Origin of the sequence: Mucilaginibacter sp. RCC_168, assembly GCF_041355315.1 — a bacterium.
GTDB lineage: Bacteria > Bacteroidota > Bacteroidia > Sphingobacteriales > Sphingobacteriaceae > Mucilaginibacter.
Genome location: NZ_JBFUPN010000008.1, coordinates 1 through 57,671, shown reverse-complemented (window position 1 = coordinate 57,671; position 57,671 = coordinate 1). Strand labels below are relative to the sequence as shown.

Sequence of the window (57,671 nt, the reverse complement as noted above, 5' to 3'; positions counted from 1 at the left end):
AGGCAGCAAACCATGTTGAGTATATTCTCGGGGCTGGCCATATTTATTGCCTGTCTGGGTTTATTTGGTTTGGCCTCATTTACGGCGGCCAAACGTACCAAAGAAATAGGTGTGCGCAAGGTGCTTGGATCGTCTGTAACCAATATTTTGCTGCTGTTATCAAAAGATATGTTGAAGCCTGTTTTATTGGCCACCATTATTGCTATGCCAATTGGATACTATTGTATGAATAAATGGCTGCAGAATTTTGCTTACCGTACCACATTGCACTGGTGGATATTTGGTTTAGCCGCGATTTTAACCTTTTTGATCGCCCTGTTTACAATCAGCTTTAAATCTTTAAAAGCCGCGTTGACAAACCCGGTAAAAAGTTTAAGAAGCGAATAGGGGTATATTGTGTTTGAGTTGTATACCTGATAATTATTCACAGGTATATATTTTTGCTGGTATGCAACCAAAAACCAATAAAGGCATCTTATACATAAACCTAACATCATGAACAAATATTTATTATTCCTATTAGTTGCCTGCCAGGGTTATACTGTTTTGGCGCAGGATAACAAAACCCCCTACATGACAAAGTCGCTGTCTGGTTCTTCCGTAAAATCAGTGTTTGTGAGAACATCAGGCGGTAGTATCGCTGTTAGCGGCGGTGGTGAAAATCCGCGTATTGAAGTCTATATCAGCGGTAATAACGGAAATGGGAATATCTCCAGTGATGAAATAAAAAAGCGTTTAGCGGATTATGTATTGGAAGTTACCGCAGATAATGGCGAAGTACATGCCGTTGCAAAACCCAAAACCAAAGGCTTTTTTAATTGGAATAGCTCTTTGAATATATCATTCAAGGTTTTTGTTCCCAAACAGGTAACTACAGATCTGGGTACCAGTGGAGGGAGTATTCATCTTGATAATTTAACCGGCAAACAGACCTTTCAAACCAGTGGCGGGAGCCTGCATATGGACAGACTGACCGGCGTTATTCACGGCAGAACCTCAGGGGGGAGTATCCACGTAAGTAATTCAGGTCAGGATATTGATCTGGCCACCAGCGGTGGCAGTATCAACGCTGCTAATTGCATTGGACACATCAGGTTAGAAACATCAGGCGGTTCATTGCAATTGGAAGGACTTCAGGGTAATATCGATGCTACAACAAGCGGTGGCAGCATTCGTGGTAACAGCATTAATGGGGAGCTGATAACCAGTACAAGCGGGGGGAGTATTAACCTTACCCAATTATCATGTGCCCTTGAAGCATCCACCAGTGCGGGTAGTTTTCACGCGCAGTTTAACAGTGTAGGCAAATATGTTAAAATAGATGTAAGCTCCGGACATATTGATCTGGATCTGCCATCAAAGCAAGGTGTTGATCTGGATCTCCGGGGTAACAAGGTAGAACCCAATTTTACCGGGAATTTTGAAGGGACTAAAGAGAAAGAAAAAGTACAGGGTAAATTGAATGGTGGTGGCCCATTGGTACAGGTACGGGGGAATGGCAGAGTTAATCTGACGGTTAACTAATTAGTTATTAACCGTATAAAATCGCCTGCCAGAGTATTAATCTGACAGGCGATTTGCTTTTTTACTGTATCATAACCGGACACCCACTGTTACGCCTGCGAACAGTTAGGATATTGATTTTTATGTAATTAATTGTTTATTAATGCTTTATATAATTGGTACATGTTTTACGCTTCACCTGTCGGCAAGTAATTGGGCGGGGAATACCAGTTTTAAAATTTAATATTTACAGTTATGTTAAAGAATTATTTACGCAGCACTATACGCAATATCACAAGACATAAATTTATCTCGTTCATTAATATTTTTGGTTTAACTATCGGCTTAACCTGCTGCATGCTTATCCTTGTTTATATTGTAAATGAACAGAGTTATGACACCTTTAATACCAATGCCGATGATGTATATCGTGTGACCAGGAGCTTTAATACTGTAGATGGTACCCAAACTCTTTTTTTGGGATCGATAGCTCCTCCGTTTGGCCCCTTACTAAAAAATGAATTTCCGGATATTAAGAAAATAACACGGTTGCGAGGAAACGGTATCGTGTCCATGCGTTATAAAGACAAGTTAATTAACGAACCTGGATCATACTTTGCCGATGAGAATTTTGTCGACATTTTTACAGTAAAAACCATTCAGGGTGACCCAAAGACTGCTCTTTCTGATCCATTTACGGTGATGATGACCGAAGATATGGCCCGTAAGTATTTTGGTAATGAGGATCCGATGAATAAGGAGATCAGACTGGGTAATCAATTCAATTTTAAGGTTACCGGTATTTATAAGCCTTTTCCAACCAATTCGCATCTTCATCCCGAAATGCTCTTGTCCTTTATTACGTTAAAGGATAGCACACTTTATGGCGATAAACAATTACATACCAATTGGGGTAATAATGATTTTTATACCTATATGCTTTTACCGGCTCATTATAATGTGGAGCATATGGAATCATTGTTTCCGGGTTTTTTAGATAAATATGTTCATTTTCCGGGGCAACCGGGCAATTTCCAGGAGTCAAAAAACAGCAAGTTACATATTCAAAAATTATTGGATATACACCTGCACTCACACCTGGATGCCGAAATCGAGACTAATGGTGATATTAAACGGGTTTATATATTTTCGGCCATAGCATTATTTATTCTGCTGATAGCTTGTATCAATTACATGAACTTATCAACCGCGCGGTCAGCCTTAAGAGCACGTGAAATAGGTATCCGTAAAGTTATAGGCGCTCAACGCAAAGAGATAATTACCCAGTTTTTAAGCGAATCGGTACTTATCACTTGTTTTTCGCTGATACTGGCTTTGGTACTTACCTGGTTGCTGATTCCGCCTATAAATGGTTTGTCAAATCTGGGTTTGAGCATCAAAAGTTTGTATGATCCTAAGCTATTGTTATGCATATTAATACTTCCGTTTTTTGTGGGCATCCTCAGCGGAATTTATCCTGCATTATTTATGTCATCATTTAAACCGGTTAAGGTTTTAAAGGGGATATTAAAAGTGGGTTCTGGTGGCGTTTCATTCCGTAAAGTTTTGGTGGTAGTGCAATTCTCTGTATCTATTGTGTTAATAGTTGCCACTACTATTGTATTTCAGCAGTTAAGGTATATACAACAAAAGTCACTTGGTTTTGATAAGGAACACATCATCACCATGAGTAACCCGTTTTCTGACAGCCAATTTGAGGCATTTAAAAACGAGGTACAGAAAAACGCTTATGTTAAAGAAATAGGTCGTTCCTCACGAATTCCATCCGGGAGATTACTGGACGATCAGGGAATATCGGTTTTTGAGGGAGCTAAGTCGCAACCAGTTAAAGCGGATGTTAAATATGTAAATACAGATTATGGTTTTATACCCACTTTTGGCATGAAAATGGCCGCCGGGCGTAATTTTGCGCGCAACTTTGGTACCGACAGTAATAATTACGTAGTCAACACTGCAGCCGTAAAAGCATTAGGTTGGAAAACCCCTGAAAATGCAATAGGAAAAGACCTGGCTTATGGTGGCGTAAAAGGCAAAGTGATTGGTGTAGTAAATGATTTTCACTTTGAGTCTTTACATCAAAACATTATCCCTTTGTTATTCCGTATGCCAGGGAAAGGTAATTATGGCAGATTATCGATTAAAATTGCCGGTAATAATATTAATTCTTCTATAAATGTTATCCAGCAAGCCTGGCAAAAATTACAACCTGAAACTCCATTTGAATATACCTTTTTAGATGAGCGTTTTCAAAAGCTATATGATAGCGAACAACAACAAGGCAGCTTGTTCACCATATTTTCTTTCATTGCCATATTTATAGCATGTTTGGGATTATTCGGTTTATCTGCGTTTACTATTAGTCAGCGGGTTAAAGAGATCGGGGTGCGTAAGGTTCTTGGAGCAAGTATTCCGCAGATCGTAACCGAGTTATCTAAAGACTTTTTAAGGCTGGTGATTATCGCTTCGGTAATCGCTTTACCGGTAGCCTGGTATGCTATGAGTAAATGGCTGCTTGATTTCGCGTTTCGTATCAGTATACAATGGTGGGTATTTGTAATGGCTGGTGTTGTTGCTTTGGTGATCGCCTTTGTAACTATCAGCTTTCAATCTATCAAAGCAGCCATGGCCAACCCGGTAAAGAGTTTACGCAGCGAATAAAAAGAGAAGCTAAAGGCGGAAAGCTTAAAGCCTTAGGCCGTTTAGAAGTTAGAACTTAGATTTTAGAATTTATATCATCATGATCAAAAATTATTTCAAGATCGCTTTGCGCAATTTCAGCAAACACAAATTGTTTACGCTGATCAATATCATTGGCTTATCCATCGGAATAAGCTCCGCATTGGTTATTTATTTGATCGTACATTTTGATTTCACCTTTAATCAATCTTTTCCAAACGGCGATAGGATATACCGGATCGTTTCTAACTATACATTCTCCGGTGAGGAGGCTCATAACAGGGGTGTTACCGGTGCCTTGCCAGAAGCCATGAAATCCGTGAGTGGGGTAGCTATTTCAGCACCCTTTTTTACCCTCGATCAGCCAAATGTGTTCATTCCTGCAAAATCGGGTATCCCGGTTAAATTCAAGATCCAGGACAATATAGTTCTTGCTGATAGTCATTATTTTAACCTGCTTAATTATGAGTGGAAGGCCGGCTCTGCCAAGACCGCATTAAACGAACCTAACCAGGTTGTATTAACTACAGACCAGGCTAAAAAATACTTTCCCGCGCTTTCTTATAATCAGATGCTGGGACGTACGGTTACTTACGATACTTTAACCACAACTGTTACTGGCATTGTGGAACCATTAAAAGGCAATACCGATTTTACTTTTCATGATTTTATATCTCGTGCTTCTATAAATTCTAATAAGGCCCTTATTGATGACATAAGGCCGGAAAACTGGGGAGGGACAACATCCGCCTCTCAACTTTTTATCAAACTATCGCCTAACATTACTGTTGCTCACATCGAGAAACAATTAAATGAGTTATTAAAGAAAAATAATCCACCTAAACCATCAGATAAGGGCAACACCCGAAATTTCACACTACAGCCATTAAGTGATTTGCACTTTAACGGCATTTATGGAACTTTTGACACGGGTACAAGTCGTAGTGCTAACAAAACAACCTTGTATGGTTTACTGGTGATTGCTTTATTTCTACTATTATTGGGTTGCATTAACTTTGTTAATTTAACCACAGCCCAGGCTACACAAAGAGCCAAGGAAATAGGTATCCGCAAAACAATGGGCAGTAGCCGGGTGCAACTCATTATCCAGTTTTTAAGCGAAACATTTTTAATAACCTTAATTGCCGTAATTGTTTCTGTAGCTATGGCTCCTGTTATATTAAAGCTGTTTGCTGATTTTATTCCCGCGGGTATTAAGGTGGACATATCAGGGCATCTCGATCTGCTAATTTTTCTGTTCCTGTTAACAATAGTGGTAAGCGTTTTATCCGGATTTTACCCCGCTGTTTTATTATCGTCATATAAACCTGCATTGGTGCTTAAAAACCAAACAGCTGCCAATAGCAATAAAACACGTAACGCGGTGTTGCGTAAATCATTAACAGTTTTACAGTTTGTGATAGCCCAATTCTTCATAATGGCTACAGTGTTGGTCAGTAAACAAATATATTACGCGCTTCATAAGGATCTGGGTTTTAAAAAAGATGCTATTATAGTGATCAATTCTCCCTGGAAAAACCGTACTGCCAGTCGTAATCAGGTATTTATGAACAAGCTAAAAGCTATACCACTGGTTGAGATGATAGCAATAGGTAGGGATGCCCCATCTTCCAGCTCAAGTCACTCAACAGAAGCTACTTATAAAGATGGAAAAAAGGAAATCAAAATAAACCTGGAGGAAAAATATGGCGATGAAAATTACATTAATGTATATAAGATCAAACTACTTGCCGGCCGTAATCTACGATTAGGAGATACCTCCAGGGGATTTTTGATTAATACTACGTGTGCAAAGGTATTTGGATTTAAAAATCCTAAAGATGCCGTAGGAAAACTAATAAATAATTTCAACGGCGATACCAGAATGGAGATCATTGGTGTGGTAGCAGATTTTTATCATGAATCTTTACATTCTCCGATTAGACCATTGGCTATTTTAACAAGTAAAGAACGTTATAATAATGGCACGTTTCATATTGCATTAAAACCACAATCAGCGGGTGGTAATGATTGGAAAAAAGCCATTTCGGCAATGGAATCTGCATGGAAAGAAATTTATCCTGACGACGATTTTGAATATCATTTCTTTGATGAAAATATTGCTAAATTTTATGATGCGGAGCAACATACGTCTACCTTATTGACCTGGGCTACAGGATTGTCTGTATTCATCAGCTGCCTGGGGCTGCTTGGTTTAGCTATGTATACGACTAATTTACGCACCAAAGAAATAGGGGTGCGCAAAGTGCTTGGCGCATCAGTTACCCAGATAGTTACCTTGCTATCAACCGAATTGGTATTACTTATTGTACTGGCTTTTGCTTTGGTTACTCCACTGGCCTGGTACGCGATGCATAAATGGATGCAAGGTTTTGCCGACCGCACAACCATTAGCTGGTGGATATTTATTTTGAGCGGCGCTGGTATGTTGCTGGCTGCTTTATGTACCCTGAGCTTCCAAACGGTTAAGGCAGCAATAGCCAATCCGGTTAAAAGTTTACGCAGCGAATAAGGTAGTTTGCGCAATATGGAGTAGTATTATTTTAGATTTTAACACTATTTAACTACTCATTTAAGGCATTTTAGTTATTATCGTAAAACTAATGTGATATGATACGTAATTACTTTAAAATTGCCTGGCGCAATCTACGGAAACATAAATTTTATACCCTGATCAACATATTCGGTTTATCCTTGGGAATAGGCTGCAGTATAATTTTGTTTCAGTTTATAACATATCACCTTAGCTTTGATACTTATCATCATGATGCCAAACAACTTTATAAGGTTGTAACAGAACTCCATTTAGATGACGGCAGCGTTTTATTTGAACAGGGATCGCCTTTAGCTATGCTCAAGGCAAAAGTAAATATTCCTCAAATTAAGGAAGCCACCGCGGTTTTACGCATCCATAATACAACAATATCCGTAACACAACAAGGAAACGTTACATCCCAATTATTTGCCGAACATGAAAATGTTGCTATAACCGATAATCATTTTTTCGATCTGTTTGATTATGAATGGGAGCAGGGCAATAAAAACAACGCACTTAGCGAACCTAATACTATGGTGTTAAGTCATACCCTTGCCCAGAAATATTTCAACAGCCAGGATGTTATTGGTAAAACTATCAGGATCGATAATAAAAATAATTTTAAGATAACTGGTGTCATAAAAGATCACCCGGCAAATACGGATATCAAAACAGATATGTTTTTATCGCTATCAACCCTGAAAAGCATTTATCCGGACGTCGCGGAACCGTTGCAAACCGATTGGGGCTGGATTAATACAACTACAGCCGTTTATTTTCTGCTGCCTGATCATATTTCACCTCAAAGTGTAGAGACCATGATCAGAAAAATGACTGTGAGGGACTTGGGGCATAGGGTAAATGCTTTTCATTTTAAATTACAACCCCTGAGCGAAGTACACTTTGACGGCCGTTATAGCGGAATTATCCAGCGATCGTTATTAGTTACCCTTGGGTTGATAGGTCTGTTGTTGATTGTAATTGCCTGTGTTAACTTTATAAACATGGCCACCGCTCAAAGTTTTAAACGGGCAAAAGAAATAGGTACACGCAAAGTTTTAGGTAGTACTCCATCAGCTATATTTTTTCAGTTTATGGCAGAAACAGCCAGTATTACCTTCTTTGCAGCCTTATTATCTGTACTGTGGGTATGGATAACGCTGCCTGTAATTAATAACTGGCTGCAAACCAGTTTAACACTTAATTTTATTAGTGATCTCAGGCTAATATTTTTTGTACTTATTTTGTTAGTGCTTATTATTATAACAGCAGGCTTTTATCCGGCTATGTTGTTGAGCCGTTTTAAGCCGGTAAATGCCCTTAAAAATCAGCTTGGTCAAAATACAAAGTCGGCGGGGTTGGCCCGTAAAAGTTTAATCGTAGTGCAAAATGTTATAGCCCAGGTGCTGATTATTAGCACTATACTGATCACCTTACAGGTAAGATATCTCAAAACCGCGGATCTTGGATTTAACAAAAGCGCGGTGCTAATGTTGCCGGTTCCTGATAACACCAAAAGTAAAACCGATTTTTTGCGCAATCACTTATTAACTTATCCTGGTATTACAGATGTTTCCTTTTGCTACCGGGCACCGGCATCAACTGCTGATAAAGGCGGTAGTATAAAATATGATAGCCGGCCATGGGAAAAGTTTGTGGGCAGAACAATCATGGGCGATGCCGGTTATGTGAAAACATTCGGATTACGATTAATTGCCGGACGAAACCTGGCAGAAGGAGATACCGCTAAAGAATATCTGGTGAATGAAAAACTTATTCAAAAACTGGGCGTAAAAGATCCCCAACAAGTTATCGGGCACAGGCTTGCTGCCGGTGATCTTTCAGATAACCCGGGTACCATTGTGGGCGTAGTTAAAGATTTCAATTCTAAATCTTTGTATACTGCAGTTGAACCTGAATATATTACCACATTCAGAAGTGCTTACCAAAACATTGGCGTTAAGATCAGTTCAAATGATCCATCAACAATATTGGCCCACATCAAAAAAGAGTGGCAGGCAGTTTACCCTGATCATGTTTTTGAATATCGTTTTCTGGATGAGCAGATAGCTGATTTTTATAAAAAGGAAGATCTGCTCAATAAACTGATCAAATCAAGCGCGGTTATCGCCATCTTTATAAGCTGTTTAGGCTTATTAGGGCTTATTTCAATTTTAACATTGCAGCGCACCAAAGAGATAGGCATTCGTAAGGTTCTTGGCGCGTCAGTTACACATGTCACAACTTTACTTTCTGTTGATTTTTTGAAATTAGTATTTATTGCGGTGGTCATAGCTTCACCTGTAGCCTGGCTTATGATGAGCAAGTATTTACAGAATTTTGCTTATCGTATTGAGATACAATGGTGGGTATTCGCGGTTACTGCCGCACTTACCATATTAATAGCATTTATTACGGTAAGCTTCCAATCAATAAAAGCGGCAATGGCAAATCCGATAAACAGTTTACGGGATGAATAGGGCATATTGCTAATTACGGCGATAATTTATCTAAGACGCACTGTATCATAACCGTACAGGTATTGTACACTTACGAACACCTTGTTCTTAAATTAATACACAATGTATTGATATACAGGTATTTGGTATTTTGGTATGTGTTTTAATCTCTATTGCTGATTAAACTGCGAAAAATGCTGAAAAACTACTTTAAAATAGCCTGGAGAAACATAATTCGTCATAAAGGATATTCGGCCATCAATATAGCCGGGCTAACTTTAGGTATTTCTGCCTGTTTGCTGATATTCATCATCATCCGCTATGAGATGAGCTTTGATACGAGCCAGCCTAATTTTAAAAACATTTACCATATAGTACTTAAACATACTCACGAGGATGGCTTTAGTTATACTCCGGGATTGCCCGCCCCAGCTACAGATGCTTTACGGGTTGATTTTCCACAAGCAAAGATCGCCGCATTAAACTCCAGTTATGGCAGTCAGATCACGGTACCTGCTATAAGCGCCGGTAAAAATACAGGAGATAAAAAATTCACAGAAAGCATGGGAGTTGTATTTATCGAACCTCAGTTTTTTGATATTTTTAGTTTTAAATGGCTTGCAGGGGCTCCCTCTGTTTTAACCGAACCTAACGCGGTAGTTATCAGTAAAAGCACTGCTGTGAAATACTTTGGCGACTGGACTAATATCATTGGTAAAATCCTGAAAATGGATAACCTGATTGATCTTAAAGTAGCTGGTATTACTGAGGACCAACCGGAAAACACAGATTTCCCATTTAAAATAATGGTATCATATATCACCTGGAAACAACACCCCAAAGAATACTATTACGAAAATGACTGGGGCGCAATTAGTAGTAATCACCAGGTATTCATGTTAATTCCTAATACCTCTGTTAATAATATAGACAACCAACTTATATCTTTTACCAAAAAACATTATGCAACGGGTACCAAGCGGAAACTTATTTTCGCGCAACCATTAGCCCTGCTCCATTTTGACACCCGCTTTGGCAATACTTTAGGTGATCATGTCATGAGTATGGCCACCTTGCGCACGTTATCATTTATTGCCATACTGATAATCGTAATGGCTTCTATTAACTTTATAAATCTGTCTACCGCTCAATCAGTAGGCAGATCAAAAGAAGTTGGTATCCGCAAGGTATTAGGCAGTACCCGTAAACAATTGGTCATACAAATTATAGGCGAAACCACCTTAATTGTTATCGGGTCGGTCTTGTTCGCGCTCATCGTGGCAAAACTGGCTATGCCTTATTTAAAACACATTGCCAGCGTGCCTGAAAGCACGGCGCTGTTTACTGTTGATAACATCGTATTTTCGATAATAGTAATGTTTGCTGTGATCCTGCTGTCTGGTATATACCCGGCTTTGATTGTATCTGGCTTTAAACCTGTGTTAGCTTTAAAAAACAAGATCACAGCTGCTTCCATTGGTGGTATACCTTTGCGCAGGGCCTTGGTGGTGGCACAATTTGCTATATCGCAGTTGCTCATTATCGGTACCATTGTGGCGGTAAGCCAGATGGACTTTGTAAATAAGGCCGATCTTGGTTTTAATAAAAACGCGGTATTGGTAATACCCGGTTACACAGATAGCCTTAGCCTGCGTAAAATGGATTCTTTTAAACAGCGATTATTGCAAAATGCGCAGGTAGAGTCGGTAAGTTTCTCATCGGATGCTCCATCATCTGAAAACAATTCAGCCACCAACTTTTATTTTAATCATTCCACTAAAGATCCGGGTTTTAGTACTTTTCTGAAATTTGGCGATGCCGATTATTTCAAAACCTATCAATTGCATTTTGCAGCAGGCAGGGGATATGATGTAGGTGATACCGCCAGACAGGTGGTTGTTAATGAAACCTTTATTCATAAATTGGGTATTCAAAATGCCCAGGATGCCATAGGTAAAACTGTCCGGCTGGGTACAGGACCTATCTTACCTATTAGTGGTGTAGTTAAAGATTTTAAAACTAATTCTCTTCGCGAAAACGTAAAACCAATTGTTATATCGGCCCAGAAAGCCTATGAATCGCAGGTGGCTATTAAGATCAAAACCAATGACTTGAGCAAAACGGTTGCACAGCTCCAAAAAATGTGGGAAACTACATATCCGGAATACGCCTATAACGGATATTTCCTGGATCAGAATATTGCAGCCTTCTATCAGCAAGAAAACCAGATGGCCCTGGTTTATAAAATATTTGCCGGTATAGCCATTTTTATATCATGCCTGGGCTTATACGGTCTTGTGTCATTTATGGCTGTTCAACGTACCAAAGAAGTCGGCATCCGTAAGGTATTGGGAGCATCGGTAAGCAGTATCATTTATTTATTCTCCAAAGAATTTATGGTGCTGATAGCCATTTCATTTGTTATAGCAATGCCAACGGCCTGGTACCTGATGACGGGTTGGCTACAAAATTTTGCCTACCGGATATCATTAAGCCTTTGGGTATTCATCCTGGCTATTGTTTCCTCGGTGCTGATAGCCTGGATGACCGTAGGCTACAAAGCTTTAAAGGCGGCACTGGTAAACCCGGTTAAAAGTTTAAGAAACGAGTAACATAAAACTATTGCCATGATAGGTAGCTATTTAAGGTTTAGGATTTAGAAATTTTAAAAATTATGATCAGGAACTATCTGAAAATTGCCTGGCGAAACATCGTCAACAATAAAATTTATAGCGCTATTAACATATTAGGATTGGCAGCAGGTATGGCTGTTGCCCTGATTATTGGGTTATGGGTAGTGAATGAATACTCGTATGATAAGTTTTTGCCTAATTATAAGCAGTTATACCAGGTTCAGTTAAACTTTACTACACAACATGACGGTGAGCATACTCAAGCAGCCATGGCTATTCCTTTGGCTGATGTACTGCGGAAAGATATACCCGGAATAAAGTATGTGGCCGAAACAGATTGGGTGGGCTGGCAATGGCACTCGTTATTGGTTGGCGATAAAAAATTATACCTGAACGGCGGGGCAGCTGCGCCTGATTTTTTAAAGATATTTCAATATCCTTTTGTTAAAGGAAATGCTAATAACGCTTTAACCGATCCTTATTCTATTGTTTTAAATGAATCGACCGCCAAAGCATTATTCGGCGACGCCGATCCGATCAATAAATTTATCCGTATTGATAATCAACAGAATTTAAAAGTAACCGGGGTAATAAAGGATATCCCTAAAAATGCTACCAAGCAATTCACTTTCCTGACGCCTTTTAGTTTTAAGGAGCAAACAGAAACCTGGATGAAAAATGCACGTACCACGTGGACAAATAATTCCTTCAATGCTTTCGTAGAACTACAACCTGGGGTAACAGCTGAACAAATTGCGCCTAAGATCAAGAATCTGGTATATGAGCATAGCCCGCAAATGAGGCCAGCAAAACCTGAAGTAATATTACACCCGTTAAAAGATTGGCATTTATACTCTGATTTTAAAAATGGTAAAGCTGTTGGTGGTTTTATTGATTACGTCAGGATGTTCAGTATCATTGGTATACTGGTATTACTTATTGCCTGTATCAATTTCATGAACCTTTCTACCGCCCGCTCTGAACGACGAGCACGTGAGGTTGGGGTACGAAAAGCTATAGGCTCTCAGCGTAAGGATCTGATCATCCAGTTTTTAGCCGAATCCGTACTGATCACTTTTATAGCCTTTTTATTTTCGATACTATTTGTACAACTGGCTTTGCCATACTTTAATTCATTGGTTAACAGTGATATCCATATACCCTATACCGATCCAATATTTTGGAGTGTCATGATATTTTACGTGCTGCTGACTGGCTTACTGGCCGGAAGCAGGCCGGCGTTTTATTTGTCATCATTTAACCCGGTGAGGGTTTTAAAAGGTTCGATTAAGGAAGGTAAGACGGCGTCACTGCCTCGTAAAATATTGGTTGTAACGCAGTTTAGCTGTTCTATTGCATTGATCATCAGTACGATTATCGTATACCAGCAGATACAACACGCCAAGGGCAGGCCAACGGGCTATAATGCTGCCAGGTTAATGATGACTGATATGAGCGGCGACCTCAATACAAAATATGATGCCTTAAAAAATAATATGCTGGCCAGCGGATATGTAGAAAGCGTTGCGGCAGCCTCAAGTCCGGTTACCAACATATACAGTCACATGTCGCTGGATAAATGGCCGGGCAAAAGCGCAAGCGACGAAGCGGTGAATATTGCAGCTGTTTTTGTGTCTGATGATTATTTTAAGACCCTGGGAATGACACTTAAGGAAGGCAGGGATTTTACCCACAGTTGGACGGCTGATTCTACCAGTGTTATCCTAAACGAAGCCGCTGTTAAAAGAATAGGCTTGAAAAACCCCATAAACCAGTTGGTCACCTGGAATGGTAACACCGTGCCTGTGCGTGTAATTGGGGTGGTAAAGGATGCTTTGATGGAATCGCCTTTTACACCGGTTCAGCCGGCTATCTTTAGCCACGGACATGTAGCCAATAATATCATGTACCGTTTGTCGCCCAATGCCGATACGAAAGCGGCTATTAAACAGCTCACTAAAATATTTGATTCCTACAATCCGGCTTATCCGTATATATACCAGTTTGTCGACGAAGAATACAATCATAAATTCAACCTGGAAATACTGGTAGGTAAACTATCTGGAATATTTGCAGGCCTGGCTATTTTAATATCATGCCTTGGTTTGTTTGGATTGGCTGCTTACGTGGCAGAACAACGAACAAAGGAAATCGGTATTCGTAAAGTATTAGGCGCATCAGTGGGACAGGTGTGGTTGTTGCTGTCAAAAGACTTTATTTTATTGGTAGGTATAAGCTGTATTATAGCTTCGCCGGTAGCCTTTTACTTTTTACAAAACTGGTTGCAAAAGTATGATTACCGTATAACAATTGGCCCTGGCGTATTCTTATTATCAGCAGCCGCAGCCATTATAATCACCTTAGCCACTATTAGTTTCCAGGCCATAAAAGCGGCGTTGACCAACCCCGTAAAAAGCTTGCGCAGTGAATAAGCATTTGTCCAATTAAGATTTAGAAATTAGAATTTATATCATCATGATCAAAAACTATATTAAAATAGCCTGGCGTAATTTAAAACGTAACAAGGCTTACGCGTTTATCAGTGTTGTTGGGTTAGCCCTGGGGATCACCTGTGGCATTTTAATTTTCACCCTGATCACTTACCATCTGAGCTTTGATAATTTTCATAAAAACTCAGACAGGATTTATCGTTTATATACAGAATGGCATGATGATGGCATCGGCAGATCGCAGGGGGTACCGCAGCCTTTGGGGAAAACCTTTCGTAATGATTTTACACTGGCAGAAAAAACAGCCCGTGTGATCAGCTTTCATGATAACCTGATCACTATAACACAGGGCAATCAGGTCAAAAAATTTAACGAAGAGGATGGAGTAGCCTTTACCGAGCCGGAATATTTTGGTATTTTAAATTTCCCGCTGCTAAAAGGGAATATAAAAACGATCCTTGTGAAGCCCGGAGAGGCTATTTTGACCGAAAAAACCGCCCGAAAGTATTTTGGTGATGCAGATCCAATAGGAAAAGTTATTCGCCTGGATAATAAAGTTAATTTCACCATTACCGGCGTTTTGAAAGATTTGCCTAACAACACCGATCGTAAGCAGCAGGTATATGTTTCTTATGGCAACATGGATGAATATACAGACAAAAGACGCGAGGATAATTGGGGCGGTGTTTTTAGTGGAAGCGAAGTATTTACCTTACTAAAGCCATCTACCACAATAGCCAGAGCTAATAACGCTATGGCGGATATTGTAAAAAAACACTATAAAGGTCGCGACTTACAGGTATGGAAATTTAAGTTACAACCGATTTCAGATATTCACTTCAATGCCGATCTGGATGGGTATGCCGACAAGAAATACCTATGGGCTTTATTCTTTATAGGTTTGTTCCTGATCATTACTGCTTGCGTGAACTTTGTTAATTTAGCCACAGCTCAAGCCTTGAACCGGGCCAAAGAGATAGGCGTACGAAAGGTTTTAGGCAGCCTCCCACGTCAGTTATTCTGGCAGTTTATTGCCGAAACTGCTTTAATTACCCTTGTAGCGGTTATTGTGGCTATAGGTTTATCATTTCTTACGTTACCGGTAATAAACAATTTATTTCACTCACAAATGGCGTTTAAGCCTTCGCAGTATATAGCGTTTCTTGTGCTGATAAGCATATTGGTCGTATTTTTATCAGGATCATATCCGGGTTTGGTGTTAGCACGCTTTCAGCCCATATTGGCGCTTAAAAGCAAACTTTCGCAAAAGCATGTGGGTGGATTTTCGTTACGCCGTATATTGGTAGTTACTCAATTCTCTATTTCTCAAGTGCTGATCATAGGCGCAATAATTATTGTATCGCAATTGCATTATTCGCAAAACACTGATCTTGGGTTTAATAAAGATGCTGTTGTGTTACTGCCTGTTCCACAGAATGATAAGGTTAAGCTAAGTACCATGCGCAATCGCGTTAATGAAGTGCAGGGCGTCGAAAAATCATCCTATTGCTACAAGGCGCCGGCGGCTCAATCCAATAATAGTACCGATGTTCGTTTCAATCAAAGGGCCGAGGATGAGCACTGGGGTATCAATACAAAACCAGGTGACGAGAACTTCCTTGCTACCTTTGGAGTGAAGCTGGTAGCCGGGCGTAACTTTTTTCCGGCCGACACTACACGTGAATTTTTGGTAAATGAAACCTTTGTAAAAAAACTTAATCTTAAACCTCAGGATGTAATAGGTAAAATGCTGTCGGTAAATGGAAGATCAACTACAGCGCCTATTGTGGGGGTTGTAAAAGATTTTTACAACTATTCATTTCATACCGAAATATCGCCGATCTGTATCATGCCTGATTACCGGTCCTATTCCACTCTGGCTGTTAAAATTAATATGCGTAATGCCAAAACAACATTACCAGCCCTTGAAAAAATATGGAACGAAACTTTTCCCGAAGAATTATACTCATACCAATTCCTTGATGATAGCGTCGGGAAGTTTTATGAGATGGATAATATACAACTAAAATTAGTTGAAGGATTTGCGGGTATTGCTATCCTTATTGGTTGCCTGGGTTTATATGGTCTGGTATCGTTTATGGCTGTTCGCAAAACCAAAGAAATTGGGGTTCGTAAGGTATTAGGTGCCAATACTATAAATATATTATGGCTGTTTGGTAAGGAGTTTACTTACTTATTGCTTATTGCTTTTATAGTTGCAGCACCGTTGGCCTGGTGGGCAATGCACAATTATTTGCAGGATTTTAAATATCGTATCAGTATTGGCCCCGGTATTTTCCTGGTCTCTATCCTGTCAACATTCATTATTGCGTCTATTACGGTAGGCTATCGTTCAATAACCGCGGCTTCGGCTAATCCGGTAAAGAGCTTACGGAACGAATAAAATCGGGTAAAAGGTGAAAACTTAAAGGTAAAAGGCTTTGATAAAGAATAATTAGAGTTTAGAATTTCTCTTTAGTGTTTAGAATTTCAACTATTATGATCAAAAACTATTTTAAAATAGCCTGGAGAAATTTGGTAAACAACAGGGTTTACAGCGCCATTAATATTTTAGGGCTTGCCGGAGGAATGGCTGTGGCGTTGCTTATTGCCCTTTGGGTAAACAACGAGTATTCATATGACAAATTCTTGCCTAATTATGGACAGCTGTATCAGGTTTGGCGCAATTTTAACAGCAATGGCGAAACACTCACCTTTAGCAGTACATCCTTAAAATTGGCTGATGCACTTCGGAACAATTATCCTGAAATAGAATACGCTGCCGAAACAGATGGTAATGGCTCACATGGCTTAATGGTGGGTGAAAAAAAGTTTTACCTGAATGGTTCGCAGGTAGGGGGCGATTTTTTAAAAATGTTTCAATACCCCTTGTTGCGGGGAAATATGAAAGATGCACTAAAAGATCCATATTCTATTGTGTTGACAAAAGCCACCGCGATAGCTTTGTTTGGTTCTGTAGATGTTATTAACAAAACAGTTAAGATTGATAATAAGGATAATTTAAAAGTGACCGGTGTGCTGCAAGATCTGCCGGGTAATTCTTCTCTCCAATTTAAGTACCTCATACCCTTCGCTTACATGGAGGCAACCCAACCTTATGTAAAACAGGCGCGTAACGGAAGTTTCGGCGATAACGCTTTTCTGATATACGTAAAGCTTAAATCGGGAGTTGCATATAGCCAGTTAGCACCGAAGATAAAAAACATGGAAAAAGGGGAAAATAACATCAATGCCAAAAACTCCGAAGTTATTTTACAGCCCATGCATGATTGGCATTTGTTCAATGGATGGAAAAATGGAGTAGCCAGCGGTGGCTTTATTGAGTATGTGCGCCTTTTTAGTATAATCGGAATTTTGGTTCTAATGATCGCCTGCATTAACTTTATTAACCTCACAACCGCACGGTCTGAAAAACGGGCGCGGGAAGTAGGTATACGTAAAGCTATCGGCTCTCAGCGTAAACATTTGATTTTTCAGTTTTTAACAGAATCAACCATCATTACATTTATAGCATTCTTCTTTTCGATACTGTTTGTACAAATTGCGTTAACACCTTTTAACGCGCTTACAGGCACAACCATTAGCATACCCTTTCAGCGTGCTTCTTTTTGGTTAATAACAATTACCTGTGTGTTACTTACTGCTCTTATTGCAGGCAGCAGACCCGCATTTTATTTGTCTTCATTTAACCCGGTTAAAGTACTGAAAGGGACTATACAAGTAGGGCGCTCCGCTTCATTTTCAAGAAAGATGCTGGTAGTTATGCAATTTAGCTGTTCAATTGCATTGATCATTGGTACCATTGTAATTTACAGACAGATCCAGTATGCGCGAAACCGGCCTTCTGGTTATAATATTAATCGTTTGGTAACTACCAATTCAAATAGTGATCTGGGTAAAAACTATCAGGCATTGAAAGACGAATTATTACAAAGTGGAGCCGTTCAAAATATAACTCAGGCTTCAAGTCCGGCTACTGATATTTATCTGCACAATGATATTGACAACTGGCCAGGCAAATTAGCAGGTGAAACAGTTGAAATGGGGGTGGTTTTTATCACAAGTGATTATTTTAAAACTTTGGGTATGGATATGAAGCAAGGCAGGGAGTACACTGGCATTGCTGCAGATACTTTAAATTTGATGTTTAATGAAGCAGCTATTAAACGCTTAAGATTAAAAGACCCCATCAGTCAGATCATACAGTATAACGGAAATAAGATGAAGATCATCGGTGTAACGAAAGATGCTTTAATGACTTCACCATTCGCCAAGGCAGATCCAACGATGTTTGTTTACAGCACTTATCCGCAGGATAATATTATTTATCGCCTGGCACCAAACGTAAACCCGCATAATGCTATTGAAAAGATCAATCAGATTTTTACTAAATACAATCCTGCTTACCCATTTACCTACCACTTTGTTGATGATGATTATAACCGCAAATTCAGTCAGGAACTGCTTATTGGTAAATTATCAGGCATATTTGCCGGCTTAGCCATTTTTATATCGTGCCTGGGCTTATTTGGCCTCGCTGCTTATATAGCAGAACAGCGTACTAAAGAAATAGGCGTACGTAAGGTATTAGGCGCTACGGTGAGCCAACTGTGGTTTTTGCTGTCCAAAGATTTTGTATTGCTGGTTATTATCAGTTGCGTTATTGCATCGCCGCTGGCTTTATACTTTTTGCAGAACTGGCTGCAGAAATATGACTACCGTATAAGTATAGGGCCGGGGGTTTTTCTTATTTCGGCTGTGGCAGCAATAGCCATTACACTTTTAACCATCAGCTTCCAGGCTATTAAAGCGGCGATAGCCAATCCCGTAAAAAGTTTAAGAAGCGAATAAGCATAAAGCCGAAAACTTAGGGCAAAGGGCTTTTGGCTTTCTGCTTTAAGTTTCCGGCTTTTTTATTGTATCATAACCGTACGCTCCGTGTTACATAAGCGAACAGTATTCATAGAGCTTATTAGATATAAAGCATTGATTTATAGATAATTGATATTTTGGTATGTTATTGATACTTGATTGGCAGAATTGAATTGATATTTTTAAACAAAAACAAATACGTACCAATCAAAAATAAATACTTAAAATGCTATCACTCCAACATATTTCGAAATACTACCAGGTAAGCGGACTTAAAAATTTTGTACTTAATGATCTTAGCCTTGAAATTGATGAAGGCGAGTTTGTATCTATCATGGGGCCGTCGGGCTCAGGTAAATCATCATTACTTAACATTATAGGCATGCTTGATGAACCGTCTGAAGGATACCATTACTTTGCAGGTCATGCGGTGCATCAATTGAAAGAGAAACAGCGCTCCGCATTATACAAACAATATGTTGGCTTTGTTTTTCAGGCTTATCATTTAATTGATGAACTCACCGTTTATGAAAACATCGAAACACCATTAATTTATCAGGATTTCAAAGGCGCTGAGCGTAAAGCCATGGTGGCTGATATATTAGACCGTTTTAATATTGTAGGTAAAAAAGATCTTTTCCCTGCGCAATTATCCGGCGGGCAGCAGCAATTAGTGGGTATAGCCCGTGCACTGATTGCCAAACCAAAATTGTTATTAGCAGACGAGCCTACCGGCAACCTCAATTCCAAACAAGGGGAGGAGATCATGGAATTATTCCGTAAGCTTAACAAGGAGGATGGGGTTACTATTATCCAGGTAACGCATTCTGAGAAAAATGCTGAATATGGTTCGCGTATCATTAATCTTTTAGATGGTAAAATCGAATCCTCAAAACAACTCTGATCATATACTAATGCGATATTTTAAATTTATATTTTTTGGTTTAATAGTCTTATCGGCTATTAACGCACAAGCTCAAACAGATACACTAACTACTATAAGGCAATGTATAGATGTTGCTATCAGAAATAATCTGGATGTAAGGAAAAGTGAGTTGGATATGCAGCGCCTGGGAGTAAATTATAAGCAGGCCAAAGATAATTTGCTGCCATCATTAAACGGCCAGGTAGATCATAGCCTTAACAGTGGCCGTAGTATCAACCCGTTTACCAATAGTTATGTGACGCAATCATATACTTCTGGTAATTATAGCTTAAATGCCGGTTTAACCCTGTTTAGTGGTTTGCAGAACCTGAATGCCATTAAGCAAACCTCATTGGCTTATCAGGCTGGTAAAATGGATTTTCAACAGGCAAAAGACCTGGTAACTATTAATGTGATAACCGCTTATCTTTTAGTTTTAGATAATACCGAACTTTTAGCCCAGGCTTACAATCAGCTTGATGTATCCAAAAAGCAGGTTGAAAGGTTAGAAATATTAGAAAAGGATGGCGCTAATAAACTGCCTTCTGATTTGTATGATTTGAAAGGTCAGTACGGCGATAATGAACTTAATGTGGTGACCACCAAAAATAACCTGGAAGCATCTAAATTAAGTTTGGTGCAGATATTGAATATCCCTTATAACAGAAACATTAAATTGGAACCTATAAGTGTAGCCGATGTTGCTGCACAAAGCGGAGAAAATGCCGACCAGATCTTCGATACAGCGCTAAAACAATTGGCTTATGTAAAAGCAGCTGAATTAAGACGCCAAAGTGCCGAAAAAGGTGTAAAAGTTGCCAAGGGCGCCTTATCGCCTTCAATCTCATTATTTGGAGGGGTAATTACAAATTATTCAAGCGCTGCACAGAATTCGACAGTTAGCGATTCATCTATAGTGCCAACCAAGCAGTTTGTTAATACCCCTACGGGCAAGAGCACAGTTTATACAACAGAGTATACTAATACTTTCAAGAATATAGGTTATTATGACCAGTTTAAAAATAACTATAGCACCCAGTTTGGAGTTACTTTAAAATTGCCGATTTTAAACTATTTCCAAAATCGGAATAAGGTAAAACTGGCTAAAATTGATCTGCAGGAATCAAAATATGTAGAAGAAAACACCAAAAACGTTTTGCGGCAAAATGTAGAACAAGCGTATGTTAACATGACGTTGGCATATAACCGGTATAAAGTGTTAGTAGAACAGGTTAAAGCTTATAAAGAATCGTTCAGAACAGCAGAGATCCGTTTCAATGCGGGTGTACTTACCTCAGTTGATTTTGTGGTAGCCAAAAATAATTTTGATAAGGCCAACATCAATCTTATTAATGCCCGGTACGATTGTTATATCTATAATAAAGTACTTGATTATTACATGGGGCGACTGACCTGGTAAATAGAGATATACTGATTCTGTAAAAAATTTATACTTTTATTCCCAGATTTTAATTCCTGATATCCGGCGTATAATGTTTTATATAAAATTATAAAACATTATACGCCGGATATTGCTAATTATAAAACTGTTAGTTTAAAGCAACTTTAACATATTTACATCAATCACCTTAAAAACAACGCTAAACATGAAAAAAACAATTATCTTAACTTTAAGCATCTGCTTATTCACTATTGGTATTGCTTCTGCCCAAATAATACCCAACTTTTCTTTTGGTTTAAAAGGTGGTTTAAACTATGCTTCTTTTCCTTCAAGCGGAGTATTTAATAATAATAACCGTGCTGGTTATCTGGCAGGTTTTTGGGCCAGAGTAGGTGGTTTAGGTTTTAATTTCCAACCCGAGCTTTATCTTACCAGCAAAAATATTAATGTAAATGCTGCTAACGAACCTGAGAACAAGGCTAAATTCACCAGTATTGATGTACCACTGTTGTTGGGCGGAAAAATAGGTGCATTTGGTTTGGGTGGCCGTTTTTACGGTGGACCTGTACTTTCGTTTGCTGTAGATAAAAATCAAAGTTTTGCGGAATCTGCTGGTGAAGCCACTCACTTAAATTACAAAAGTGCCAACTATGGCTTTCAGATAGGCGCCGGTGTTGATATCAGCAGTTTTTCTGTTGATTTACGTTATGAGGGTGGTTTAAATAAGATTGCTTATGGTGATGGTAATTCGCATACCCGTGTAAATGTTTTTAGTCTTGCATTGGCTTATAAGCTATTTTCACTATAAAGAAAATCGATCTTAAAGTAAAAAGACCCGCCATTCAGCGGGTCTTTTTATTGTGTAAATTCAATAAGCTTTTTTAAATAATCATCCTGCTTATTTTACCACATCAACCCATTGTCCTTTGATCAGGCTGTTGATGGAGTTGTTATACATGGCTTCGCAATAAACTGCCGGCAGATAATAATGACCGGCGTAAGCGGCATTCAGCATCACATAGTAGGTAACTTCTTTACCTTCCACTAAACTAAAGTAAGTATTCACCCGGTCGTCTCGAACATCCCTGTAGTCGGATGGAGATGATTTAAATACCTCATCATTGTTCAGCATCCGGCTGTTCAGTATTTCCCAGCCCGATGGGAATATTTGTGTTAGGGCCAGATTATCATACCGGCCACGCCTGCCCGGATTTTTGATATTTACCTGCGCTACAAAATCGGTACCTTGTTTTAATGTTGTTGGATCAACGGGTTTGCCACTCATAGTAAAGTAACCAACCCTCATTTCCATCACCTGCGGATCAATAAAGGTTTTTACATCAAGGCCGGATGATGGCTGACCTTTTTGTATCAGTCTTATATATAGCTTGTTGGTGCCGTTGTTTTTAACCATCACTTTCCCGCCGTTTGCAGCCAAACCCGCCTGCCACATATAAGAGGCCGAATTGATATTCCCCTTTGAAACACCGCCATCATAGCTAAAGGTAAGCTTGCTGGCAGACTTGTTTTGCCCGCAATATTGCGCTATGGAAATAAGGGAGTAAGCCGTGGTTTGGGTGCTATACCAGTCGTCCTGTGATAATCTTGCGGCTACAGTACGCAATAAGCCCGCTGCTTTTTGCTGCTGCCCGAGCAGTGTAAGTGTTTCCAGGATCATGGCTTCATCGCGCAGATCAGACCCATAAGTGCCATACATAGTGTTGTATGGTTTAATGGTAGTTGGCAAGTTGATTACCATTTTTAAGCCAGCCTCTGGTTGCCCGGCAAGTTTATAAGCTGCTGCCAGACGCCATTTAGCCTCTATGCTGATGTATTTAAACTCCCTGAGCCGGTTCATGGCCCCTAACTCTGGTGCACCGGCTAAGGCCAGCAGATACAGGCGATAGGCCTGGTTCAGATCATCACCATAAAATTTATGCGGATCCGGCGCCCAGGTTTGCGCTTTTTGTTTTTGATATTTTTTCCATTGCTCCATAAAACCAATAGGCAAACTGTAACCTTTGGCCTGGGCTGCCAGCATAAAATGTCCGGCATAATTGGTTCCCCATTCATCCGCATCGCCATAACCAGGCCAGTAGCTCAAGCCGCCACCCTGTACCTGGAAGCCGTTGAGCCTGTTGATAGTTGCTTTGATATTTCGTTCGGCCTCGGCCTTTTGAATAGGTGAAAGATCAAGCAGTTGCCCAAGATACAATTGCGGGAATGCCGAAGACGTGGTTTGTTCTACGCAACCATGTGGATAGGCTATCAGGTAATCGAGCCGTTTGCTTAGGTTTAATGGCGGTATAGAGGCAATTTCAAGCGTATTTTTATTGGTGCCACTGATGCCTACAGCCTGATATGCTGTATTCCAGATCTCGCCTGGTTTAAGTTCCTTTTCCAGCATGCGTGTTACCGGCGGATTAGGATTGCGTACATTCAGTTCCACATCATAAGCAGCAGTTTCTGAACCACTTTTGGCTATGATCTTTACCTTGCCTACACCTACAAAATCCTTAACATCCAAATCAAATGTAACCAGTTGATCGCCTGTTTTAGCAAAAGTTATGGTTTTTGAATTATTACCTGCCAGGTTACTGAACGCGTTTGATTGTACGGATACAGTAACCGTTTTAATATTAGGTTCCATAGCGAATACGGTAACCGGTAATTGCACTTTTTCTGTAGGGCCAAGCACACGTGGTAATGTGGCTAATATCATCAATGGCTTTTTAACGGCGACGGCTTTATCAGCAAAACCATAGCTGCCATCGTGCCCGGCAATTACCATAGCCTTAACAGAACCTACATATTGAGGCAGTTTAAAGGGCGTAGTTTGTTTTTCGCCTTTGTCCAGGTGAAATGGCCCCAGGAATTTTACAACGGGTTTAAAACGGTTTACAGACACGTTTTTGTTGGTGCCCAGATTGCCATCGCCACCTATGCTTAAAATACGTTCCAGACCGCCGCCAAAAGCACCTATCACATAATCAAACAGATCCCAGGTTTTTACACCCAGCGCCTCCCGGGCATAAAAAGCCTCATGCGGGTTTGGTGTTTTATAATTGGTGATATCCAGCAAGCCTTCGTCAACTATGGCAATGGTATAGGTCATTTCCTTGCCTGATGCTTCGGATACGGTAATGGCCGACTGTGTTTCGGGACGTATCTTATCAGGCATGCTGATCACCGGTTTTAGAATGGTTTCCGGATTATCAACCTGTAAAGGAATAGCCCCATACATACGGATAGGCAGGTCGTTAACCGTTTGCGAATGTCTTTGCAACAAGGTAACGTTCACAAATACATTGGGAGTCATGGTTTCATCAACCGTAAAGCGGTATTGGGTTTGACCTTTTTTGGTGTCTATCCAGGTAGTTCTTAAAACTTTGCTGCCGTTTTCAAAGCTGATCAGCGCCCTGCCATCAGCAGCGGTTGGTATAGTTAACGTGGCCTGTTCGCCTACTTTATAGCTGGGTTTATCAGAGGTGAACGATAGCATCGCCGCTTCGGTAGGGTTGGTTTGCTGTAACCTTTCCGACCAGTTTGGCCAATCCACATAAATGAATTTCCCGGTGGAGTGTCCTGTTTGCTCATCCTTTACCTTAATCAGGTAACGGCCCCAATCGGCTTTAGGTACACGTAATGTCCATTTACCCTGCCCGTTAGTAACCTGTACGGTAGCCGCTTTAATAAGCTTGTTATATTTATCCTGCGTAAAATTGCTTGTTTCGTTGCCGGTTTGATCCCACCACCAACGCCATTGTACTTTGTACAGTTCCAGCTGAACGGTACGGGTACCGGTCAGTGCGTTACCATGTACATCTACATCGGCTATATCAACCTGATGATCCTTATCCGTAACCAACATGCCCGAAAGCTCGCTGCCTTGGGGTGTTTTAATGCCCACATAGCCCGGATATACGTTATAAGGCAGCGTAGTTTGCTGAATGCTGAAATTGCCTCCGGGTTCAAATACTTTAACCAGGAAATTAGCCCTTAGCTGCCCCGGGGCCTGTTTTTCTACATTGATATTGGCATCTACATCCGCAACGCCATCTGCGCTTAACTTACCGTCAAATACAGTTTGGGTTTGTGTGTTGAAGGCCAGTGTTGGGTCGTCAAAAACATAATCCCCATATTTTTTGAAGCTTGTGGTTTGGGGTGTTAAAAAGGCGTCGACCTTAGCTTTCAGATTTTGCGCGGCCCCGCCAAATAACCATTGTGCGCTCAGTTTTCCATTGGCATTGTTGCCTTTGGTTAGCTCGGCAGCCCCACCAAATGAAAGACTTAGCTTCATTCGGTTTGGCATAATGGTTTCTACCTTGATCTTCTTTTCAAACAAAGCCCCGCCAACTTTTACCTTAGCTATCCAGTTACCAGTGGGTGATGAGGTTTCTGTAGCGGTATGGAAGCTATAAAAGCCATCCAACGCTGTTGTTTTAGTGATACGTCTGTATAATTTACCGTTAGGGTCATATAACTCAAACTGAACCGGATGATCTGGCGGCAATGTTTTTAGTTTATCCTCCAATATAAAAGATACATATATGGAATCGCCCGGACGCCAAACTCCGCGGTCTCCATAGATAAAGCCTTTGAGGCCGCTTTGTACTTCTTCGCCGCCTACATTAAAGCGGGTAAGGGGCAAGGAACTGCCGTCGTCCAGCTTTAAATAGCCCCGCTGAGCGCCTTTTTTGGCCACCAGCAAATATGGTTTACGCTTCAGATCAAATTTTGCAATACCATCTCCGCCGGATGTAGTTTTGTAGATCACCTGTTTCTGATAATCCAACAGTTCCAGATCCACACCACTCATCGGTTGAGCGCTTAAAATATCAGTGACAGCTACCAGCATACTATTATTGGTACCGCGCTTGGCAATAAGACCGATGTTAGAAGCTATAATATTGCGTGTTGCCCAGCGCTCTTTGGTAAAATAGGATGGGGTACAGGCATTATTTCTGTCCTGCCAGTTATAACCCTCGGGGTAAAAGTTATCATAGCGCGACCAAAAGTCATCGTCTTCGTCATTTACCTTACTGTTATCATTATAATATTCGCCTTCATTATATACATCATCATCACCATTGTCGCTTTTTACACCTGCTCCGGCGATACTGCAGTTATACAGCGAATATTCTTTTCTGAAACCGATCACTACACGATAAATAGCTCCTGGCTCAGTGCGGATCATTTGATCCAAATCGAGCATAAAGCGGTTCTTTTTATTCAGGTTCAGGCCTTTATCATTATCAAGCCTGATGGTTTTTTGAACCACTGGTTTACCCACCTGGCGTAGTTCCTGAGCGCCATCAAAACCATTGCTCTGGAAATACTGCGGTACATTGCTTTCGTATATCTTAATGATGCTTACATCAACGGCATTCAAGTTCACCGCTTCAAAAGGCATCATTAATTTACCGGAATCGGGGAGGATAACGCCTTTGCCCGGTATGGTCACAGCCGGTAGCCGGTTTTCAAAAAACACGCTGGCAGTATACGTTTTGGTGATTTTTTTGTGCGATATATTTTCAACACCTTCATTTACAACGATGCTGTAATTGCCCTCAAGATTTTCAGGAGAATATAACTTTACTGTGCTTCCGTCAATGGTATAAGCAGGGTCGGTAATGTTGTTGATGCTTATAAGGCCGTTCAATTCCTGCCCAACCAGTATATTATCAGAAAATTGCACCAATACATATTGGTCATTATCCTGCACGGCCCGTATATTCAATACTCTAAAATCGCCTATAGCGGGTACATCAAAGTGTTGGTTGCCTTTTTTGTCAACATTCAGGCTGCTGCCATCCCAGTTAATAGTAACTGGTGTAACCTTGTTCGATTGTCTTTTTAAGCCGGTTATTTTAAAATGATGTGCTTTGGTACCTGTATTATGCTCCCAGCTTATTTTTACGGGAAAATCGTAATTAACGGTCAATAGTTTTTCAACCAGGGCTGGGTTTTCTGTATCGGCGGTTTGGATAATACCGTCCAGCTTCATTTCGTCAATAGATGTATTTGTGGCGGTTGTTAAGCCATTAAAGCTTACGTTAAAGTCGGGCTTTACTACCTGAAAGCCGAACTTAAAATGATCAAATTTATGCGGTACTTCGATTAATTTACCCAGGTCAAAATCAACCGTATAACTTTTTTCTGGCTCAAGTTTTCCTGCTGGTTTAAATTCAATTGTCCGGGAATCCACCCAATAAGCTTTACCCTTTACTGAGGGGGAAAGATCGAAGAGATCATCACTCAGCTGTTCGTTTTGCTGATGAGTAACCTGTACCTGCCCGGCTAAGCGTATTCTGATTGTGCTTTCTTTTGAGATAACCCCAGTAGTATATGATTCGATATACTTGTTAAATGCTGGATCGACTGCCGTTTTTTTACGGCCATTGGCAATAATGTATACAACTAATAAGATGAGTGCAAGTGACGCGCCTATAGTAATGATACTTTTGCGTCTGCGGAATCTGGTATATCCGTTCTCCATGGAATAGGTTTATTTATAGTCATGTAAATTATAAAATTTATGAGAATAAATAATTAAACGGAAAACTTATTTTACGGGGAATTATAATATCATAACACCGGGTTTATTTAACACCGGGAGCTTAATGAAATTCATTTCAACGATGCTTTCAGGTAAAAAAATGAATTTTTTATCGTAAATATTCTTGCCTATATAGTAGCTGAGCCAGTATTCGTTATTAAGACCGAATGTTTGCTCATCAATAGGTTCAATAAGCTTAAACGCCTGCCCGGGAACTTGAGGGAACATGTGGCGCAGCGTTGATGTTTTTACCTGTACACCGTCTTTTTCGCCATAACCTTTTGAGGTAACCAGCACATTCTCGATGGGCTCATTCTTGAGGTTGATGAGATACACATACCATACTTTGCTTTCTATATTCTCACTTTCCAATGCAACCGCTACTGCAATATCCTGTACGTTATTTTCGGGAAGGTCTTTTATCATGTTTTATTAGTTGACTGTGTGAGTGGTTGATTAGGTGAGTAGTTAAATAAATGATAGAACAACTATTCACTTAATCAACCTAATCAACCATTCAAAAAAATCATTTCTTTTTTGCTGCTGCTTTTTTCTTTGCAGGTGCTTTAGCTGCTGGTTTTGCCGTTGCCGCTTTACCAAACCGGCCTTTTTTAGCATCCTTTGGCATAGCGTTGGCCAGGGCCTTGCATTCTTCATAAGTAAGTGTTAACGGATCCCTATCTTTAGGAATCTTTACGTTCAACTTACCAAATTCAATATAAGGGCCCCAGCGACCATTGAGTACTTTAACTTCGGGATCTTCGTCAAAAGATTTAATTAGTTTCTCAGCGTCTTTTTTGCGCTTGGCATTGATCAGTTCGATTGCCTGCTCTTCGGTAACATCCAGCGGATCAATTTCTTTCGGCAAAGAAACAAACGCGCTATTATGACTGATATAAGGTCCGAAGCGGCCAATAGCTACCTTCATTACTTTACCTTCGTACTCACCCACAACCTTGGGTAACTTAAACAGTTCCAGTGCTTCATCAAGACTGATAGTTTCTATACTCTGGCCATTTCTTAAGCTCGCGTAAAGTGGCTTTTCTTCGTTTTCATCAGTTGCACTGTCACCTATCTGCACAAAAGGGCCATAGCGGCCAATACGTACCGATACTTTTTTGCCGTTTTCCGGATGTACACCTAATTCGCGCTCACCGGTGGCTTTATCCGCAGTCTCAATGGTGCTTTGAACTTCTTTATGGAAAGGATTATAAAAATCATGAAGCATCGCTGTCCACTCTTTTAAGCCTTGTGCTATTTCGTCAAATTGCTTTTCAACGCTTGCTGTAAAGTTAAAATCAACAATATCATTAAAATACTGTACCAGGAAATCGTTAACTACCGCACCAATATCCGTAGGGAATAGTTTACCCCGTTCAGCGCCTGTATTTTCGGTTTTATTTTCCTTAACGATAGCATCACCTTTTAGGGTCAATACTCTGAAATTGCGTACTTTCCCTTCGCGCTCTTCCTTAACTACATAACCACGGTTTTGGATGGTTGAGATGGTAGGAGCATAAGTTGATGGCCGACCGATGCCTAATTCTTCCAGTTTCTTAACCAAACTGGCCTCCGTATAGCGCGCTGGTGGACGGGAAAAGCGTTCCGTAGCCGACATTTCCTGTAAAGCCAGACGCTGACCTCTTGTTAAAGGAGGAAGCATGGTGTTTTCGCCATCCTGTTGGGTATCCTCTTCATCATCATCGGCAGATTCCAGGTACACCTTCAGGAAACCATCAAACTTCATTACTTCCCCATTGGCTGTCAGTTCTTCCGGGCGAGTGGAAATACTGATCTTAGCGGTTGTTTTTTCAAACTGTGCTTCACTCATCTGTGAAGCGATAGCGCGTTTCCAGATTAGCTCATACAGACGCTTTTCTGATGAATCTCCATCAATGGTATGATTATTAAAATAAGTTGGCCTTATTGCCTCATGCGCTTCCTGGGCACTGGCATTTTTGGTTTTATATTTACGGTGCTGGTGGTATTTTTCGCCGTAAGCCGATATGATCTCTTGTTGAGCAGCATTTAAGGCGGTTTCTGACAAGTTAACCGAGTCGGTACGCATATAGGTAATATTACCCGATTCGTATAGCTTTTGAGCAACCTGCATGGTACGGGCCACAGAGTATCCCAATTTCCTGCTGGCCTCTTGTTGTAATGTAGATGTTGTAAATGGCGCTGCAGGGGAACGTTTTGCAGGTTTTGTCTCTAACGAGCGGATATCAAAATCGGCCCCAATACAATCGGTGAGGAATTTCTCAGCATCTTCCTGTTTGCTAAAACGCTCGGAAAGTTCTGCTTTGAACGCTTCTTTACCTTTACCAAATATGGCTACTATTTTAAAAGCAGCTTCTGATTTAAATTTATTGATCTCCCTTTCGCGATCAACGATGAGCCTTACGGCTACTGATTGTACACGACCGGCAGATAAAGATGGTTTTACTTTTTTCCACAAAACAGGAGAGAGCTCGAAACCTACTAATCTGTCCAATACCCGGCGTGCCTGCTGGGCATTAACCAGGTTATAGTCAATTTTACGTGGAGTATCAATTGCCTTTAATATAGCTGGTTTGGTTATTTCGTGAAAAACAATACGCTTGGTGGTGGCATCTTTTAAACCCAGTGTTTCAAATAAATGCCAGGATATGGCTTCTCCCTCACGGTCCTCGTCCGATGCGAGCCAAACCATTTCGGCTTCTTTAGCTAATTTCTTTAATTCACTGACAACTTGCTTTTTATCGGCTGGTACTTCATATTTCTGGGTAAAGTTATTAGCTATATCAATCGCGTCTTCAGATTTTATCAGATCACGGATATGGCCGTAACTTGATTTAACCGTAAAGTCTTTCCCAAGATATCCTTCGATGGTTTTGGCTTTCGCCGGAGATTCAACTATGAGTAGGTTTTTGGCCATTTAAGCAGTTATTTTTTTGCAAATAAAACATAAAGAAAGTGAAACGCAAATTTGTTTTCGGAAAAGCATGGAAGCTTTTACGGCTGAGCGGATAAATAGTTGGAATGCAGGATTATTATTAAAGCGAGGTTTTACAACGTTTTGATAATGAAAATTGCAGGGCCAGCAGTTCAGCGTCAGTAAGCAGTAGGGGATGCCTACATCAGGAAACCACCACCCAGAAGGTCATTCCCTTCATAAAATACAGCCGACTGGCCCGGTGCTATACCCGATACATTATGATGAAAATCAACTTTCATATGTTCGCCCATTTGTACAATGCTGCTTTGTGTACCGGCATCCTTGTACCGAATTTTAGTAATAGCTTCTAAAGGCTCATTAATATTGGCATATTTAACCAGGTTAAGGTTTTTAACCCAGGCCTGTTTGCGTTCCAATTCATCAGCGGTACCTAAAACAACCGTATTTGTTTGCGGATCTATAGCCGTAACAAACATAGGATGGCCCAATGCTATACCTAAACCCTTACGTTGGCCTATGGTATAAAACGGATATCCCTGATGCTTGCCCACTACGGTGCCGCTGGTAAGCGTAAAGTTACCCGGACCTATACGATCATCCAGATCTTCAACTTTGTGTCTTAAAAAGGCCCTATAGTCATTGTCAGGCACAAAGCAGATCTCATAGCTTTCGCTTTTGCCGGCAAGTTCCATCTGCCCCATATCCATAGCCATTTGCCTGATCTCGGGTTTTGAGAAACTACCTAAAGGGAATTTTGTACGGGCAAGATTTTGCTGGGATACACCCCACAATACGTACGATTGATCTTTGTTTTCGTCTTTTCCCTTTGATATTACGTAACGCCCGTTATGCAAGCGGATGTTAGCGTAATGTCCTGTAGCTATAAATTCGCAATCGAGTTTATCGGCACGTTTTAAAAGGGCATCCCACTTAATATGGGTGTTGCATAGCACACATGGGTTAGGGGTGCGGCCTGCAAGGTACTCATCCACAAAATTGTCGATCACAAAATCGCCAAATTCACTTCTGATATCTAATATATAATGAGGGAAACCATAACCCACCGCTAAAGCACGGGCGTCATTGATACTATCCAGACTGCAGCAGCCGGTTTCTTTTGAACTACCGCCAGATGAGGCATAGTCCCAGGTTTTCATAGTAAGCCCGATAACCTCATAGCCCTGCTCATGCAGCATCACCGCTGCTACCGAACTATCAACCCCACCACTCATTGCCACTAATATCCTGCCATGCTTACTCATAATTTTGCAAAGATACCTTTTTGGTTTTGATGTTAATACTTTATTAGTCAGCCGAGGGTAAAATGGAAGAATGAAAAAAGAAACAGTAATTAACCATTGGTTAATTACTGTTAATAATCAAACTGTTAATTAAATTATATAAAGAGTTACTTTGTCAGATATTATGATGCTGGTTAACGGAAAAAAACATTAATATTCTTATATGTTTTAAAAACAAAAAAAGCCAAATCGAAAAACTACCTAAAAAATGCATTTTAATTAATCATAAAGCATAAAATTTAACACTTTATTGCTGTTTAATCTCTACATAAATTTTAACAGGGCACTCATTTTTTTGCGATTATTTTAATGAATAAATGTACAGATGACCATTGTAAAAAGTATGTAAGTTTTTTGTTAAAAAAAATGCAAAAGTGTATTACACTCTTGTAACATCACGTTTACATTTTAAATTTGCTATACCCTAATTAATTTAAAATGATAAGCCAGTTAACATTAGAGCAAAAACTGCAAGGAGTGATTTTAGTGATTATTTGTTTTGTTGCCATAGCAAATTACCTGATTAAATAATTGCCCGGACCGAACAGTGAGGAAAATTTAAGGTGCTCTTTCGAGCACCTTTTTTTTGCAACAAAGTATAGGTATAGGTTTATAATTATGGGTTGCGGGTTTGACCATCGCCTTTAACCAACCACTTATAACTGGTTAGTTCTTCAAGCCCCATAGGGCCACGGGCGTGGAGTTTTTGTGTGCTGATACCAATTTCGGCACCAAGACCAAATTGGGCGCCGTCGGTAAATGCGGTTGAAACATTGGCATAAACCGCGGCAGCATCTACATCATTTAAAAATGTAGCAATATGCTCGGCATCTTCACTGATAATGGCTTCGCTATGTTTTGAACCGTTTACTGCAATATGTTTAAGCGCCTGGTCAAAATTATCTACCGTTTTAATAGCCATTTTCATTGACAGGAACTCGGTACCGAAATGCTCAGGTTGTGCTTTATGCAACAAATCATCGGGGTATATACCTTTTAATTCGGCGTAAGCTGCCTCATCGGCAAATAGCTCTACCTGTTTTTGTTTTAATAAATGGGTAATCCTTGGAAGATCATTAATGCGTGACGAATGGATAATTAAACAGTCGAGCGCGTTACATACGCTTACCCGACGCGTTTTGGCATTGGCTATAATTTGCGCGCCTTTTTCCAGATCGCCAGATTCATCAAAGTAAGTGTGAACAATACCAGCACCGGTTTCAATTACAGGGACTTTACTGTTGTCCCGGACAAAATTGATCAACGACTGGCTCCCTCTTGGTATCAGCACATCCACAAAGCCAACGGCATTTAACAAAGCGGCGGTGGCTTCACGATCAGCGGGTAATAAGGTCACAATATCGGTATCCAGCTGATGCTTACGCAATACTTTATGAATAACCGAGATAATGGCCCGGTTAGAGAAATCGGCATCGCTGCCGCCCTTTAAAATGCTGATATTACCGGTTTTAAAACAAAGGGCAAATACATCAAACGTTACATTGGGCCGGGCCTCATAAATAACCCCTACAACCCCCAGAGGAACCCTGACCTTTGTAATAGACAAGCCATTGGGCATATTAGTTTGTGAAAGCTGTTTACCCAGTGGACTATCTAAAAGGGCAACATTTACTATATCACCGGCTATGGCTTCAATGCGGGCGGCGGTAAGTTTCAGCCGGTCGTATTTTGAATCGGAGCTATCCATCCGGTCAAGATCTTTTTGATTCTCGGCCAACAGATAACCGGTTTGTGCAATGGCTTCGGCAGCTACATCCTGCAATACCTGGTTAATAATGGCAGGGGCAAGGGCGGGCTTTCTGCCTGCAATAAGCGCGTTTTTAAAATAGTTATCGTATTCCATTGCTGTTAACCCTGTAAATAAAGATAATCATAATGCACCAATGGCTTTTGGTTTTTCTGTCCAACACGTTCTCTGGCTTTATCTGCTCCATATTCGGCGATGCCCAAGCCCACTTGCTTGTTTTTTTCGTCAACCAGTTTTATAATATCACCCTTTTTAAAGTCGCTTACCACTTTAACAATACCTACCGGCAATAAACTGGTGGCTTTGCTGGACACTAAGGCAGTCCTGGCACCTTCGTTAACCTGTACAACGCCTGTAGCCGATTTTTCAGAATGGGCAATCCATTTCTTTTTGCCGGATGCTTTTTTAGTAGGGATAAAACGGGTATGTATAACCTTGTTTTCCAGCACATCGGTCAATATATTTTCACGGGTGCCGTTGGCTATATGTACGGCTATTCCCAGTTGCGCCGTTTTTTGCGACATGGTTGATTTAGTGATCATGCCACCACGACCAAATTGCGACCGGCCCGAGGTAACAAACTCCGCGAAATCAACCACAGAGCCATTAACTTCTTCAATTACAGCAGATCCAGGTGCGTTGGGGTTGCCATTATATATACCATCAACATTGGTTAGTACGATAAGGGCCTGGGCATTCAGCATAGAGGCAATAAGACCGGCAAGCTCGTCATTATCCGTAAACATGAGTTCTGTTACCGATACTACGTCATTTTCATTCACAACAGGTATCACCTGGTGCTGTAATAGCAGCTCCAGGCAGTTTTTCATGTTCAGGTAGTGCATTCTGTCCCTGAAATCTTCTTTGGTGACCAGTACCTGCGAGCAAAGGATATCAAAACGCTCAAAAAGACTGGAGTAGGTATTGATCAGCTTTACCTGGCCTATGGAGGCCAATAGCTGCCTTGCGGCGATAGCATCATATTTTTCGGAAATGGTGATCAAACTCCGGCCAGAAGCTACCGCTCCTGATGATACCAGGATCACCTCCTTGCCTTGTTTTTTGATCGCCGCTATCTGCTCAACCAGGTGTTCTATCCGTTGCAGGTTGGGTAAGCCATTTTCCTGGGTAAAAACGTTAGAGCCTATTTTGATAATGATGCGCTGGTAGTTGAAGGCCATTTCCTATTGATGGTATTTTGAGTCAAAAATAGTTATTTTTTATTGATATTGATATACTTTGGCCTTAAATTGAATAATTTTTAATTATAAAATAGAGTTTTTTACCTAAAAATAGTCATTTAGCGTCTTGTAATTATAATTTACAATGGTTTATAACTCTATATTGATATTTTCTTATTTATTTATATTAATTATGATCCAAAATCTATTCAAAACAGTCTTTTATTGCCACATCTTAATTCATCCATGGTTTGTTGAAATATGATGAAATGGGAGAGGAGCAATAGATATTTTAGAGCATGAGAGATTTTTAATCACATCCCTGGAAGGCTATTCATTCAAAAGCTTTTTAAACTTTAAATTTTAACACTTTTTAGTTAAAAACAAGATCAAAAGACCCAACAAATATGCGTTTTAATAGAGTTTTTACCTCATTTTAACACTTTTTAACAAATTTTTGAAGGATTTTGAAAGGTTTAAAAAGTATTAATTATCGGTTGTCAAATAATTCATACAAACGGTCGTACGGAAATTGTGAGCCCCAATAAAGTGTCGCTAAAAATTAAAATCAAAAATAATTTGTAAAACCTAATTTTTTTCTATTTTTGTCGACTAATTCTATAGACAATGTATCATTATTATAAAATTACTACAATGCCCCTAATAAAAATGCAGTGCTCCGCTGCATGTTGTTGATGCTTTTGATCCCTACATCTATCAAGACATTTAATCAACAAATAAATTCAGTTTCCACCACCAACCTTACTACATGAAAATTTTTACAAATTCAATAAAACTCATTGTACTTTTTCTTTTGCTTGCGCCAGCCGTTAGTTTTGCACAATTAAATGGTTCGTACATTTTAAGCGGACAAGTTAAAGATGACCACGGACAGCCTTTAGTGGGCACCACCGTTAGCATAAAAGGTACTACTAATAAAACAGCTACGGATAGTACCGGTAAATTCTCCTTAACCACCAGTGCCAAATTACCTTATACACTGATCTTTACAGCAATAGGTTTTCAGCCTCAGGAGTTTTATATTAAAAATGCTAACAGCGCTTTAAACATCCAGCTTACTTCCCAATCATTACTCATCAATGAAGTAGTGGTTACGGCATCGCGCAAGGAAGAAAAATTACTACGCTCGCCTGTAGCTATCGAGAAATTGAGCATTAACGCATTGAAACAATCGCCAGGGCCCAGCTTTTATGACGCGCTGGAGAACGTAAAAGGCGTACAGATGACTACCACCAGTATCACCCTTAAAGTGCCTAACACGCGTGGTTTTAACAGCCCGAATAACTTCAGGTTTATGCAGCTGGTTGACGGGGTTGATATGCAATCGGCTACTTTAGGCGTACCGCTGGGTAATGCCATTGGCCCAACCGAACTGGATATCGCCAGCATCGAGATCACGCCCGGAGCAGCAGCGGCCTTATATGGCACCAATGCCATCAATGGTTTATCCAACCTTTTTACCAAAGATCCATTCAAATACCAGGGTCTGAGCTTTTACCACCGCCAGGCTGTAAACCACGTAGGTAACGATGCTTTGGGCGCAAGCTCATTAACCGAGGATGCTTTAAGATTCGCCAAAGCTTTCAATGATAAATTCGCTTTTAAGGTAAACTTTAGTTATTTACAAGGTACCGACTGGCAATCAAACACCCGGAAAGATCAAAACCCGGGCAACCTGAAAACGGCCAACCCCGCTTACCCCGAACTCACCGGTACCAGCAATGCGGCTTACGATGGCTGGAATAAATATGGCGATGACGCGCTTGCCGGCAGTAATACGGTTGTAATTAAAGGTATTAGTGTTGATGGTGTGGCCCGACCCAACCTTAACGTGGCCCGTACCGGTTATAATGAGGTCGACCTGGTTGATCCGCACGTAACCAACTTAAAACTCGATGGTACACTGGCCTACAAAATAACACCGAACACCATTTTATCATACACCTACCGCTATGGTCGCATGGATGGCGTTTTTCAACGGGGTAATAAAATTTCACTCGATGGCGCTACCGTACAAAATCATAAAGTAGAGTTAAAAGGCAAAGAATTTTTAGTTCGCGCCTATGAGTCGATAGAAAACACGGGCAATTCATTTAACGTAAAACCTTTGGCCGATAACCTCGACCTGAACCACGCCAGCAACTCGGCCTGGGCTACGCTTTATGGCAACGCGCTTAAATCATTCAATGGTGGTAAACTGACATCGGCTAACCTGGCTGCTGCGGAGCAATTTGCCAGAGCCGCCGCTGATAAGGGCAGGGTAGAACCCGGCACACAGGCCTTTAATGATTTGCGTAAAACCATCATTGGCATCAATAACTGGGATATCAAATCGAGCCTGATCCCAAATGCGCCGGCAACCGGTGGTGCCGCGCTGGTACAAAAAAGCCGTATGTATAATGCCGAGGCCCAGTGGGACCTTACTAACCATGTAAAAGTGGTTGATCTGTTGGTTGGTGGTGATGTACGCGTATACTCTATCATTCCAGATGGCAACAACTTTGTTGATTTTAGTCGCCCAATTGCCGATCGTAACACACCTTTGGCCGATGGTTCATTTGGTAAAAACGTGATTTACAAAAAGTATGGCGCCTTTACACAGGTAACCAAAACCTTTTTTGATGAAAAATTAAAATTATTCGGATCTATCCGCTGGGATTATAACCCTTATTTCGATCCGAAGTTTACGCCGCGTTTAGCCGCTGTTTATACCGTGAATGAGAACCATAATTTCAGGTTCACGTTTCAGAATGGTTACCGTTTCCCTTCCTTGTTTGAGGCATTGTCTTATGTAAACAATGGGCGTGTGAAACGTGTAGGCAGCTTGCCATTTATAAACGACGGATTGGGTTATTTGGGTAACAGCTATACCCAAACATCGGTAACTAACTTTAACGCAGCTGTAAACGCCTCGCCGGGCGGCAGTACAGATGCCAATGCCTTAGCCAATAAAAACCTGCTGAAAGTGGCCGACCTGCCACCGGCACGCCCTGAACAGATCACTTCATACGAGATCGGCTACAAGGGTATTGTTGCAGATAACAAAGTATTTATCGACATAGATGCCTATACCAACCGCTATGACGGCTTTTTGGGCCAGGTACAGGTGTTTGTACCAAACGGTGCCACAGTAGGCTCAGACGCAGCCGTATTATCCATGCTTGACATTAACCGCGACCCGACTACAGCAACCTCAACCAATGCAGCCAGTCAGGGTCAAAGCAGGTACCGTGTGTATACCAATGCCAAAAACATCTATCATAATTATGGTTCATCAGCAGGTATTAGCTATAACTTTTATAAAAGATATACCATATCAGGTAATGTAAGCTTTAACAAGCTGAAAGCCCAAACAGCCTCTGATATTTTTGTTACCGGCTTTAACACGCCAGAGTGGTCGGGCAACGTATCATTCGGTAACCGCGAGGTAGTTAAAAACTTTGGATTTAACGTGGTGTATAAATGGCAGGAGTCATTCCTGTGGGAGAGCCCGCTGGTTACCGGAACGGTTCCCGCTATTGGCACAGTTGACGCGCAGGTTACTTACCGTGTACCCGTTTACTACGCTACATTTAAACTGGGCGCAACTGATATTTTTAACAAACGATATATTCAGTATGCCGGCGGCCCAACCATTGGCGGCCTGTACTATGTATCCGTTACCCTGGATGGCCTGCTAAGCGGACAACAGCCCAAATAAGCAATTTTTTTAATACGTTTTATATAGTTTTTAAGGCGGATGGGCTTGATGCTTATCCGCTTTTTTTGTGGAGGATAGATTCCCTAACCGTTGTCATTTCTCCTCGTTCCTCATTAAATGACAACAGTTAAGGAAAATATTAAAATCACGTCATTGCGAGGTACGAAGCAATCTCTATACTATACAGAGTCGGTTTTGCGTGGTTACTCCGCCTGTGTAGAGATTGCTTCGTACCTCGCAATGACGTGCGGGTGAAACCACCGCGTGGGTGAAGCATTAAGTAAAAAAGCTAACCAGAGATGGTTAGCTTTTTTACTTAATGTTGTTTTACCTCATGCAAGCCGCATTCTTTTTTGGATTGATCTTCCCACCACCAGCGGCCGGCGCGGAAATCCTCGCCTTCGGCAACGGCACGTGTACAAGGCATACAGCCAATGCTGGGGAAGCCTTTATCATGCAGGGAATTATAAGGGATGTTGTATTGTTTGATATAGGCTTTTACATCGTCCAGTGTCCAGTTGAAAATAGGGTGAAACTTGGCCAGCAGGTTTTGCTCGTCCCATTCCACATTTTCCATGTCATGACGATTGGCAGACTGATCGGCACGGATGCCGGTGATCCATAATTTATTGCCTTTCAGCGCGCGTTTCAATGGCTCTATTTTACGGATGCCGCAGCACTCCTTACGGTTCTCTACCGATTCATAAAAGCTGTTAGGGCCTTTTTTATTTACCATTTCTTCCAGCAACTCACGATCTGGGTAATAGGCGTGGATAGGTTGTTTATACCTGTCCATGGTGCTGCTCCATACGGAATAGGTTTCACGAAAAAGCCTGCCGGTTTCTAAAGTAAAAACCTTAATAGGCAAGTTATTGGCAAATATCATGTGACTGATGGCCTGATCTTCCCAGCCAAAGCTGGTGGAGAATACAATTTCGCCGGGAAACAGCTCTGCCAGCTCGCGCAGGGCTTCAACGGGATCGAGGCCGGCTATTACTTTTTGTATATGTTTAACTACTTCACTCATGTTACAAAACTTTTGTAATAAAGGCAACTATCGATTTGATACTTACCAGTATAACGATTATACCTACCGAAACCATAATGGTTTTTGTTGATATTTTATTAGAGATACGGGCCGCGATAGGTGATGCCAGCGCGCTGCCCAATATTAAACCGGCTACAGCAGGCCAATGATCGCTGCTCACCATGCTGATGAAGGTTAAAGAACCCATAATGGCTACAAAGAACCTGGATAATTTTACCGTACCTAATGAAAAACGAGGACTACGGCCGCCAGCTATCAGGGTTGATAATACGATAGATCCCCAGCCACCACCGCCTACAGCGTCAATAAAGCCACCGCCTAAACCTAACAGCGAAATGCGTTTTACCTTATCGGCCGATTTTTTACGCTTTACATTGAATGCTTTTGACAGGATCACCAGTCCAAGTATCAATGTATATAAAGACACTACCGGCTTGGTATACTGACTGTAATGCTCCAGTGAGGATAGCAAATACGCTCCTGTAACTGCGCCGATTATGCCCGGTATCACTAATAATTTAAAAAGTTTCCAGTTGATGTTACCCATGCGGTAGTGCATCCAGCCGGCTATACCACAACTCATAATTTCTGACAGATGGACACCCATACTGGCCGAAGCCGGGGGGATCCCCATTGACAAGGAGAAAGTGGTAGAGGTAACGCCGTATGACATACCTATAGCTCCATCAATGAGGGCAAACAAAAAGCCTGCTCCTAAAAAGTAATAGAACTGCGGTGGTACGCCTTCAATAAACAGCTTAAACTGAGGTTCCCGGTAATATAAAGCGGCTATAACAACAGCTATGGATATAATAATGGTTGACCAGATGAGCCAGATAAAATTCTTGTTGACGGTTATCTTAGGTTCAACCAGTACCGAGGTTACTTTATTTAAGGTTTTAACCTTGTCGGCAAAATCACCGGTGAGGGTGTTGCGCAGCTCGCTCATTTGCTGCAGGGTGGTATCCAGTTCGTCGGGGATACTTTCGTTCAGTACTTCTTTTAAGCGCTTAGCTATGGTTGGCGATTTACCGTTGGTAGATATGGCCAGCTTCAAGTCGCCTTTTTGAACGATGGATGCCAGGTAAAAATCGCAAAGCTCGGGTTTGTCAGCCACATTGATCAGCAATTTGCGATCGTGCGCCGCCTGGCGGATGTATTTGTTCAGGTCGCTGTCATTTGTGGCGGCTATCACCACTTCGGCATCATTCAGATCGTCATCGGCAAAAGACTTTTGAACAATGGTGACACCTTCATATTGCGATGCCAGCTCGTGTACCTCTGGTAAAAACTCACGGGAAATCACGGTTACCTTTGCCAATGGACTATTATTTAAAATAGCGCCCAGCTTTTCCAAACCCACATTGCCTCCGCCTACCAGTACGGTATGCAGGTCGTTCAGCTTTAAAAATACGGGAAACAGCTGATTGCCCCCGGTATCCTGGTTCTGAACCTTGGCTATGCTGCTATCCTTTGGCAATAATGTCATGGGTTATTATAGTTTGAAAGAGCCTCACCTAAATCCTCTCCAAAGGAGAGGACTTTAACAAAATCCATTTTCAACCCTCTCCTTTGGAGAGGGAAGGGTGAGGCCAAATTAATTTGAACGGCCTTCATTATTGTACCAAAGCCTCTCTTTTTGCTTTACTTTTTTCCAGGAAGTCAGTAGCCTGTGCTAAGTAAGCGGTAGCAAATTCTTCTGAAGGTTCATGCTGGTTGATCTGTAATACCAGGTTATTAAAGCTGCCTTCTATATCAAATTCGCCTTTCTCTACATAGTTGGCATCAAATTCGCGGATAACCGCGGCTTGTGTGCTGGTATTCACACTTTTATCAAGCAATAATGCTTTAGCCGAGCTTAACAGCGTGTTGTAGGAATGATAGATGGCATCAGACCATGCACCAGCCTGGAACGATTGATTGGCCCAGCCCAGTTTCTCTTCCGACTCATACAACAACGTAGCTACCAGGTCGATGATCACACCGGCACATTCGCCAACGCCAATAGCGGTAACAAAGGTTTCCTGGTGACCCCAATCAACAAACTCATCATCTGTCAAAGTAGTGAGGTCAGCAAGGGGTTTCAGCAGGCGATAAAAATAATCTTTGCCTTGTCTGTCGTAATAGTCGTTGTAAAGTTCACCCTCTGTCGAAAGTGTTTTATAATCATCAAGCAGGGTCCTTAAAACATCTGTAGCCCTTTTTGAAGGCACTTTGATCACCCTGTCAGCAGCGCGGCCAATGCCATCGCCAACGGTGCCACCACCCAGCATTACCTGCACAGATGGCAATACTTTTGTACCTGCTTTCAATGAGCTGCCATGAAAACCAATATGTGCCAGGCCATGCTGACCGCAGGAGTTCATACAGCCGCTTATTTTTATCTTGATATCGCGGTTATAAATAAAATCTTCGTATTCGTTGTAGATCAGGTCTTCCAGTACACGCGCCATGGTCATGCTGTTAGAGATACCCAGGTTGCAGGTATCGGTACCAGGGCAGGTAGTCACGTCGGCTACGCTGTCAAAACCGGGAGCAGCCAGCTCCAGTTTAGCCAAGCCTTCATATAAGGCAGGCAGTGCTTCTTTGCGGGCAAATTTCAGCAATAAACCCTGGTTTTGGGTAATGCGGATCTCATCGGCAACTAATGGCTGCAAAAGTTTAACCAGTTCGCGGGCAGTATCTGTTGATATATCACCAACAGGCACTTTAATATATACACCAAAAAATCCTTCCTGCTTTTGCTCAAATACATTGGTAGCCAGCCATTGTTCATAACGGAAAGGATTACTAATGCTTACTTCGGCAAAAGCGGTTTCTTCCGGAAAGGTAGGCTGTGGAAGCGCATCGCGATCAATTTTATAGCTTTTTACTTTGATGGCTGTTCTTTCGATCTCGGCCAAACGTAAAACTTCTTCCAACCCGATTTTCTGGATCAGGTATTTTAAGCGGGCCTTGTTACGGTTATTGCGTTCGCCATAACGGTCGAATACCCGGATAATAGCCTCGATATAAGGGATCAGTTGATCTTCTGGTAAAAATTCTTCTACAATATTAGCCAACAGGGGCTGAGCGCCTAAACCGCCGCCTAAAAGCACTTTAAAACCACGCTCGCCGTTGCTTTTTAGTTTGGGTATAACGCCGATATCATGGATATAAGAAAAAGCGGTATCCGCATCACTTGAAGAGAAAGAGATCTTGAACTTACGACCCATTTCCTGGCATACCGGATTACGCAAAAAATACTCGAAAGTAGCATGCGCATAAGGTGAAACGTCAAACGGCTCCTGCGGATCGATGCCAGAAGTGGGGGAGGCTGTAACGTTTCGTACGGTGTTTCCACAAGCTTCACGCAGGGTAATATCATCCTGGGCCAGTTTGGCCCAAAGCTCAGGGGTACGGTCAAGACTTACATAATGGATCTGGATATCCTGGCGGGTGGTGAGGTGCAGGTTACGGCTTCCGTACTCATCAGATATATCGGCAATACGCAATAGCTGCTTAAAAGTAACTTTACCAAATGGCAGTTTGATACGTACCATTTGCACACCCGGCTGCCGCTGACCGTAAATACCACGGGCCAGACGCAAGCTCCTGAACTTTTCGTCGTGAATTTTACCTTCACGAAAAGCCCTGATCTTTTTTTCAAGATCAATAATATCTTTCTCAACTATCGGGTTCTCCAGTTCCGTTCTGAAGCTCTGCATATCTTATCGTTTAATCAATTATAAAAATCAGATGTGCGAATGTGCAAATTCCAGATGTGCAGATGAGAATATACTTGGAGTTGGTTCCCTTATAGATAATAATCTGCACATCTGGAATTTGCACATCCGCGTATTTTAGTATCCCCAAATATATACATACTATAGGGAAATGGTAGAATTTAATTGAAAAAAGTTCCCTTTTTACAGTTTGGTGAGATTTTTTAGGTATGAATGAGTGTCTGCTCGCGGGAGATGATATCAGCTATGCTGGTCTCGCTTAATATTTTTAACGTGGCATCGCGCACATCAACAAATACATCGCGGATGCCGCAGGTAGTCTCCTGGTGACATTCATCGCATTTGTGATAAAAGTTAAGACTGGCGCAGGGTACCATAGCTATGGGGCCGTCAGTAATACGCATGATACTTACTAAAAATATCTCTTTAGGGTCGCGGTTGAGGCTGTAGCCACCACCTGCACCTTTTTTGCTGTACAGGAAACCGGCGTTGCGCAAGTCGAGCAGTATTTGTTCCAGGAATTTTTTGGGAATACGTTCGGCCTCGGCGATCTTTGAAATCTGCATTGGTGGTTGATCCATGTTTTTACCAAGGATCACTAACGCCTTAATTGCGTATTTAGTTTTTTTAGATAGCATTTTTTAAAATAAAACTAACAAAGGTACACAATTATAAATAAAAATATCCAGTAATACTATAGGATACTTGTATGGAGTATAGAATCAAGAAATAAGAGTCAGGAATCAGGACAAGGGAGAAAGTCTACCTCTTCATAATTTGTCTTAACTCCTGATTCTTACTTCTTGGCTCTATCGCTCCGAGTGCCCCAAACTCTTATCCGGGTTCACCTGATCACGCACCAGTTGCTTTAATTCCTTGATCTCCGGAAAACGTCCCTTTTCTTTTCTGTCGAACAATACCGTATCATCAACGCTGATGGTATATTTGCCACTTGTTTCGCTGGGGTGCAGGGTTACACCATAAATATCATCGGTAAAAGTGGTAAGGAGCTCCTGGGCCATGTAAGCTGCACGCATCATCCAGTTACATTTGGGGCAGTACTCAATGGTGATAGTTGGTTTCATGTTGTTTTTTGTTCAGATGGTTGTATCAGGTCCCATAAATTACCGTAAAGATCTTCAAATACGGCGACTGTTCCATAATCTTCGGTAACAGGCGGTCGTACAAAGCTGATCCCTTTGGCAGTCATCGCCTCATGATCGCGCCAAAAATCATCAGTATATAAAAACAGGAATACCCGTTTACTCGATTGATTGCCAATAGCCAGCTTTTGCTCATCACCCGCGGCCTTCGCAAGCAGAATAGTACATTGAGCATCTTTATCAGGTGCTATTAAAACCCACCTTTTTGTTTCGCTTAAAACGGTATCCTCTATCAATACAAAACCAAGCTTTTGCGTATAGAAGGCAATGGCCTCATCATAATCAGCCACCAATAAAGCGATATGGGCAATATGCTTCTTCATTTTTGGGGTACTATAAATCTTTCTTCGGTGTGGGTGCTTAGTACGTTTAAGGTGTCGCCAACAGAAATAATACCTGTACCCTCATGAACTAAATTTTGCCCGAACAATATCTTATTGTTCATTAAACGGTACCTGGCCAGTGTTTTTAAAGGTTCCTTAGCTTTCACCGCTGTTTGCTGATCAATGGTAGTGAGCACACAGCGTGCGCAAAGCTTTGCACCATAAAAATCAATACCGGCTATTTGTATATGGTTCATCAGGTCCTCATCAAAAGCATCACCGCCTGTAAATACAATGTTGGGTCTGAACCGGTTCATAGGTAACGATTCGGCCATGCGGTTGTTCAAATCATCAAGCGAAGCCTGGCCTATTAATAAAAAAGGGTAGGCATCGGCAAAAGAAGTGATCATTCCCTCATGGGCGTACCGCTGATCTACCTCACGGCGGGTATCTTCGGGCATGTGCACCAGTCTGCATTTTATTCCCAATGCGGCACTAAACCAATTATCTAATTCAGGGTCTACAAACACGCCGGCACAGGTATCGTCCCAGATAACTACTTCCTGTTTGCCCGTATCATACTGTTCAAATGGTATAAAAACCGATCCGTTCAGGTGATGTGTGACTAACAGGCCATCGCTTTCAATCTGTACCTTTAATAAAGCCATTTGCGGATATTCCCGCTGGGTAAGGAAACGATTTTGTTCGTCAACCAGCATCCAGCGCCTGTCATATTTTAAACCACGATCGGTAACCTGGGCAGAAGATAATGATATGCCCCCTAAGGATTTGATGGGATAAATGTATAGTTCACTTATAATAAGCATTGGCAGGGAGTAAGAACCGTAAAAATAAGAAAACCGTCGTTGTTTTATAGATTGAACCCATAGGAACATAAAATATATGTGATCTGTATGGTAAAAGCGGAGCATTTATTTAAATGCTATTGTAACCACATAATTACAATCGATTGTTTTTTTATTACCTACTTCATTGCTTTGTTTCGTTTTAATTGATATTATTGTTTATCCAATTGCAAACAAACCTTTAATATTACTGAAATCATGCCATTAAACAATGTAAGCGGCAAGGCTAAAGCCGGTAACACCTATGATGCCATAGTTATTGGCTCGGGTATAAGCGGCGGCTGGGCAGCTAAGGAATTAACCGAAAAAGGCCTGAAAACGATTATGCTGGAACGCGGTCGCAATTTTGAGCATATCAAGGATTATAAAAGCGCCAGCAACGATCCGTGGGATATGCCGCACCGGGGCAACCCCACACAGGCAGAACGAAAAGTTAGACCAGTGATATCACGCAACTGGGGTGCCTACGAGCCCATCATGGATTATTGGACAAATGAGCAGGACGCTCCTTATACTGAGGTAAAACCCTTTAATTGGTGGCGGTCATACCAGCTTGGTGGCCGCTCTATTTTATGGGGCAGGCAAAGTTACCGCTGGAGCGATCATGATTTTGAAGCTAATGCCAAAGATGGCTGGGCAATTGACTGGCCTATCCGCTATAAAGACCTGGCACCCTGGTATGATCATGTAGAGAAGTTTGCCGGTATAAGCGGCTCCTTAGAAGGTCTGGAGCAATTGCCCGATGGTCAATACCTGCCGCCAATGGACATGAACTGGGTAGAAAAGGATGTAGCCGCTCGCCTTAAAAAGAATTATAATGGTAACAGGCACATGATCATTGGTCGTGTGGCTAATCTTACGGCGGCAATCCCCGGCCGTACCAAATGCCAGTTCCGCAATCGCTGCTGGGAAGGATGCCCTTTCGGCGGATACTTCAGCACACAGTCGTCGACCTTACCGGCGGCCTTGGCTACCGGCAACTTAACGGTTAGGCCATATTCAATAGTTACCAAAATATTGTACGATAAGGACACCAAAAAGGCCACGGGCGTTGAGGTGCTTGATGCCGAAACCAACCAAACCTATGAATATTACGCCAAGATCGTGTTCCTGAACGCCTCGGCTTTAAATAGCGCCTGGGTGCTGATGAATTCGGCTACGGATATTTGGCCGGATGGACTGGGCAGCAGCAGCGGCGAGTTAGGGCATAACATTATGGATCATCATTACAATCTGGGTGCCTCCGGACATGTAGAGGGTTTTGAGGATAAATATTATTATGGCCGCCGGGCTAACGGCATATATGTGGTTAGGTTTGCCAATTTATTTGGTGATAAGCGCGATTACCTGCGCGGTTTTGGTTACCAGGGCGCGGCAAGCCGTACTGGCTGGAGCCGGGAGATAGCCGAACTGAATATCGGTGCACAGTATAAGGATGCAATAACCGAACCTGGCGATTGGCAGATAGGTATAGGTGGGTTTGGCGAATTACTGCCTTACCACGATAACAAGATCACCCTGGATAAAACCCGGAAGGACAAATGGGGTTTACCTGTTCTGGCTATGGATGCCATTATCAGGGATAATGAGCATAAAATGCGGATTGATATTGTAAAAGAAGCCAAAGAAATGCTCGAAAGCGCCGGCGTTAAAAACGTAAAAACGCATGACAGAGGCCATAATGTAGGCGATGGTATCCACGAGATGGGTACAGCTCGTATGGGTCTTGATCCTAAAACGTCTGTGTTAAACGCGCATAACCAGGTGTGGGACGCCAAAAACGTATTCTGTACAGATGGTGCGGCTATGACCTCATCAGCTTGTCAGAACCCTTCATTAACTTATATGGCATTAACAGCCCGTGCGGCAGATTTTGCTGTGGGAGAATTGAAGAAAGGAAATATTTAAGGGGATTTATAATTTAAGAGGATTTATAGATAAGGGGAGTAAAGAGCAAGGATAAACAATCAAAGATTTACACGTCATCCCGATTTATTTCGGGATTCCACAAGCAAGGCTAATCATTGGGAGCAGAATTGTTTGTGGGAGCATGACGCTAAATAATACAACTATGAAAAAATTAATCATCATTTGCCTTTTAATTGGCTCGGCGCTTACGCAGGGTTGGGCAAAACCCAAGGTGCTCATCTTTTGCAAAACAGCCGGATTTCATCATAATTCCATAGCAGTCGGTGTTCCGGCCATCATAAAACTGGGGCAGGAAAATAATTTTGATGTAGACAGCACCACCGATGCCCAAAAGTTTACTACAGCTAATTTAAAACAATACGCTGCAGTCATATTTTTAAGCACTACCGGTAATGTACTGGATGATACTCAACAAACTGCCTTTGAACAATATATTAAAGCAGGTGGCGGCTTTGTGGGCGTGCATGCTGCTACAGATACCGAGTACGACTGGGCCTGGTATGGTAAATTGGTAGGCGCTTATTTTAAAAGCCATCCCAAACAGCAGGAAGCTACGCTTAATGTGGTCGACCGTAATTTTATAGCCACCAAACATCTGCCCGAAACCTGGAAACGCTGGGATGAGTGGTATAACTATAAATGGATAGCCGACGATCTGCATGTACTGATCAAAATAGATGAGAAAAGCTACACAGGCGGCGAAAATGGCGACAATCACCCGATGGCCTGGTACCATAGCTTTGATGGCGGCAGGGCATTTTATACCGAACTGGGTCACACCGATGAATCATACGCCGATCCTTTGTATTTGAAACACCTTTTGGGTGGGATACAATATGCGATAGGGAAGAAATAGTCGTCTGAACCGGAATTTATAGAATGTACGAATTAACAGAATGAATGTAAATTCGATAAATTATTTAATTCCATAAATTCCGGTTCAGACAATTTACGCATGCGCAATGGCGTGCTTTAATGCCGCGTTGTGCTTATACCTGAATACAAACGGGAAGATAACGGCTATAACCAGTGCATAAGCGGCAAAAGTAAGCCAGATGCCATGCCAGTCTTTACTATGATCGGCATGGGTAAAGAACTTATCAATAATGTAACCGCTCCCTATACTTCCAAAAAAGGCGCCGAATCCATTCACCATCATCATGAAAAGTCCCTGAGCGCTGGCCCGTATTTCTGGTGTTGCCTGCGTTTCAACAAATAAAGAACCCGAAATATTAAAGAAATCAAAGGCCATTCCGTATACGATGCAGGAGCCAATGATCATCCAAAGACCATTGGCAGGATCGCCGAAGGCAAACAAGCCAAATCGCAGCACCCACGCCAGCATGCTGAATAGCATAACATATTTAATACCAAATCTGCGTAGGAAAAAAGGAATAGCCAGGATGAACAATGTCTCCGATATCTGGGATATCGACATGATAATGGCCGGGTACTTTACCGCTATGGTGTCCTTATAAGCGGGCACAGTAGCAAAATCATGAATGTAGGTATCGCCGTAGGCATTAGTAAGCTGTAAAGCAGCGCCTAATAAAAGCGAGAAAGCAAAAAATATAGCAAACTTAGGTACTTTGAATAAGGTAAAGGCTTTTAGGCCCAACTGATCTACAAAAGATTTATTGGTTATCTTGCTTAAAAGAGGAGGTGCCTTAGGAAGTGTAAATGCGTATATGCCTAATATAAGTGACATTGCCGAAGCAATATAAAATTGATTGGCCGAGGTTTCGTTATGCGTGAGGCTTACTGTCCACAGGGCGGCAATAAAGCCGATAGTCCCCCATATACGGATTGGAGGGTAATCTTTTACAATATCCTTGTCACTGTTTTTTAAAGCCGAATAAGCCACGGTGATAGATAATGACAGGGTTGGCATGTAAAACACCATATTCAGCAGCATCACCCAGAAAAAAGTAAAAGGATTAGTTACAAGCGGAAGTGAGAATAAAGTAACCGCCCCTAAAATATGCATCAGGCCATAAAGTTTTTCGGCATTTACAAAGCGGTCGGCTATAATACCGGTTAAGGCAGGCATGAAGATAGCAGATATGCCCATGGTTGAAAAAATGGCGCCGAAGTGCTCGCCCGACCAGTGTTTATTTTGAAACCAGTATACCCCGATAGTAAGCAGCCATGAACCCCATATAAAAAACTGCATAAAATTCATCACTATTAAGCGAAACTTAATATTCATACGGTGCCTGGTTTAAATAATAATAGTTTGTATTAAATCAAAAACGGAAAATAATAAATTGATTTCGGATTTATTGATTTGTAAGGGAATTTAAATGAAAAATCGAATATTTTGACTCTGCATGGATACTTCCGAAATCTGAATTATAAACAATTCCGAAATCGAACATCCGAAATCAAAAATCTCTATGATGCTTTACGCTTATTTAATTCATCGCGTATTTTAGCAGCCTTTTCGTATGATTCTTCTGCAAGCGCTTCCTGTAATTTTGTTTTCAGCTCGTCGATACTTAAAGAAGCAAATCCGCTGCCTACGCTTGAGGCTACAGATTTTTCTTCCTGGGTTTCATTGATGTTTTCGAGATAAACAAAGTCATTGCCTTCAATAACGATGCCCGCTGTTGACAGGATAAATTCATACGTAAAAATAGGGCAGTCGAACCTTACAGCTACCGCGATGGCGTCAGAGGTACGTGCATCGATCTCCACTGATCGTTTACCGTCGCTGCAAATCAATTTGGAATAGAATATGCCATCGACCAGATTATAAATGATGATCTCCTGAACCTCTATCTGGTAAGCCTGCGCAAAGCTCTTGAACAAGTCATGCGTAAGCGGGCGGCTTGGGGTCATTTTTTCTATCTCGATAGCTATGGCCTGTGCTTCAAAGCTGCCGATAATGATAGGGAGCCGTCGTCGGCCGCTTACCTCGCCTAAAACTAAAGCATAAGCGCCTGATTGTGTCTGACTATATGATAACCCTACTATATCCAGCTTAATTTTTTTCATGTTATTACCCATCGCACCTAATAATTTATGCTGAAGCCTTATATTCTTTAACGGCCGCTATTAATTGAGGCACAACTTCAAACGCGTCGCCAACAATGCCATAATCAGCCACTTTGAAAAAAGGAGCCTCCGGATCTTTGTTGATCACCACAATAACTTTTGAAGAACTGATACCTGCCAGGTGTTGAATAGCACCTGAAATTCCTATCGCAATATACAAATTTGGACTGACAGCTATCCCGGTTTGGCCAACGTGTTCGCTGTGCGGGCGCCATCCGGCGTCTGATACCGGTTTTGAGCACGCTGTAGCCGCTCCAAGCAGTTCTGCCAGTTCCTCTACCATGCCCCAGTTTTCGGGCCCTTTGAGGCCACGGCCTGCAGAAACAACAATTTCCGCATCGGGCAGGGATATTTTATCGGTTGAACGAACGATCTCTTTGATCATCGCTTTAAAATCAGACTCTTTGATTTCGGCAGTGAAATCTTCTACCTGGGCAATGCCGCCTGTTTCTACAACCTTATAGGAGTTGGGTACCAGGGCAATAACCTTGTTGGCAGATGTTAATTCCACAATGGCAAATGCTTTACCCGAGAAAGCTGTTTTTTTGATGGTGAATTTACCCCCATTCTGCTCTGGCAGCGCTACTGCGCCATCGGCAACGCCAGCCTGCAGCTTTACACCTAATCTTGGAGCTAAACCACGACCAGAAAAGGTATTGGATAGTACCACAATGTTAGCGTCTTGTTTTTTCGCGGCTTCGGCAATGATAGAGGCATAAGCCTGGTTCACAAAATTCTTGAGCTTATCGCCTGACACGTTCAGCACTTTTTCGGCCCCGTATTTACCTAACGCGGCTAATTCATCTTTGCTGACATCGCCAATGGAGATAGCCACAAGATTGGTTTTATTCTGATCGGCAATGGCACGGGCGTAGGTAACAGCTTCAAAAATTGACTTTTTGAATTTACCGCCGGCATTTTCCGCATATATTAAAACTGACATATGATGTGTTTCTTGGAATAGATTTAAATGAATTAAATAACGCGCGCTTCGGTATGCAAAAGCTCAACCAGTTTAGCGGTATCATCAGCAGGAACCAATTTCACTTGTCCACGTGGGGCGGGGGTTTCATAACTCAATACCTCTGAATATATTTTTACCTCAACTGGTTCAATAACCGTCAGCGGCTTGGTACGAGCTGACATGATACCGCGCATATTTGGTATTTTAGGTTCGGCAACGCCCTCTGCAGTACCGGCCACAAAAGGGTAGGGAATGGTCAGGATTTCTTTGCCGCCTTCAATCTCACGCTCAACAGTAGCGTCCTTATCAGCCGCATCCAGTTTTTTGATGATCGATACCGAGGGCAGATCAAGCAGTTCGCCCAGCATACCTGCAACTTTTGATCCATTGTAGTCTATAGACTCGCGGCCGGTTAAAATAAGGTCGAACGGATTAGCTTTCACATATTCCGCAATCTGGTAAGCTACATACCAGGCGTCATGAGGTTTAGCGTTTATACGCACCGCGTCTGTAGCGCCAATAGCCAGCGCTTTGCGGATGGTAGCCTCTGTATTTACTTCACCAACGTTGATAACCGTTACCGTCCCTTTACCGCCATCGGTTAACTCAATAGCCCGTGAAAGCGCTATCTCGTCATAAGGGTTTAGTATAAATTGAACACCATTTGTATTAAATTGGGTGTTATTATCAGTAAAGGTTATTTTTGTGGTGGTATCAGGAACATTACTTACACATACCAGGATATTCATATCAATAGGTTTTTGCAAATTTAATTAAAAAAGATAGAGTTTAAAATGGAGTTGAGCAGATTGGATAAGCTATTAGAATTTATAAAGAACGAACCCGAGGACGAGTTTTTAAAATACGCCCTCGCCACAGAATATCTACGTCTGAATCAGGCAGATAAGGCATTAACTTATTATGAAGACCTGGTGACAAATCATCCTGGTTATGTGGGCACTTATTATCATTTAGGTAAATTATATGAAGCCCTTAACCGTAAACCCGACGCCATAACCACCTACGAAAACGGCATGACCATAGCCAAACAGAAGCGCGATAACCACGCTTTTTCGGAATTGCAGGCTGTTTACCGGCAGGCCAAGGGTATAGAAGAAGATGATGACGATTATTAGTTCATTTGTTCACCTGTTCATTAGTTCATTGGGGAACAATGTATATGATCCTCATTATTATATTATACATCGAAAGTAAAGGCCTGATACTAATGAACCCATGGACTAATAAACTAATAAACCAGTGAACAAATGAACTAAATGAAAAACCGGCACCTTTTATTTCTTCGTGATGTATTGATCTATACTTTTACCGCTTTTGGGGGGCCGCAGGCGCACATAGCTGTTTTATTACGGGAATTTGTTGAAAAGCGACACTATATAACCGAGGATGAGCTGATAGAGCTTAATGCCTTGTCGCAGGTATTGCCCGGGCCGTCTTCCACCCAAACCCTGGTGGGTATAGCCTGGAAGGTTGGGGGGCTGAGGCTGGCTCTAATCACTTTTCTAATCTGGATATTACCTTCGGCCGCTATCATGGCAATGGCTGCCATCAGCTATAAAATGTTTGCCAATCGTGCCCAATTCGCGCACATCATTACTTATATACAACCCATGGCTGTTGGTATTGTGGCCTATGCTACTTACAGCTTTGCGCACAGATTCCTTAAAACACGGGTAAGTACCATGCTGGCCATAGCATCGTTCATAGCTACCCTTATTTTGCAAAATGCCTATGCCTTTCCATTATTGGTTTTGTTGGGTGGTATCATATCATCGGCGATGGAAACGCAGCCGCAGGAAAACGAATTGCGTGTTAAACTATACTCCAATGTAAACCCTAATAAAGTGGCTTATTTTATCGGTATCCTGTTATTCTTTGCTGCCCTGGGTGCTATCATTAATCAAACTTCACCATTTAGTTTACCTATCCGTTTATTTGAGAACTTTTACCGTAACGGTATCCTGATATTTGGCGGCGGACAGGTGATGGTACCGCTGATGTACACAGAATTTGTAGAAGTAAAACATTATCTCAGTAATTCAGAATTTCTTTCTGGTTATGCCCTGCAACAGGCGCTCCCAGGGCCAACATTTTCCTTTACCTCGTTTTTGGGAGGTATCACTTTAGGAAATAAAGGATACGGCATTGGCGGACAAATCATTGGGAGCATAATAGCCGTTATAGGGGTAAATACACCAGGGTTGATACTCATTCTGTTTATTGTGCCATTTTGGGAAGATCTCAAGAAAATAACGCGTATCAAGAACTCGTTAAGTGGTATCAGTGCCGTGGCGGTGGGTTTTATGGCTACGGCCTTTATTTTACTGGTACGGCCATTTGGAGGTAACTGGATAGCCTACGGACTTATGGCAGGCACCTTTTTGCTACTGCACTTCACCAAAATAAAAACCCCGGTAATTATCATCATCGGTGTGTTGCTGGGAATATTTTTCTGATGTGCAGATGAGGAAATTAAAGCGATCCACTATTAACAACAAAGCCCGGTTTCATTGAAACCGGGCTTTGTTGTTTTATCATCTGCACATCTGAAATCCGCACATCTGCATATCTAAAACGGTGGTTCATCATCAATATCATCCATGCGTGACGGGCGGATAATAAAGTTACTTTGCTTTTCAAAATCCTGTGATGGCGCCAATCCTGAGAATGCGCTGCCAGCAGCAGGAGGGAAGCCGTCCATACTCTCTTCGAGGTTGGCGAATTTTACATATTTACCAACAAACTTCAATCGTACAGTACCGGTTTCACCGTTACGGTGTTTGGCTATAATAACTTCACCCACGTTATTGGTTGGATTACCGTCTTCATCTTCTGTTAAACCATAATATTCAGGACGGTAAAGGAAAAGTACCATATCCGCATCCTGCTCAATAGAGCCCGACTCACGTAAATCCGAAAGCATTGGTCTTTTAGAGTTACCAGGCCTGGTTTCAACCGCACGACTTAATTGCGATAACGCGATCACCGGCACGTTCAGTTCTTTTGCTACAGATTTTAAAGCTCTTGATATGCTACCAATTTCCTGCTCACGGTTACCGCCACCTCCCTTACCTTCGGCTTTACCATGCATTAATTGTAAGTAGTCAATAATGATCAATTGGATATCATGCTGAGATTTTAAACGACGGCATTTAGCCCTGAATTCAAATATATTCAATGCCGGGGTGTCATCAATGATCAGGGTGGCTTGTTCAAGCCTGCCAATTTTAGAGTGGATCTGCTGCCATTCCCATTCTTCTAAAGTTCCCTTACGGATCTTTTCCTGTTCAATTTCGGTTTCGCCGGATATTAAACGGTTAACCAATTGAACAGAGGACATCTCCAATGAGAATACAACTACAGGCTTATCAAAATCAACCGCCGCGTTACGGGCACAACTCAGTACGAAGGCCGTTTTACCCATAGCCGGGCGGGCAGCTATAATAACCAGGTCGGATTTTTGCCAGCCTGAGGTCATCCGGTCAAGCGCTGTAAAGCCCGAAGCCACACCGGTAAGGCCGTCCTTTTTATCCTTTAAGGCTTCAATATCTTTTAAGGCCTCATGCACCAGATCGTCCATTTTACGGGCATCACGGCGCAAGTTACTTTGTGCAATTTCAAACAGGTTCTTTTCGGCCCTATCCAACAGGTCCAGTACGTCAGATGTATCCTCATACGCGCTTTGAATAACATCTGTAGATATACGGATGAGTTCACGCTGAATAAATTTTTGAATGATGATACGGGCGTGGAATTCAATATTAGCTGCAGATGCCACACGGCTGGTCAATTCCGTAATATAGTAAGCTCCACCTATCATTTCCAATTCCCCTTGCCTGCGTAGTTCGGCAGTAACGGTCAAAATATCAACCGGGGATGATTTTTCAAACAACTGTTTTATAGCCGAAAATATTTTCTGATGATTGTCGCGGTAAAAAACTTCGGGGTTTAAAACATCAATAACCGATGAAAGCGCGTCTTTTTCGAGCATTAACGCTCCTAAAACAGCTTCTTCCAGATCGGTAGCCTGGGGCGGAAGTTTCCCCAGTCCGCTGTACGGTGTCGGGGTAGTGATGCGGCTCCGGCGGTCGTTGGTGTTCGGCTTGTTCTGCAGGTTATCGTTCTCAAAATTCATAAGGCGACAAAAATATACAAAAAATGCTTTTTTGGAGCTACATTTCAATCAACATAGTGTATCGAGATTTTAAAACAATCATATCCAGCGTTATAATTTAAAGCTTTTTAGTAAACACACACATGTTGATAACTTGCTAATAAAATATCATCCATGCTGATTTTCAAATATTTAAACCTATGTTAATAAAGTTTTATAATGTTAACTATTATTGACCTGTATTTTGAAAAAACCGAAAAGGGTTATCAGTTCAATAAGTGCTTAATCAATTAATATAGCTACTTTTGCAGAAAAACAGATCAGTACAAATGGCATTTAATTCAAGACCTCAGCGGGAAAGCAACCAAATGGTTTTTGGTATCAGGGCGATCATGGAGGCCATCACTTCGGGTAAGGAAATTGAAGCGTTATACATTCAGAGAGGAGCAGGCGGAGGCCTGTCGCACGAGCTAAAGGCCTTACTTACAGAATATAATATCACCGCCCAGCAGGTACCGGTTGAAAAGCTTAACCGCCTTACAGCCAAGAATCACCAGGGTGCGGTTGCCTTTATTTCGCCGATAACCTATCAGAAGATCGAAAATATAATTCCTGATGTGTTTGAAAAAGGAGAGGTGCCGCTGGTATTGGTTTTAGATTCCATTACCGATGTACGCAATATGGGCGCTATTGCCCGCACTGCCGAATGTGCCGGGGTACATGCTATTGTTATCCCTGCTAAAGGTTCTGCGCAAATAAACCCCGATGCTATTAAAACATCAGCAGGAGCTCTGTATAAGATCCCCGTTTGCCGACATGATAATTTTATGCAAACGGTGAGATTTTTGCAGGAATCTGGCTTACAATTGGTTTGTTGTACCGAAAAAACCAAAGAAGATATTTACGCGCCCGATTATACGGCTCCAACTGCTATTATCATGGGGTCAGAAGAGGATGGTATCCGCAACGAGATCATCCGCATAGCAGACCACCTGGCCAAGATCCCGATGTTTGGTGAGATCGAATCCCTGAATGTATCGGTATCAACCGGGGTGATATTGTATGAGGCGATAAGACAGAGAGCCCCTCAGTCCCTTAAAGGAGGAGCTTCTTGATTGGCTTGAGCTTTTCTATTACTCCATAAAAGATTGTTTAATTAAAAAGCCCAGTTCTAAGCGAACTGGGCTTCGTTGTTTAATAAATTGTAAACATCTGCACATCTGAAATCTATCATTTGCACATTAAAAGCTCCCCTTCAGGGGACTGGATGTTAAATAAACTTAGTACCAAACTTGGCTTTCACATCAGCCACCACCTGTTTTACATTCTGTTCCCGGTCTCGCGGACAGATCAGCAGTGTGTTGTTGGATTCTACTACGATAAAATTATGCAGCCCTTGCAGTATCACCAGCTTTTCACCCGGTACATTCACCATACAGTTGGATGAATCATACATGATCACCTTTTCTGATGG

At 41.6% G+C, this 57,671-nt stretch carries 36 protein-coding genes and 1 pseudogene (1 of these 37 running past the window's edge); 18 read left to right on the top strand and 19 right to left on the bottom strand.

From position 1 onward, the window contains the following. From AB6735_RS08920 to AB6735_RS08865, 12 genes are all read left to right on the top strand, one after another. A protein-coding gene (locus tag AB6735_RS08920) for an ABC transporter permease (protein ID WP_370995582.1) crosses the window boundary here: on the top strand, positions 1 to 387 show its final stretch. The gene continues 1,989 nt to the left of window position 1, outside the view; only the last 387 of its 2,376 coding nucleotides appear in the window; its start codon lies off the left edge, out of view; the stop codon is at positions 385 to 387. A 108-nt stretch (positions 388 to 495) separates the two neighbouring features. Next, positions 496 to 1,524 (top strand): DUF4097 family beta strand repeat-containing protein, encoded by a 1,029-nt coding sequence (locus AB6735_RS08915; RefSeq protein WP_370995581.1) that lies wholly within the window; start codon positions 496 to 498, stop codon positions 1,522 to 1,524. Positions 1,525 to 1,758: 234 nt separating this feature from the next. Further along, positions 1,759 to 4,182 carry an FtsX-like permease family protein gene (locus tag AB6735_RS08910; RefSeq protein WP_370995580.1) on the top strand — a complete coding sequence of 808 codons (2,424 nt, stop codon included), beginning with the start codon at positions 1,759 to 1,761 and terminating at the stop codon, positions 4,180 to 4,182. A gap of 79 nt (positions 4,183 to 4,261) precedes the next feature. Continuing rightward, a complete protein-coding gene (locus tag AB6735_RS08905) occupies positions 4,262 to 6,733 on the top strand; it encodes an ABC transporter permease (protein WP_370995579.1) in 2,472 nt (823 codons plus the stop codon). A gap of 98 nt (positions 6,734 to 6,831) precedes the next feature. Next, the gene (locus tag AB6735_RS08900) at positions 6,832 to 9,237 is read left to right on the top strand and encodes an ABC transporter permease (RefSeq protein ID WP_370995578.1); all 2,406 of its coding nucleotides are present in this window, start codon (positions 6,832 to 6,834) and stop codon (positions 9,235 to 9,237) included. A 173-nt stretch (positions 9,238 to 9,410) separates the two neighbouring features. Next, positions 9,411 to 11,828: an ABC transporter permease gene (locus AB6735_RS08895; RefSeq protein WP_370995577.1), complete on the top strand. Its 2,418-nt coding sequence runs from the start codon at positions 9,411 to 9,413 to the stop codon at positions 11,826 to 11,828. 62 nt (positions 11,829 to 11,890) lie between these two features. Beyond that, positions 11,891 to 14,281, top strand: coding sequence for an ABC transporter permease (locus AB6735_RS08890; protein WP_370995576.1), 2,391 nt, complete (start codon positions 11,891 to 11,893; stop codon positions 14,279 to 14,281). Between the two features lie 43 nt (positions 14,282 to 14,324). Then, positions 14,325 to 16,703 carry an ABC transporter permease gene (locus AB6735_RS08885; RefSeq protein WP_370995575.1) on the top strand — a complete coding sequence of 793 codons (2,379 nt, stop codon included), beginning with the start codon at positions 14,325 to 14,327 and terminating at the stop codon, positions 16,701 to 16,703. Between the two features lie 95 nt (positions 16,704 to 16,798). Beyond that, the gene (locus AB6735_RS08880; protein WP_370995574.1) at positions 16,799 to 19,171 is read left to right on the top strand and encodes an ABC transporter permease; all 2,373 of its coding nucleotides are present in this window, start codon (positions 16,799 to 16,801) and stop codon (positions 19,169 to 19,171) included. A 247-nt stretch (positions 19,172 to 19,418) separates the two neighbouring features. Next, positions 19,419 to 20,096 carry an ABC transporter ATP-binding protein gene (locus tag AB6735_RS08875; RefSeq protein ID WP_166086706.1) on the top strand — a complete coding sequence of 226 codons (678 nt, stop codon included), beginning with the start codon at positions 19,419 to 19,421 and terminating at the stop codon, positions 20,094 to 20,096. A 10-nt stretch (positions 20,097 to 20,106) separates the two neighbouring features. Next, positions 20,107 to 21,537, top strand: coding sequence for a TolC family protein (locus AB6735_RS08870; RefSeq protein WP_370995573.1), 1,431 nt, complete (start codon positions 20,107 to 20,109; stop codon positions 21,535 to 21,537). A gap of 187 nt (positions 21,538 to 21,724) precedes the next feature. Beyond that, complete coding sequence (locus AB6735_RS08865) at positions 21,725 to 22,327, top strand: porin family protein (RefSeq protein WP_370995572.1); 603 nt, start codon at positions 21,725 to 21,727, stop codon at positions 22,325 to 22,327. Positions 22,328 to 22,417: 90 nt separating this feature from the next. Here AB6735_RS08865 and AB6735_RS08860 read toward each other — a convergent pair whose 3' ends face one another. From AB6735_RS08860 to proB, 6 genes are all read right to left on the bottom strand, one after another. After that, a complete protein-coding gene (locus tag AB6735_RS08860) occupies positions 22,418 to 28,018 on the bottom strand; it encodes an alpha-2-macroglobulin (protein WP_370995571.1) in 5,601 nt (1,866 codons plus the stop codon). A gap of 81 nt (positions 28,019 to 28,099) precedes the next feature. Next, complete coding sequence (locus AB6735_RS08855) at positions 28,100 to 28,504, bottom strand: hypothetical protein (RefSeq protein WP_370995570.1); 405 nt, start codon at positions 28,502 to 28,504, stop codon at positions 28,100 to 28,102. Positions 28,505 to 28,604: 100 nt separating this feature from the next. Further along, positions 28,605 to 30,995, bottom strand: a complete 2,391-nt coding sequence (topA, locus tag AB6735_RS08850; RefSeq protein WP_370995569.1) for a type I DNA topoisomerase — start codon at positions 30,993 to 30,995, stop codon at positions 28,605 to 28,607. A gap of 197 nt (positions 30,996 to 31,192) precedes the next feature. After that, entirely contained in the window at positions 31,193 to 32,278 is a 1,086-nt protein-coding gene (gene mnmA, locus AB6735_RS08845) for a tRNA 2-thiouridine(34) synthase MnmA (RefSeq protein WP_370995568.1), read from the bottom strand. Positions 32,279 to 32,933: 655 nt separating this feature from the next. Next, complete coding sequence (locus AB6735_RS08840; RefSeq protein WP_370995567.1) at positions 32,934 to 34,181, bottom strand: glutamate-5-semialdehyde dehydrogenase; 1,248 nt, start codon at positions 34,179 to 34,181, stop codon at positions 32,934 to 32,936. A gap of 5 nt (positions 34,182 to 34,186) precedes the next feature. After that, positions 34,187 to 35,266, bottom strand: a complete 1,080-nt coding sequence (gene proB, locus AB6735_RS08835; RefSeq protein WP_370995566.1) for a glutamate 5-kinase — start codon at positions 35,264 to 35,266, stop codon at positions 34,187 to 34,189. A 769-nt stretch (positions 35,267 to 36,035) separates the two neighbouring features. Between proB and AB6735_RS08830 the strand changes: the two genes are divergently transcribed. After that, positions 36,036 to 38,987: a TonB-dependent receptor gene (locus AB6735_RS08830; protein WP_370995565.1), complete on the top strand. Its 2,952-nt coding sequence runs from the start codon at positions 36,036 to 36,038 to the stop codon at positions 38,985 to 38,987. A gap of 316 nt (positions 38,988 to 39,303) precedes the next feature. Here the strand turns inward: AB6735_RS08830 and AB6735_RS08825 are convergent, their stop codons facing one another. From AB6735_RS08825 to AB6735_RS08795, 7 genes are all read right to left on the bottom strand, one after another. Continuing rightward, positions 39,304 to 40,014: a phosphoadenylyl-sulfate reductase gene (locus tag AB6735_RS08825; protein WP_370995564.1), complete on the bottom strand. Its 711-nt coding sequence runs from the start codon at positions 40,012 to 40,014 to the stop codon at positions 39,304 to 39,306. Between the two features lies 1 nt (position 40,015). After that, positions 40,016 to 41,524, bottom strand: coding sequence for a TSUP family transporter (locus tag AB6735_RS08820; RefSeq protein WP_370995563.1), 1,509 nt, complete (start codon positions 41,522 to 41,524; stop codon positions 40,016 to 40,018). A gap of 127 nt (positions 41,525 to 41,651) precedes the next feature. Next, positions 41,652 to 43,742: a nitrite reductase gene (locus tag AB6735_RS08815; RefSeq protein ID WP_370995562.1), complete on the bottom strand. Its 2,091-nt coding sequence runs from the start codon at positions 43,740 to 43,742 to the stop codon at positions 41,652 to 41,654. A 221-nt stretch (positions 43,743 to 43,963) separates the two neighbouring features. Beyond that, a complete protein-coding gene (locus tag AB6735_RS08810) occupies positions 43,964 to 44,398 on the bottom strand; it encodes an Rrf2 family transcriptional regulator (RefSeq protein ID WP_172333542.1) in 435 nt (144 codons plus the stop codon). 171 nt (positions 44,399 to 44,569) lie between these two features. Then, the gene (locus AB6735_RS08805; protein WP_370995561.1) at positions 44,570 to 44,845 is read right to left on the bottom strand and encodes a SelT/SelW/SelH family protein; all 276 of its coding nucleotides are present in this window, start codon (positions 44,843 to 44,845) and stop codon (positions 44,570 to 44,572) included. Further along, positions 44,842 to 45,246: a VOC family protein gene (locus AB6735_RS08800; RefSeq protein ID WP_370995560.1), complete on the bottom strand. Its 405-nt coding sequence runs from the start codon at positions 45,244 to 45,246 to the stop codon at positions 44,842 to 44,844. The genes AB6735_RS08805 and AB6735_RS08800 overlap by 4 nt, the downstream gene beginning before the upstream one ends. Continuing rightward, the gene (locus AB6735_RS08795) at positions 45,243 to 46,073 is read right to left on the bottom strand and encodes an MOSC domain-containing protein (protein WP_370995559.1); all 831 of its coding nucleotides are present in this window, start codon (positions 46,071 to 46,073) and stop codon (positions 45,243 to 45,245) included. The genes AB6735_RS08800 and AB6735_RS08795 overlap by 4 nt, the downstream gene beginning before the upstream one ends. 237 nt (positions 46,074 to 46,310) lie before the next feature. Here AB6735_RS08795 and AB6735_RS08790 point away from each other — a divergent pair, with 237 nt between their 5' ends. Both AB6735_RS08790 and AB6735_RS08785 read left to right on the top strand, forming a co-directional pair. Then, a complete protein-coding gene (locus AB6735_RS08790; RefSeq protein WP_370995558.1) occupies positions 46,311 to 48,020 on the top strand; it encodes a GMC oxidoreductase in 1,710 nt (569 codons plus the stop codon). A gap of 163 nt (positions 48,021 to 48,183) precedes the next feature. Continuing rightward, a complete protein-coding gene (locus AB6735_RS08785) occupies positions 48,184 to 48,897 on the top strand; it encodes a ThuA domain-containing protein (RefSeq protein ID WP_370995557.1) in 714 nt (237 codons plus the stop codon). A gap of 93 nt (positions 48,898 to 48,990) precedes the next feature. Here the strand turns inward: AB6735_RS08785 and AB6735_RS08780 are convergent, their stop codons facing one another. From AB6735_RS08780 to AB6735_RS08765, 4 genes are all read right to left on the bottom strand, one after another. Further along, positions 48,991 to 50,250 carry a nucleoside permease gene (locus AB6735_RS08780; protein WP_370995556.1) on the bottom strand — a complete coding sequence of 420 codons (1,260 nt, stop codon included), beginning with the start codon at positions 50,248 to 50,250 and terminating at the stop codon, positions 48,991 to 48,993. Positions 50,251 to 50,435: 185 nt separating this feature from the next. Next, positions 50,436 to 51,038 (bottom strand): bifunctional nuclease domain-containing protein, encoded by a 603-nt coding sequence (locus AB6735_RS08775; protein ID WP_370995555.1) that lies wholly within the window; start codon positions 51,036 to 51,038, stop codon positions 50,436 to 50,438. 25 nt (positions 51,039 to 51,063) lie between these two features. After that, the gene (locus tag AB6735_RS08770; protein WP_370995554.1) at positions 51,064 to 52,041 is read right to left on the bottom strand and encodes an electron transfer flavoprotein subunit alpha/FixB family protein; all 978 of its coding nucleotides are present in this window, start codon (positions 52,039 to 52,041) and stop codon (positions 51,064 to 51,066) included. Positions 52,042 to 52,073: 32 nt separating this feature from the next. Beyond that, positions 52,074 to 52,811: an electron transfer flavoprotein beta subunit/FixA family protein gene (locus AB6735_RS08765; RefSeq protein ID WP_370995553.1), complete on the bottom strand. Its 738-nt coding sequence runs from the start codon at positions 52,809 to 52,811 to the stop codon at positions 52,074 to 52,076. Between the two features lie 60 nt (positions 52,812 to 52,871). Here AB6735_RS08765 and AB6735_RS08760 point away from each other — a divergent pair, with 60 nt between their 5' ends. Both AB6735_RS08760 and chrA read left to right on the top strand, forming a co-directional pair. Then, the gene (locus tag AB6735_RS08760; protein ID WP_369829179.1) at positions 52,872 to 53,198 is read left to right on the top strand and encodes a tetratricopeptide repeat protein; all 327 of its coding nucleotides are present in this window, start codon (positions 52,872 to 52,874) and stop codon (positions 53,196 to 53,198) included. Positions 53,199 to 53,339: 141 nt separating this feature from the next. Then, positions 53,340 to 54,539, top strand: coding sequence for a chromate efflux transporter (gene chrA / locus AB6735_RS08755; RefSeq protein ID WP_370995552.1), 1,200 nt, complete (start codon positions 53,340 to 53,342; stop codon positions 54,537 to 54,539). A 113-nt stretch (positions 54,540 to 54,652) separates the two neighbouring features. Here chrA and dnaB read toward each other — a convergent pair whose 3' ends face one another. Beyond that, positions 54,653 to 56,218 (bottom strand): replicative DNA helicase, encoded by a 1,566-nt coding sequence (dnaB, locus tag AB6735_RS08750; RefSeq protein ID WP_370995551.1) that lies wholly within the window; start codon positions 56,216 to 56,218, stop codon positions 54,653 to 54,655. Positions 56,219 to 56,526: 308 nt separating this feature from the next. On the opposite strand from dnaB, the gene rlmB reads away from it, so the two are divergent. Then, the gene (gene rlmB, locus AB6735_RS08745) at positions 56,527 to 57,312 is read left to right on the top strand and encodes a 23S rRNA (guanosine(2251)-2'-O)-methyltransferase RlmB (RefSeq protein ID WP_370995550.1); all 786 of its coding nucleotides are present in this window, start codon (positions 56,527 to 56,529) and stop codon (positions 57,310 to 57,312) included. Positions 57,313 to 57,467: 155 nt separating this feature from the next. On the opposite strand, the pseudogene AB6735_RS08740 reads toward rlmB, so the two are convergent. Further along, positions 57,468 to 57,671, bottom strand: a pseudogene (locus AB6735_RS08740) (mannose-1-phosphate guanylyltransferase); the annotation flags it as partial.

What these genes read in the sequence shown, in the direction of transcription:
- AB6735_RS08890 (WP_370995576.1), top strand. Translation starts at nt 11,891, where the DNA reads ATGATCAGGAACTATCTGAAAATTGCCTGGCGAAACATCGTCAACAAT.
- AB6735_RS08770 (WP_370995554.1), bottom strand. Translation starts at nt 52,041, where the DNA reads ATGTCAGTTTTAATATATGCGGAAAATGCCGGCGGTAAATTCAAAAAG.
- AB6735_RS08780 (WP_370995556.1), bottom strand. Translation starts at nt 50,250, where the DNA reads ATGAATATTAAGTTTCGCTTAATAGTGATGAATTTTATGCAGTTTTTT.
- AB6735_RS08815 (WP_370995562.1), bottom strand. Translation starts at nt 43,742, where the DNA reads ATGCAGAGCTTCAGAACGGAACTGGAGAACCCGATAGTTGAGAAAGAT.
- AB6735_RS08785 (WP_370995557.1), top strand. Translation starts at nt 48,184, where the DNA reads ATGAAAAAATTAATCATCATTTGCCTTTTAATTGGCTCGGCGCTTACG.
- AB6735_RS08800 (WP_370995560.1), bottom strand. Translation starts at nt 45,246, where the DNA reads ATGAAGAAGCATATTGCCCATATCGCTTTATTGGTGGCTGATTATGAT.
- AB6735_RS08905 (WP_370995579.1), top strand. Translation starts at nt 4,262, where the DNA reads ATGATCAAAAATTATTTCAAGATCGCTTTGCGCAATTTCAGCAAACAC.
- AB6735_RS08910 (WP_370995580.1), top strand. Translation starts at nt 1,759, where the DNA reads ATGTTAAAGAATTATTTACGCAGCACTATACGCAATATCACAAGACAT.
- AB6735_RS08765 (WP_370995553.1), bottom strand. Translation starts at nt 52,811, where the DNA reads ATGAATATCCTGGTATGTGTAAGTAATGTTCCTGATACCACCACAAAA.
- AB6735_RS08820 (WP_370995563.1), bottom strand. Translation starts at nt 41,524, where the DNA reads ATGACATTATTGCCAAAGGATAGCAGCATAGCCAAGGTTCAGAACCAG.
- AB6735_RS08900 (WP_370995578.1), top strand. Translation starts at nt 6,832, where the DNA reads ATGATACGTAATTACTTTAAAATTGCCTGGCGCAATCTACGGAAACAT.
- AB6735_RS08885 (WP_370995575.1), top strand. Translation starts at nt 14,325, where the DNA reads ATGATCAAAAACTATATTAAAATAGCCTGGCGTAATTTAAAACGTAAC.
- AB6735_RS08810 (WP_172333542.1), bottom strand. Translation starts at nt 44,398, where the DNA reads ATGCTATCTAAAAAAACTAAATACGCAATTAAGGCGTTAGTGATCCTT.
- AB6735_RS08915 (WP_370995581.1), top strand. Translation starts at nt 496, where the DNA reads ATGAACAAATATTTATTATTCCTATTAGTTGCCTGCCAGGGTTATACT.
- proB (WP_370995566.1), bottom strand. Translation starts at nt 35,266, where the DNA reads ATGGCCTTCAACTACCAGCGCATCATTATCAAAATAGGCTCTAACGTT.
- AB6735_RS08875 (WP_166086706.1), top strand. Translation starts at nt 19,419, where the DNA reads ATGCTATCACTCCAACATATTTCGAAATACTACCAGGTAAGCGGACTT.
- AB6735_RS08860 (WP_370995571.1), bottom strand. Translation starts at nt 28,018, where the DNA reads ATGGAGAACGGATATACCAGATTCCGCAGACGCAAAAGTATCATTACT.
- AB6735_RS08790 (WP_370995558.1), top strand. Translation starts at nt 46,311, where the DNA reads ATGCCATTAAACAATGTAAGCGGCAAGGCTAAAGCCGGTAACACCTAT.
- rlmB (WP_370995550.1), top strand. Translation starts at nt 56,527, where the DNA reads ATGGCATTTAATTCAAGACCTCAGCGGGAAAGCAACCAAATGGTTTTT.
- topA (WP_370995569.1), bottom strand. Translation starts at nt 30,995, where the DNA reads ATGGCCAAAAACCTACTCATAGTTGAATCTCCGGCGAAAGCCAAAACC.
- dnaB (WP_370995551.1), bottom strand. Translation starts at nt 56,218, where the DNA reads ATGAATTTTGAGAACGATAACCTGCAGAACAAGCCGAACACCAACGAC.
- AB6735_RS08895 (WP_370995577.1), top strand. Translation starts at nt 9,411, where the DNA reads ATGCTGAAAAACTACTTTAAAATAGCCTGGAGAAACATAATTCGTCAT.
- AB6735_RS08830 (WP_370995565.1), top strand. Translation starts at nt 36,036, where the DNA reads ATGAAAATTTTTACAAATTCAATAAAACTCATTGTACTTTTTCTTTTG.
- AB6735_RS08880 (WP_370995574.1), top strand. Translation starts at nt 16,799, where the DNA reads ATGATCAAAAACTATTTTAAAATAGCCTGGAGAAATTTGGTAAACAAC.
- AB6735_RS08795 (WP_370995559.1), bottom strand. Translation starts at nt 46,073, where the DNA reads ATGCTTATTATAAGTGAACTATACATTTATCCCATCAAATCCTTAGGG.
- AB6735_RS08870 (WP_370995573.1), top strand. Translation starts at nt 20,107, where the DNA reads ATGCGATATTTTAAATTTATATTTTTTGGTTTAATAGTCTTATCGGCT.
- AB6735_RS08865 (WP_370995572.1), top strand. Translation starts at nt 21,725, where the DNA reads ATGAAAAAAACAATTATCTTAACTTTAAGCATCTGCTTATTCACTATT.
- AB6735_RS08855 (WP_370995570.1), bottom strand. Translation starts at nt 28,504, where the DNA reads ATGATAAAAGACCTTCCCGAAAATAACGTACAGGATATTGCAGTAGCG.
- AB6735_RS08825 (WP_370995564.1), bottom strand. Translation starts at nt 40,014, where the DNA reads ATGAGTGAAGTAGTTAAACATATACAAAAAGTAATAGCCGGCCTCGAT.
- mnmA (WP_370995568.1), bottom strand. Translation starts at nt 32,278, where the DNA reads ATGAGTAAGCATGGCAGGATATTAGTGGCAATGAGTGGTGGGGTTGAT.
- AB6735_RS08840 (WP_370995567.1), bottom strand. Translation starts at nt 34,181, where the DNA reads ATGGAATACGATAACTATTTTAAAAACGCGCTTATTGCAGGCAGAAAG.
- AB6735_RS08805 (WP_370995561.1), bottom strand. Translation starts at nt 44,845, where the DNA reads ATGAAACCAACTATCACCATTGAGTACTGCCCCAAATGTAACTGGATG.
- chrA (WP_370995552.1), top strand. Translation starts at nt 53,340, where the DNA reads ATGAAAAACCGGCACCTTTTATTTCTTCGTGATGTATTGATCTATACT.
- AB6735_RS08775 (WP_370995555.1), bottom strand. Translation starts at nt 51,038, where the DNA reads ATGAAAAAAATTAAGCTGGATATAGTAGGGTTATCATATAGTCAGACA.